We start from the raw sequence: 57,671 nt of genomic DNA, 5'->3' as shown, positions 1-57,671 counted from the left end.
GCTGCAATTTTTTGCAGCGGGCGCCGAAGCGCTGGATGTCTCTGATAATACCCAAGATTTGGTCGTCGCCGCGTTTTCGGTGCATCACTGGCAAAACCCCGATAAATCAATGGCATTGGTTTTTTCGGCGCTCAAGCCTGGTGGTAAGATCTGGCTGTGTGAGGATCTGAATGCCCCGACAGAGGGCAGCCTGGAAGTACACGCCAACCTGAAGGCCCTTGATGGCCTAAAATCACTCCTGCAAAACAGCGGTTTCGTACAATTATCACACACGCGGCACCACAGTCATGAAGGCGATTTCTTAATTGTTGAGGCGCTGAAGCCTTAATACAACAGGTAAGCTCACAGCCCGCGACTCCCCGCGGGCCATACTCATTACACTAACACTAAAGAGAATACGCTCAACCAGACGAGCTGAGTCCAGTAGGATAAGCGCTGGTACAAGCCCGCACCCCGTTTGATTTTAAATGCCGAGACTAACTTAACGGTGAAAAACATCGAGGCAAGTACCGTCAGGACAGAAAAAACACGAAACCAGGGGGCAACCAGCTCTGAATCCGGGCTGATGGCCACAAACACAGGTGCAAGCATTAAGGTTAACATGACAACAGAGCCTGCGGTTGAGTGGATCAAACACTGTTTGCTGGGTGTAGGCGTGTAAGGGTCTTTGTCCATCGGAAAATAACCCGCAAACCAGGTCCCAATACCATGAAACATGATCAAGATGCCCGTGATATAAAACGCAATACTGGCATCTGGCAACTGAGTAACGTGCCAGCCAAAGACAACAAACATCACACTCAGTGGATAATTGTTAATCCAGGGAGACAGCTTCTGAGTGGGGCTGCCCGCAGCCCCCAGTTCACTGCAAAATTGATTGATGTGATCGTAGTTAGGATAAAACCGACCTGCAATATAAACACCGAATGTGATCCATACGGTTGCTATCAGGCCTAATAACGCTGCATAAAACTCAAACATCCTCTTCCTCCTTGGTCCAGGTACAGCTTAGATGACGGTTAAGGCTTTTCTTATTGTTCTGCACTAGCTAAATAAAGTTTGTATATTTAGTGCTAATTAAACGTACCTAAAAATGAATCATATTGCAAACGATACGCCCTATTTTATTGCAGCAAGACAATGGGCCTGTCAGATACCCCATAAGAACAACCTCTTTTATATCATAAGGATGTAGCTACATAGTGATTTGACTGGTTTGTAATTTGAGCAAAACATAGACAGGCACAGGATGGATCACATAATATTAAACTTGTTCACATTCAATGACATTAAAACACAAAGAAGGTCATTGCCTGTGGAGGGATCAAAATAATATATGAAGGAAACTAACATGAAAAAGCTTATAACACTCTTTGCCATTGCAGCGGGTATGTTGACACTCAGTGCCACAGCTCCAGCCCGGGGCATCGACCCGGGAAACTTTCGCTACTATCACTTCCAATGCCTCGATAGCAACCAGGTTCAATTGTGGTTTAAAATTTCGCAGACTTATATCCCAAATTTGGGGGCTATGTGTGAAAACGATGGCGGAAGACTCAAAGTAACCAAAGTATATTGGTAGTAAAACACACCGTGAGTTAGCCGTTGAGGCTGAGCGAGAATGGCCGCTTGTGTGGCCATTTTCGGCGTTACGCTTCTTAGGTGGAATGTAGAATCCGTGTGGTAAAACAGCTATAAACAAAGCCTTGGAGAAACTTCTACGGTTTTGACCCCTTTTCGCAACATCAAAGGCTGCCTGATTTGTGAGTGGCTGTAGTAAATTTAGAGCAACGACAATCGATAATTTATTACCCCTGAGAAGTGCTTAAAATAGGTAGTAACTGACCGTTATCAGAATGTTCAGTCAGCTACACAAATTTAGATTCCCTCACCAGAGCCGCACACATGCTTGTCATTTTAGGTTATGATATGATTCAACTTCCTTTTTAATACAATAATCAGCTTGCCTGTAATCAATCGACAATAAGCCCTTACCTTTCCTCCATTTCTTCATACAGCTGTTGAAAATACTCTTTTCTACAGTGCCACCTTCATAATCGTTCAATCTAGCACCGATACGCATAGCAGCTTCAGTTTGTTTCTTTACACAATATTCTTGCTGCCTATACTCACCAGGCCATTGACTCTTGCACATATTTAAAATTGCTGAATCTAAATCATTTGAGCGGTTTATATATGTACCAGTGGAGCTCTTAATCTTATCGGGTGGAAACAGTACCGCATTATGAATAAAGCCATCATTTTTAAAATACTCCATTCGGTATTTATACCCTCTACTTGTTTCCCACTGAAGAGATATAATGTTTTCACTCGGGGAGTCAGGCAAAATACGCCCATTTGGAATGTGCTTTAAAATGGCCTCTTTTGTAACACCCGATGGCTGCCCACACACCATTTTATTAGGTACATGAGGCGCTACAAAAAGCCGCATGCCGTCTTTTAGCGTTTCTAAAGCACACTTCTTGTAGTAACTTTTTCCAAAAACACTATTGTTATTGAGGTTCGTCTCTAACTGCACCTCAGCTTTGGTGCATGGTCTATCTTGATATTTAACCCGTCCATTTTCGACGCACTTAAATATCTCAGCATGTGACAAACCACTGAAAAACAACATTACGAAAATCGATTCCTTCACTTTCTTCTCCTTTTTTTCTTAACATAAAGTGCAAGTATTGCTGCTCAGTTATCCATCTAGATTAGTTACCGTAAGAGAATAACCTAAACCTCACTAATTATTCCATTACAGTAATCTGATCCAATTACAACAGAAGAGCCAAAATACTGCTGTAACTCTCTACAAAACCTCTAAAGTCAAACCCTAAATCTCAGAGCTCGAGTCATTAGTCAGTACGCCCACATCAAGGCCACTATTTCGTATATCAGTTGCGGGTAAACACGACATTGACTTGTTCAAACCTGTTGTTGCTTTGACTATTTGCCTGAACATCATACTCTTGCTCTTATTCATTTATTCTTATGATTGACAATGTGCACACTTCAATTGTGCTTTTCATAGCTAGAAATAATTGTGGTGTGCGCAACCGACGCATCAAAATAGCGCACCTTTACCTGCAAGTAGTCTTCGTCTGAGAAAAAACGCTCAGACATTTCTTTACTTGGAAACTGGATAGTAAAGACCCGGTTGATTGGTTTATCCGTTTCAGATTGCAGTACTTCACTGACGATAAAGTCGAACCCAAACCCGCCCTGATAAACGTGCAAAATAGGCGTCATCGCAGCGCGATATTGGGCGTACACTTCATCATCTGAAACCGCTAACCCGACTAAATATTCATACATAGTTATTTCCCTTCTTGCTGCTGTTGGTACTGAAACAGCCCTTTTAACGCATTATATAAGCCAACGGCCAGTGTAAAATCGTGCGACTCATCATCAAACTCGTCTAGCTGCAGTTTTGCGTCTAAGTGACGATTTCTTAATATTGTGCCTGCCAGGGAATCATAAACCTCGCGCATTTCGCCGCCTTCGCTTCCTATATTCATATAGAGGTAGTTTTGCACCCGTCTTTGTGATGACACATATTTCTTGGTTGCTTCGGCGGTTTCACGCGCGCCCCACCAAACAGCGGGGCTGAATGCTAAAAAGCTTTGAAATAATGCAGGTCGAGACTGAAAGCTATGGAGCACTAATAAGCCCGCGATAGAGTGCCCGGCAAGCGAATTGAATTGACCCGTGCGGTAATCTTCAGCAATGGTTGGCATAAGCTCTTTTTCAATGAAATCTAAGAAAGCATCTCCCCCACCCCCTTCGCCAACAGGTCCTCTCGGATCCTGATTTACTGTTGGTGCAAAATCCTTTATTCGATTTTGACTGGTTATGCCAACAATTATATGTTCGTAAGACCCGTTTGATGCGTGCAGCCTTTGCAACATGCCATGAACTAATTCACCATTCAGTTCACCATCAAGCAGGTAAAGCACCGGGTACCTTTTGCTCGAATTTGAGGAATATGAAGCGGGTAATGCCACCGTGATCTTTGGTGTTTTTGCAAGGTACTTCGACTTGGGCATTTCCACGACAGTAAAACTAGCGGCATTGGCCACTGATGATATTAATAGAAACAGTGTGACAAGACTCACTCTCAACATTTAAAACTCCTTTTGCGACTTGTCTTTGTCAAATAAGCTGCGCCCAGTCCGCTAATAAAACCAAAGATATGGCTTGAGCTGCTGGTCTGCGCTGAGAAATCGAGCAAAGTCGCTAAAAAGCTGATGTTGGCATAATAAGTGAGTATCAATAAGGCAATAAAGCTCACGATGCCAAGCACATCACGGTTGAACAGCGCAGCGCCCAGTAACAGGCCAAAATATCCCATGACCAGGCCAGATGCGCCAATATGATTGCCAGAGCCGGCAAACAGCCACACGAGTAGCCCGGTCGCAACCAGGATTAGCAAAGTGGCTCTTTTAAACTTGGGTAACCTCGCGGCCAGATAACCACTGATAGTGAGGCCAATCAAGTTACTCATTAAGTGACCCCAGCTGCCATGCACAAAAGGCGCGGTGAGAATGCCACTCAGGTAATACTCATTATGCGGGATGATCCCGAGTCGACCCACCGGCAAGCCAATCACGCTCCCCAACAGCTGCACCACAACCATCGCCGCCATTGCATATAAAACCAGCTTAAAATTGGCTGGAAAAACCAGCGCACGCTTACTCATTTATGTCCTTGCTATTTTGCTGTTGGAAACAGTCTGGTTTTAAGCAAAAAAATAGCGCCATCAGGCGCTATTTTCTCTAACTTTCAATTAGAAAGGCATCTTAAAGCCTGGTGGCATCTGCATACCGCCGGTGACTTCTGACATGCGCTTTTGCGACTCTTCACCTACACGGCGTACAGCGTCATTGACCGCTGCTGCCAGCAAGTCTTCGATCATGTCTTTGTCGTCTTCCATCAGGCTTTCGTCGATCTCTACGCGGCGCACGTTGTGGCTGCCCAGCATAGTGACTTTAACCAGGCCTGCGCCTGCTTCGCCAACGACTTCGAGGTTTTTAATCTCTTCCTGGGCTTTTTCCATGCGCTCTTGCATTTGCTGCGCCTGCTTCATGATATTGCCCATTCCACCTTTAAACATAGTCTGCTCTCTTACACTTCAAAATTAAAATTCTATGGGATACAAGATAAGGGCTTACTTGCGCAATTACAATGCCCTTACCGATTTTTCGTCTACCGAGGCCTCAAACTCACGGGCAAAGGCCTGGATCACGGGATCGTTATTGACCGCATCAACCGCCTGCAGGTATCTCTGCTGATCAATATCCTGCTGGATAAGAAATGGCGTGTTGTTCACTACGTCAACAAATTCAATATTGAGCTCTACCGGCTCATTGAGTTGCTCAGCCAAGCTTTCGTGCAATTTTTCTCTGAGCATACTGGAATCCAGATGTTGCTGGCTCTGCTCTACCTGCAAAGTACAATGCTGACCTTGCTGGTTGAACATGGCATGCAACGCAAACTGCCTGACCCGACCACCCAGTTGCATTTGTTCAATCATCTGTGCCCAATCATCTTTTTGGTGGGCGAATTTAATGTCACTGATTGGGCTGACAAAGTTCTCTGGTGCAGGAATATCCAGAGTTGTTTCCTGAGTTTCCTGTTCACCCGGCGCTTGCGGTGCTAACTGTTCAAGCAGTTCAGGTGCCAGCTTGCTTTCATCTTTTTTAAAGCGCTCTGCCATTTCGGGCTTTTTGGCTTTGCGCTGCACTGCAGCAGGCTGGAAAACTTGCTGCGGTTGCTCAGGGATCTGCTCTTGTGGTTGAGCCAAATGCTGTGCGCTTTGTTGGCTATCATCTGCAAGCGGGGTGTGTGGCAATCTTCTGCCTGACGCAACAGCGCCGGGCACCGTGCCAGCTCCCTGTTGCGGCTCAGACTTTTTTGCTTCGCCCTCTCCTCCCAGCAACCTGCCTGCCCCGGAGATCTGCCGGTTTTGTAAAATGCGGGCAATGGCCGATTGAGCCTGTTGCTGCTTTTGCGCCAGCTGTTGCACTGGCGTGTGCTCTGGTGCTTGTGTCTCCTGCTGGGGCGCACTATTTTGCTGCACAGTGGGCACTGGCTGATGCGCAGATCCGCTCTGATGTTGCTCATACCCCTGTGATTCGGCCTGCGCCATGATGTCCTGATATTGTTGTTCAATCGAGACATCTTCCGGTGATTGCTGAGGCAGCGCCGTATGTGCCGGTTCCGCATTCATCTGCTCAGCTGATGGTATCGGCTGCTGTGGCGCAGTTTGCTGTACAGGTTGCTCAGGCGTGTAAGCTTGCTGAGGAGCAGCTTGTGCATTTGGCTGCTGTGCAGGTTGCTCAGGCGTATAAGCTTGCTGAGGAGCAGCTTGTGCATTTGGCTGCTGTCCAGGTTGCTCAGGCGTATAAGCTTGCTGAGGAGCAGCTTGTGCATTTGGCTGCTGTCCAGGTTGCTCAGGCGCGTAAGCTTGCTGTGGAGCTGCTTGTGCATTTGGCTGCTGTGCAGGCGCGGGGCTTTGCTGTGCTGCTACTTCTGCACTTTGCTGTGGCACGGGCTGTGGCTCAGAGGTCTTTGCCTGATGTTGTGCCACGGGATCCTGGCGCTCAGGTGCAGGCGTGCTGAGTTGAGCCTGAGGACCACGCTGTTTAGCACTTAACATATCCCGCAGCTTGCCGACTTTACCCTGATCCTTTGCAGGTCCCGCAGGCGTCGGACCAGCGGCCTGAGAAAAATCGGCACGCTCGAACGCCAGTAGTCTCAGCATGATCATTTCAAAACCAAGCCTGGGTTCAGGTGCCCAGCTTAAGTCTTTTTTACCCGCAAGCAGCAACTGGTACATAAACTGAGTGTCCTGCGGTGTTAGCTGCTGAGCCAGTGTTTTTACCTGCTCAGCCTCGAACTGGCCAAAATTGGCGGCCTGAGGCACTAACTGCGTAAGCTGTACCAGATGCAGCAGGCTGATCAGATCATCCAGCACGCTGGCGAAGTTGCCATTTTTCAACGCAATATCGGCCACTTCTGCCAACAGGGTTTCACCGTCTTGCGATAGCACGGCGGCCATCAGTAATACGGCATGGCTGCTGTCCATCAGGCCAAGCATTTGTTGCACAGCCGGTAAATTCAGCTCACCATTCGTTTGTGCAATAGCCTGATCGGTAAGGCTCAGTGCATCACGCATACTGCCGTCTGCTGCCTTGGCCAGGACTTCCAGTGCCGTCTGTTCGAAGTTGACAGACTCCTGGGGCAAAATCTGCGCCAGCTGGGTTACTATCTGGCTCTGCGCCATGGCATTAAGGTTAAACTGCAAACAGCGCGATAATATGGTGATCGGTAATTTTTGCGGATCTGTGGTCGCCAGCAGGAACTTAACATGTTCCGGCGGCTCTTCCAGGGTTTTCAGCAAAGCATTAAAACTGTGCTTGGACAACATGTGCACTTCGTCAATCAGGTACACTTTGTAGCGACCACGCGTTGGCGCATATTGCACATTGTCCAGAATTTCTCTGGTGTCTTCGACCTTAGTACGCGATGCAGCATCTATCTCGATAAGATCAATGAACTTACCGGCTTCAATCTCTTCACACGCACTACATTGGCCACACGGGGTGGAGGTGATCCCCACCTCGCAGTTCAGGCTCTTGGCGAAGATCCTCGCAATGGTTGTTTTGCCCACGCCCCGCGTGCCGGTAAACAGATAGGCATGATGCAGTCGCTGCTCATTCAATGCATTGATGAGTGCCTGCTTAACATGCTCCTGTCCCATCATTTCGTGGAACGACTGTGGACGCCATTTACGCGCCAGAACCTGATAACTCATAGTGCGTTACTCGCCGTCAAACTCGACCAGTTTCAGCACTTTAATGCCCATGTCTGCCACGCGCTTTTCGCCGCCCAGCTCTGGCAATGAGATCACAAACGCAGCATCGGTGGCTTTACCACCCAGGCGCTCAACCAGCTTAGCGGTGGCTTCAATAGTACCGCCCGTTGCCAGTAAGTCATCAACCAACAGGACTTTGTCGCCCTCTTCAATGGCGTCAACATGCAGCTCCAGTACATCTTCACCATATTCCAGCTGATAAGACTGACTGATCACTTCGCGCGGAAGCTTACCAGGCTTACGTACCGGAATAAAAGGCAAGCCGAGTTCGTAGGCCAATGGCGCACCAAAAATAAAGCCGCGTGATTCAGTACCAATAATTTTAGTAAAACCTTGATCTTTGTACGCGTCAACCAGGCAGTCCATGGTTGCTTTAAACGCTGCCGGGTTGGCCAACAAGGTCGTTACATCACGGAACATGATCCCTTCTTTCGGATAGTTTGGAACTGTCGCGATGCTGTCTTTAATCAGTGACAAATTTGCTTGTGTCATAATCGGATGCTTAATAAGTTTTGATATCAAAGAGCTCGATTATAACAAGAAAGCAATTACATGAAATGCCAGGAGGGTGGATTTTACGATAATTTCATGATGTTCGGATAGAAAAAAACCACCCAGTGTCTGGATGGCTTTTTAATTCTGTCTTAACAGAAGGAGTTATGCTGCGATTAAACGCTCAGCGCCGTTGCCCAGCCAAGAATTGCATTCAGACAACCAATGCCTGCAAACACAGCAACAAAAGCCAGGAAATACTTCGCGTTGAATGGATCTTTGAAATCACCTTTAGACATATTACTACCTTTATTTATTAAGCGCTGGGTGAGCAGGCAGCGCGCCCTGGACGAAACCGCCCAAATTCGGCTGCCTGTCCTGCACTCAGCTTAAGCACGACAAAACGGCGCCCATAATAATCGAACTTAGAGGGCTGATAAAGGGGTATTATGCTTTTTTATCGACCAATATGCCCAGACGAACAAACTGACTCAGCGTCTGAACAGCGCCATTAATCAAGGTTGGTTCGTCAAACTGGCTAAACTGCTCGGCCAGCTGGGCCGCTAATGCCCTGATGGTTATTCCGGGATTAACAACAATATTTTGCAGCAACAAGGCCGTCATTGGGTTAGTTTCGATAAACTGGACATCAAAGGCACGATCCCGATACACAATAAAACAATGTGGGCCCGAGGTCGTCTGGGGCTGATAATCTTCACTGATTTGATGTACCGGATATTGATAGCTGACACTGCGAGCTGCCTGTGCCAGATGTAAACCGGATTGCTCAGACAAAGGCAATGGAATAGGATGTTCTGCTTCACACTCTTTGGCGATTGCTACTTCCAGTTCTGTCCACTCATAGTGCGCAAGCTCAAGCATAAAAGGCGGATCTGCGGGTGTAGGCGGGTATGTTTCTTGTAAAAAGTCCAAAAATTCCCGGCTAATATCTAAAAAGTAAGGAGACTGACAATCATGCTGACTAAAGAAGCTGCGCACCAGCGTAAGCCAGGTTTGTTCATCGTAGAGGCTTTTGAGTACCGGAAAGGTGGATGCAACAAAGCCCTCGATATTATTGAAAAATAAATCACGATAAACCTGCATGCGCCGGTCCTCGACACCCGCTGGTACCGGGTGCGCTGCAGGGTCCTTAATATGGGCCATAAACTCGGCCTGAACTTGCTCAAAGGACATCAGGCTATCCCCCTTTGTGACTTGTCCAGACTTTGCACAACATGGATCTGATCGACCTCCTCCAGCAATTGCGCCATAGGTGGAATATTAAAATCACGCTCCAGCAGTGTCGGGAATACACCGTGTATTTGATAAGCTTGCTGTAGCAATTGCCAAACCGGATCACACACGGCGTCGCCATGGGTGTCCACTAGCAGGTCTGGTGCCTCAACATAGTGCCCGGCAATATGGCCATAAGCGATGCGCTCGCTGGGCATTGCTGCTAAAAACGCTCTGGCATCATAGCCATGGTTAATTGAGTTAACGTAAATATTGTTCACATCAAGCAACAGATCGCAGTCGGCCTCTTCAAGCACAGCCCGAGTAAAATCCAGCTCTGACAACTGCTGCCCGGGTGCCGCGTAATAGGACACGTTCTCCACGGCTATCCGACGTTCAAGTCTGTCCTGCACTTCTCGGATCCGCGCTGCGGTATGCTTGACCGCTTCTTCGGTGAACGGAATAGGCATTAGATCGTACATGTGACCATCGCCCGAGCAGTAACTCAAATGTTCGCTGTAACAGCGAATATTGTGCGTTGCAAAAAAAGTTTTCAGATCGCTGACGAATTGCGTATCCAGCGGTGCCGGCGATCCGAGTGATAACGACAAACCATGGCAAACAAAAGGATGCCGGGCAGTTAGCTCAGAAAACTGAGCGGCGTACTTGCCACCGAGCGTCATCCAATTTTCAGGTGCTACTTCATAATAGTCAACCTGCTGAGGCGGTGAGGCCAGGATATCATCCAACATCTCGCGCCTCAGACCCATACCGACCATACCAAACGGTTTATTCATTATCACTCCTTAGCCTGATCAGCTGTTAAGCGTGGCCACCACATTTACCTTCGCCACACTTGCCTTCTTTTTTACCTTTGGCATCGCCGCCGCATTTACCTTCGCCACACTTGCCCTCTTTTTTACCTTTGGCATCGCCGCCGCATTTACCTTCGCCGCACTTGCCTTCTTTTTTACCTTTGGCATCGCCGCCGCATTTACCTTCGCCGCACTTACCCTCTTTTTTGCCTTTGGCATCGCCGCCGCATTTACCTTCGCCGCACTTGCCTTCTTTCTTGCCTTTGGCATCGCCGCCGCATTTACCTTCGCCACATTTGCCTTCGCCCGCGTCTAGCTGATAACCAGCAGTCATTTGCTCAAAGCTAAATGGGTTTGCAGCAGCCTCTGGTGCACTGAAGGTTGCGGCAGTCACAACTGCTGCGCCTAATGTCATCGCTAGTGTGTTAGTTTTCTTAACTGATTTCATCTTGTTCTCTCTCAATCGGTAGCAATAAAAAATGGTTGATTCGCTTAGTAGACCACGGACTGAAGATATTTATTTCAGCACTTGAGAAATTTTTATCTCCATTTCCCTATTAATAAATCATCTTCTCTCGTATAGAATAGCGCGAATTTTTTCTGGTGCGGTAATAATGAAACTATTTTTAGCCCCTATGGAGGGCGTTGTCGACTTTAAAATGCGCGAACTACTGACCGATCTGGGTGGATTCGACATGTGTGTCACTGAGTTCATCCGCGTGGTCGACTTGACCTTGCCACGGCGTGTGTTTATCCGTTATTGCCCGGAGCTTCTGAATGGCGGCTTGACCAGAGCAGGTACGCCAGTGCGGATCCAGCTACTTGGACAAGTGCCTCATGTCTTGGCGGCCAATGCCAGAAAAGCCGTTAAATTGGGATCGCACGGCGTTGATCTGAACTTTGGCTGTCCAGCTAAAACCGTCAATAAGAGCAAAGGCGGCGCTGTACTGCTCAAAGAACCCGAACAAATTTATCAGATCATCCGGGCTGTGCGCGAGGCAGTACCGCAAGAGCATGAAGTCAGCGCCAAAATTCGCCTTGGTTTTGATGACGATTCAAACAGTACAGAAATCGTCGATGCCGTGCAAAGTGCCGGCGCATCCAGCCTGGTGATCCATGCCCGTACCAAACGCGATGGCTATAAACCACCAGCCTATTGGGAGAAAATTCCGCCGCTTCTTGAACGCCTGACCATTCCGGTCGTTGCCAATGGAGAAATTTGGCAGGTAGAAGATGCTATGCGTTGCAGGCAACGCAGTGGGTGTAACAACCTGATGCTGGGTCGCGGAGCCCTGGCAACACCTGATCTGGCCGCAAAAATTAAAGCACATGTGGCGGGTGAGGATTATCAACCTCTGGTGTGGCAAAAAGTGGTATACCACATTCTTCATTCATCCATGCACCAGGATGAAAGCATGAGTGAAAAGTACTTTTCCTCACGTACCAAGCAATGGTTGGGATACTTAAAACTTCAGTACCCTCAGGCACACGAACTTTTTGAAAAAGTGAAAAGGCTGAAGCGTACACATGAAGTTGTGGATGTGCTTCATCAAGAACTGTAATATTCCTTGAAAAGTTGTGCCTCATTAACCGGCACAACTTAATTGATTTTACTCAGGACAATAGTTTTTTTCAAAAATGCTGTTCATGTGAAAACCAGCAGAGAGAATAATAACAATTCCAGAGGCCATAAATACATACGAAATATTATTTCCAGACACAACCAACGCCATCACAGCGATGCCTATCATCCCTCCTACCTGGTTAAAACAGGATAGATAAGATAATAATGTGGTCCTTCTACTATTTTCAATATTCTCATGCAGTAAAGTGGAAAGCAAAGATTGCGAAGCAGAAAATGCAAAGTTGACAACTAGCAAGCAAATGATAAACATCAAAATCGATTCTGACAAAAAAATGGCAAAATATGCTGTTCCACATACTAATCGACAACCAACGAGCGCAGAATTAAAATTATTTGAAAAGAAACGACATATATGTACAGATAGGATATGCCCAGCAAGCGATGTTAAGCTTGAACATATAAATGCAACTGAAAATAGCCATGGTAAAGAACGCTCTTCAATCAATTCAGATAAACGTATTTGCCAGAACTTTTCGATCGCTATCACCCCCATGGCAAAAAGCAATGTAGATAGCATTAATGTTCTGGTTATTTTATCTTTTTTTACACTGACAATTGAATGTGACAATGTACTTAAAAACGTTGGGGATGTAGATTCTCTTCGATTGAATGGTTCATCTTTTACACTTAACGCTATGGGCATTTGAATGATATACATGGCTCCCATCGCAATAAATCCAAATTCCATATAGTCAAACGAAGTAAAGTAGCTAGGGTAATATAAGTACATTATACTCGCAATCAGGCTAACAACAGCTCCAATCACAATTCCAACCACTCTGGCACTTTTTAAATTTGCTACATTCTTTTGCACAATAATAGATTTATTTTCTTGCTCCTCTATTCCGTTGATGAGCATTGCTTCGATTGTTCCTGAAGCCAAACTCATAGCAAGCCCGGCAAAAATCATACACAGGAGTAGATAAATAAAATCATTAAAGTAAAAAACCCCAAAGGAGAATAAAACATTAAAAATTAGAGACAACGTGTACGTCAGAGACTTACCATAGCGATCGGCAAACAACCCTAGCGGCACTTCAAACAGAACCATTGTAAGAGATACGACTGTGATTAGGATACCCAGGTCGGAAATATCAATACCTTTATCAAGTATAAATATATAAATTATTGGTGCAGTTAAGCCACTAGCCACTCCACTTAGAACAGTAAGCAGATGTAACTTCTTATAGATATTCATGATATGTGAATTCACCTTTTCTAAAAGAAACCTTGCACCTACATTCATTCAAACCAGTAAGCGCAAGGTTACTATTTTTTAATCTTCTTTTGCGAATTCCATATATAGTATGGTGCGGTTACCTAACGATTCGTTTAATGCGAAATGATCATTGGCGCCGTTAAATATAATCGGCTCACCGACTTTGTGTTGACGAAACTCCCCATTAACATTGAGATAGTTGTAATTTTGCGTTTCAGGTGCATCCAAAGTGAGATGCAACTGCAGCAAGTTTTCACTGTCAATCTCTGGATGTTGATGCATGTGAAGTATAGTGCGACTCTTCATTTTTACTAAAGCACATACTTTAATGCCTTTTAGTCGCCCCAACATCTCCATCGTTTTATCTAGCTTGCCATTTAAAAACTCCATTTTCTGATCATGTATTACAAGAGCAAGTTGCAACCAGTTATTATTTTCTTTTTCATCATCCCAACCTTTAACCCAACCATACTCTTTCCCACTCATTACTTGAGAAAGAATATCTTGGTATACCTCAACATGTGATTTGCCTACTCTATTGACTTCCATAACGGGTGCATCCAAGTTAGCCAACTCTTGGGAGATCAAGCGCCAGTTATCAAAGATCTCTTTAAATTTTGGAAAGTCGATTGGGTCATAAAAGTTATTGTTCTGGTTCATTTATATTCCTTAATTATTTTTTTTAGCTCTTTTTCCATTGCTTTTAATATGTCTTTCGCAAGTTCTTGGGTTATATAAGCTTGATTGAAAGTAAGTTCTAATTTAGATAGCTGCTCACAGTTAGATAGTCCGACTGATAGATTTAGCGGATAGTGAAAACGATCTTCAGCAGCAATCGTTTGAGCGCCCTCATGATCTTTTGCATGATGAAATTGGACAAACTTAAACGATATTTGACTTTGGATAGTCTCAGCCTCATCAGCAAGTGCATGCTGATAAGGGAAAATAGCATGAGTGGTGATATCATTGAGCTCAATTTGAAGCTGCTCTAACTGCTGCTCACTATTGCGCTCTGAGTTATAGAAAAACGGGCAAAAGCTCCAAAATAAGCCCATACTGTTGAGCGGGTTGCTCAAATGTTCTGAGCGCCCAGAAGTTAACATATCAATAGACAACTGTTGTGTATGGAACTTCGCTACCAACGACTTAATAAAACACTGCAGAAATAGTGTCTTCGCCTGAGCTTTATGCGCTGCAGCCACATTCACCAACGTCTTAACATCGTGGCCTTTAAAGGCTACTTCAACTTTATCCAATCCCTCACGATCACCACGAGGCTTTAGATTCAGCTGTTTATGCGTATCAAAACTCGCTAGCTTATCAAGCCAGAAATGTCGCTTTTCCTTACTATTGATAGCTTCTTGCTCTAGGTATACATGCTCCTTAAAGGAGTTGTTCGCCAATACCGAGGGCTGAGGATGTACTTTTGCAACGAGCTCACCATAATTCTTCATCAATTCATTGAAGAAAATAACCATTCCCCAGCCATCTTCGATTGCGTGGTGCGAGGACACGATCACTTCATGGTGAGACTCATTATAGCGAATAACAACAAATCTAATTAATGAGTTTGAACTATCATTAATTTCAAATGGCTTACTAAGCTGCAAATTTCGCAACTCCTCTGCCCGAATTTTCTGTTCATGCGCAGCTAAGCCACTAATATCTTCGATATCAAAATTAACGTTAAAGCGCCTATGAACCAATTGGATGTATCCATATTCGCTGCATTTTACAAATGTACTTCTTAATGCTGGAATTTGTCCAATCAAAGTTTCTATCGCATCACGAAAGTCTGTTATTGAAAAATGACTTCGTCTTATTTCAAATACAGTTTGAGGTAGATAAACACCGACAACACTTTCATGTAAACCGTGATGTTTTAACATTATCTGCTGCATTACCGTGGTTGGGAATGCATCTTCTACACTACTTTTCTCAAGGCCTGAAAGATTAGCCAGGTAGTGTTGTGCTGGTTTTGTGTCAGGCACAGAGGCACTATCACACCTCGTATCTTTTCGGGTATCTGCTATGAAAGTTGCTAGCTTTTCAACCGTTTGATTGTTATATAAATCTTGGACCGAGAAAAAAACACCTCTATTTTTTGCGGCTGCAATTAACGACAAGACCTTAATAGAGTCCCCACCGAGCGTGAAGTAATTATCATAAATACATATTTGCTCTATTTTGAGTACCTTAGACCAAATACCTACTAACTCTTCTTCAATGTGGTTTCTGGGCTCCACAATAACCTTGTCTGAAAGCGCACTAGTGACATTCGGGAGTGCATTTTTGTCTATTTTACCATTCACGGTAGTCGGCAGCTTATCTAAAACAACAAACCTGTTAGGGATCATGTATTTTGGCAAATCCACTGCTAACTCAGCCTTCAAATTAGCAATGTATGTCGCCTCATTAATACGCTTATTTACCTCGCTTACTATGTACGCAACTAAACTTTTTTCCTCTTGCTGGTATATTACAATTGCTGAAGTAATACTTGGTAATTCCAGGATCTTTCTTTCTATTTCTGAAAGCTCTACACGAAAGCCTCGAACTTGAACTTGATTATCTAACCTGCCTAAATATTCAATTTCACCATCAGAAAGCACCCTTGCACCATCTCCGGTTTTGTAGAGTATATCTCCATCTAAATATGGATTGCTTATAAATCGTTCTGAGGTTAATTCGGCTTTATTATAGTATCCATAGCTAACACCAGCACCTCCAATGTACATCTCTCCCGCGACCCCGTTAGGCACCAGCTTTCCTGCTGTATCCAGGATATAAATCGTCAGATCAGATAAGCTTTCACCAATCAAGCTACCTCGATTTTGTTCAACGTCTTGCTTTTCAAGCTTTCGATATGTCGCATGGACTGTGGTCTCGGTCGTGCCATACATATTAACAATGGCGGGATAGTCATCCGGGTGACGTGTGTACCACCCTTTTAGACTGGATAGTTGCAAGGCTTCTCCGCCAAAAATAACGTACCTCAGCGACAGATTTTGAGCCTGCTCTCTATCTATGGTGTCAAACCCTATAAATGCGCTGGGAGTTTGACTTAAAACAGTTACTTTATGCAAAGCAACTAACTCATAGAATGTTTCAGGATCACGCGATTGCTGCTCATCGACCACAACGAGCTTGCCACCATAAAAAAACGCGCCCCACATTTCCCACACTGAGAAGTCAAAAGCGTAAGAGTGGAACATGGTCCAAACATCTCGTTCGGTAAAATCAAACTTGTCCTCGACTGAATAGAACAAACGTTCAACGTTGCCATGGCTCACGACAACACCTTTGGGCTTCCCTGTAGAGCCCGATGTATAAATGATATAGGCAGGATCTGACACTGCTCTCTTAGCTTCTATATTGGGTTTAGTGACTGGCAACTCCTCTAGCGCCAGTGAGCCGATGCAAATTAGCATATTGTGATCGAAAAGGTTCAAATTGGGTGTATCAGCAGAGGTGATCACACTGCTAACCTGACTATCAACAGCGATATAAGAAAGCCTTGATTCGGGGTTTGCTGGGTCCAGTGGTACGTAGATGGCACCCACCTTCAAAATGGCTAAGATAGCAACAAGTGTATTATGGCTTCTGGGTAAACAAATACCTACCTTATCATTATGGCTTATCCCCTGAGAAACAAGGTAGTGTGCTAGCTGGTTACTTTTCTCATCCAGTTCTTTATAGGTCAAATCAACTGCACCACAACTCAGCGCGATACGTTGTGGAAATTGAGCAGCCGTTCGAGAAAAAATATTATCCAAACAATCAACAGCAGGGTAATTTTGATAACGACTAACCACACTTTTAAGTAAAGCCTGTTCAGTCCCGCCTGGTAGTAAGTTTAATTGACTGAGCGGTGTGGTTGGCTCAATACATATTGAGTCGATTAATGTTACAAACTGACTGGAAAGAGATTCAATTGAAGCTGCAGAAAAAAGCTCAGTACTATACTGAAAGTTAAATTCAATAGCGTCTCTGTACTCTATCGCATTCAAGTTTAGGTCGAACTTTGCTCTTGAGCATTCAGGCTTAATCGGCTCTACAGTCAAAGGACCAGCCGATTGTTGCGCTAACTCAGCTTGACTTAACGTAAATACTATTTGCACTAAAGGACTATAACTTAAGCTCCTTGGAGGATTAATAATCTCAACAAGATGCTCAAATGGTACATCTTGATTTGCCAAGGCATCTAAAATAACCCTTTTTGTTTCACTCAAAAAGTCGTTGAAACACATGTCAGCTTCACACCGAAGTCTCAACACTAAAGTATTAACAAATAGTCCTATTAACCCTTCCAAAGAACGATTACGTCGATTGGCAACCGGTGTACCAATTACAATATCATCATGTGCAGACACTCTATACAAAAGCACACTAAAGACTGCATGTAACAACATAAAAGTTGTTACGTTGTATTTTTTGGCTAACGCTTGGAGCTGCTGATATTCCTTACTTTCAAGCCTAAAACTGTGGTTTGCTCCGGCGTGTGTAGGAGACTTAGGTCGAGGGTGATCTGTGGCCACTTTATGCAGCGTCGGCATTCCACTCAAATGCGCTCGCCAATACTCAATTTGCTTTGCCGCTTTACCATCATCAAATAACGCTTTTTGCCATAATGTGTAATCAATATAATCAATGTCCAGCGGTGGTAAATGTGATTTTTCACCCGCACAAATCTGCTGATAAACCTGCTGCCACTCTTGTAACAGAATTTTGTTTGACCATCCATCCGTTGCAATGTGGTGCTGTGAGAGTAGTAAAATATGTTCAGAGTTACTTCTTACTAAGACTTTTACTCTAATTGGCAAGTCCGCTTTGAGATCGAAGGCAATATTTAACAGCTCTTGTGCAGCTTGTTGTATCTCTGACCTTTCAGCAGCTAACTCATCTGACTTGATATTTGCTTTTTCTAACTTAAAAGAAACGCTATTTAAAACCCGTTGTTGTACTCCAAATTCATCCTCAAAGTACACTGTCCTTAACGGGAGGTGGCGTTCGATCAACCTGACAAAGGCCAGCTCGCAGTGCGCTAAATCAAAATCACCTTTGATTCTAAACAAATCTATTGAGTTATATTCATTTCCTGCACTCAACTGATTAATGAAGTATAAGCGCTTCTGAGCAAACGATGCAGGGAAAACATCGCCGTTATTCGCGGCTCTTTTGTTTATTTCACCCATAGGAAATGACGAGCTATCATTAGCATCACACTGCTTCAGGTATTCCAGGATTTGAGCTTTGTTACTTATAATCTTAGACTTTAGCTCATCAGGGAAATGCCCATTAACTAATTTAAAACCAAGCTTATTCCCGTCAGAGAATAGGTGAACACCTGCTTTTAAAGACTCTAGTACAATACTTGCCGCACTCATAGCCACCCCTCACTTTGTACATCTTCTGCATTTATTGACTCTGACTGGTAGGCCATTAGTACTTCAATATGGGCAGCTAAATCTTTCAATTTTGGGCAACTAAATATAATCTGAACATTTGTTTCAATTGAAAAGCACTCCTGTATTGCTGACAGCAAACGTACTGCCAATAAAGAATTGCCTCCTATAGCGAAAAAGTCAGATGTCCCTCCTAGAGATTCAACAGGCAAAGATAATAGACGGCTCCACAATGAGGCCAACTTATTTTCTGTTTCAGTAACTAGAGCCTCATTAACCTCCGTTGATTGATGAATATCTCGTAGTTTTTGCCTGTCAATTTTTCCATTATTGTTGAGTGGCCAGTGTTCCACCACACTAATCCGATTTGGGATCATATAAGATGGCAGAGTATTTTTAAGATGGTCAAAACAGGCATCAATACTGTCATTTTCGACTTTAGTTTCTCGTTCATCTGCATTTAGCTGAACAAATGCAATCAGTACTTTTTCACCTGAATCCAGCTCTTTATCCGTTACCACCGCCTTGCTCACGGTGCTCATACTCTGTAACTGGTATTCGATTTCGGAAGGCTCAATTCTTAGACCGCGAATTTTAAGTTGACTATCAGCACGGCCAAGAAAAAGCATATCGCCTTGCTTGTTGTAACGAACTCTGTCTCCCGTGTTATAAAGCGTATTAAACCCATCTTCTGTCTTAAAAGGGTTATCGATATACCTTTGACGTGTAATTTCCGGGTTCATGTGATATCCAGGCCCAACGGCTGGACCGCTAACAAAAAGGATACCAGGTTCACCAAAGGGCACTAAACGTCCATGCCTGTCTAAAATGTATCCATTCATATTTGGGATCATTTTTCCGATGGGTGGCATTTCTTCATTATCTTGATTTTTAACTCTGTACTCTGTCAGAACATGAGTCTCGGATGGCCCGTAATGATTCCATAACTCAAAATCAGGATGCTCAATCAGAAAGCGGCGCGTTGAGTTACCAATTTTCAGCACTTCACCAGCGACAACGGCAAACTTAAAAGCAGACAAGTCTACGCCCTTGTCATACGCGATATCAAAGACAAGATTAATTACTGAAGGAGGAATAAAAGCCCGGTTAATATCATTGCTGGCCATAAACTCTGGCAGTTCAATTAAATTGTCCTTCACCTGCTGGCCGGCAAGCACCAATGCCCCCCCATCAAGCCAAGTTGTCACCATTTCATGAACTGATGCATCAAAACTAAAAGGTGCGAACATCATGGTTCTTGGTATAGAACCAGCTTCACTTCCCTGAAATTGGCCTAGAACCAGATTAGTGATGGCAATATGAGATTCAGTTACCCCTTTTGGTCTACCTGTAGAGCCTGATGTATAAATCATGACCACCGGACTGTGGATGTCTAGAGGCTGAGTCGGTTCGATATTTTGGCATGAGCACAGACTAATCTCTCGCGCACAGTCCACATTGTCTAATATGACCAAATCAACATTGTTAAGATAGGCATGGGCAGTAAATTTAGACGCAGAGATAACCAAAGATGCGCTGCTATCTTCAATCATGTACGCAATACGCTCACTGGGTAAATTAACATCCAGCGGTGTATAGGCTGCACCAGTCTTTAACACTGCAAGGATGCTTACAACTGTATCAACTCGCCTGTCCAGCAACAAACCAACTATTTTATCCGGCGCAGCTCCTTTTGATTTTAAAAAATGGGCAAGCTTATTCGCTCTGTGATTGATCTCTTGATACGAATATTTGTTCTCTAAATATTGTAACGCAAGCCTGTGTGGTGCTTTTTCTGCAAAGTCTTCAAAGTATTGATGAATCAACTTTTGGCCATCATGATTTTTCTTTACATTATTCATGTCATCAATGAGAAAAGACTTATCCCCATCACACAGTAAATCGAAAGCATGTATTGGACTGTCCGTATTTTCTAATACTTTATTGCAAAGCAATTTAAATTGCTCTGCATAACAAGCAATGGTCGAAGCGTCAAAAAGCGTACTATTGTATTCAAAATTAAATGAAATTGAGCCTTGAGATTCTCTAAAGTCCAGGAGCAAATCAAACTTAGATGTTTTGTTATCTAAAGACTCAGGTGAAAATATTAAATCAGGAAGGTTAGCCTCATTTTCTTCGGTGCTATTTGAAGTCAGCATAATCTGAAATAGCGGCGAGTAGTTTGGACTTCTAACCGGGTTTAGCTCATCAACAAGTACATCAAAAGGTAAATCTTGATTCGATTGCGCATCAAGATTTATATGCTTAATTTCACTTAGCCATTGACTAAATGGTATATTTTTCTCGGTACTGACTCGCAACACCAATGTATTTGTAAAGAATCCAATGAGATCATTGACTCCTTGTTGATATCGGTTAGCTACTGGAGTACCTACAACAATATCATCGCTTTCTCCTTTAATAGAGATGAACAGAGAAAATAAAGCATGAGCCAGCATAAAGTGAGAAACATTATGCTCATGCGCCACACGGCAAAAAAGCTCGCTTTGCAACGCATCAAGTGAAAAGCTCACACTTCCCCCACAAAAGGTAGTTTGAGGAGGCCTTTCGCTATCAAACTTTAAACTATGTTCCAAAGGTAGAGCGTTTAATTGCTTTTGCCAATACTGCAGCTGAGAGTCAAACTGACCATTAGATACTTGCTTTTGTTGCCAGTAAATAAAGTCTAAATAGTTAATCTCAAGCTTAGGTGCTATGAGCATACCTGCTTCTTTTATTTCAGAATAAAACTGGATGAACTCCCTATTAAGAATTGGTACTGACCAGGCATCTGCAGCAATATGATGTATGTTAAAAACTAATAACCCTTCATCACTTGCCACTTGAAACCAGACAGCTCTTATCAATAAATCTTGTCCTAAATTGAATGGTTTCAGGGTTTCACTTTCTACCTGTGAGCTTAATTCATTAGCCTGTTCTAATGGAGATAGCTTAGATAGATCTACGGTCTGTATTTTAAAAGACACTTCTTTTTGGAAGGTTTGATGAACCCCTTCCTCTGTTTCTGAAAAAACAGCTCGTAAGGGTAAATGACGCTCTATAATTGCATTAATAGCCTGCTCAGCAACGACAAGATCAAATTGCCCTTTTATCCTTGTCACACTGGGGGAATTATACTGCTCACTGCTGCCAGATATGCGGTCTATCAACCACAACCTTTGTTGTGAATACGCCAGTGGATGCTCACCCTGTTCATTTAAATACGCAGATGCTATGGTGTTTTCTTCTTTTTCGTATGACGCTTTATCACTCAGAAATTCAATAATCGCACTTTTATTTTCAATTACTTTGTTCTTGAGCTCTTCAGGGAAGACCTCGCTCGTCATTTCAAAATTAAGCTCACCATTTTCTGTGTACAAAAAAATCCCCGAATCGGCGCAAAGCTCTAACAAGCCATTGATATTCATAATATTCCTTTTGATACAATTTTTGATTTTAGTTTTTTTTCTATGATAAGGTTTTCGGTTATTGCTTTATCTATACCTAATGCCAATATTTCTAAGCTTTCAGCTCCAAGTACCACATTCGCCTTGATCTTTATCTTGAATTGCTCATCAAGCATTTTGCTGAGCTTGACCATCAGTAAGGAGTTGCCACCTAGCTCGAAGAAGTTGGATTCGAGGTATATTTTATTCACCTCTATTGAAAGTATTTCAGCCCAAATATGTGCTATGGCAATTTGTGTATCGGTGCGGGGCTTGGTACCACACCTAATCTCACTGTTCAGCGCTTGATTAAGAAGACTAGCTGTATCGATTTTGCCATTTACAGTCAGCGGGAATCGTTCAAGTGAAATAAAGCTAGCCGGGACCATATATTGGGGTAATGCAGCTAACAGGTAATTTCTCAATGTAGCTGTTGCACTTTGCTCTGCCAGACTGCCGGCGCCTTTTTTCTGTATGAAAAACGCAACTAGGCGAGAAGATGGGCCATCCTCAATAAATATCACTTTTGAAGACTTAATTGAGCTATGCGTTTCTATTTGCTTTTCAACCTCAATGAGTTCAATTCGATGACCTCTTACCTTTACTTGATCATCGGTACGCCCTAAAAACTCTACATCCCCAGAGTCGTTCATTCTAACCAAGTCACCGGTACTATAAAGTCGTGTCTGAAGCGCGTCATGATAAAAAAACTTGCTATTATTTTTATCACTACTATTGATGTAACCTCTTGCTAATCCAACACCTGCTACATGAAGCTCCCCTTGTACCCCAAATCCTAAAACTCGTTTGTCGGTCCCGAGTACATAGACCTTAGTGTTTGGAATAGCACAACCAACGGTAATATCGGTATTTGGAGCCAGCCAACGACCTGTCACAGCCACGGTTGCCTCAGAGGGACCATAAGAGTTATATAGTGCAAACTTTTTTGCCCACCGATTTACGACTGAGGCGCAAGTTTTTTCGCCCGCGACTATGATGCCTTTAAATGAATATGGCAGCTCTTCATTCATGTGCGCCAATACAGAGGGAGGTATCGCTGCATGAGTTATTTGATTATCAACCAACATGGTTTCAAGTGCTTCTGGCGACTTTCTGTGTAAATCACTGCATATATGCAAACTGGCCCCATTTAATAGCGCCATCACAGTTTCCCACACGGCACCGTCAAAACTAAATGACGCAAATTGCAACACGTTACTCGACGATGAAACGGCAAAACAATCCTTATGATATGATGCTAAATTCACCACACCTTGGTGTTCAATCATGACACCTTTTGGTCTGCCAGTTGACCCCGATGTATAAATAACGTACGCCAGGTTACTTGACGTGCATTCTACTTTAGGGTTTTGCTCTATTTGCTCATTGTCCGTACATGTCATGTGCTCCAACAAAAAGCACTCACCATCAAAGTCATAGCCTACTTCAATATCATCAACTAATACTTTGGATACCTTGCTGTTGGAGAGCATATATTCAATACGCTCTTTTGGGTGCTCAATATCAATGGGGAGGTAGGCACCACCCGCTTTCAGTACAGCCAAAATAGCAACAAAGAACTCAGGGCTTCTTTGAATGCATACACCAACCACTTCTTCTTTCGAGATCCCTTTACTAATTAACTGCGCAGCAACGGCATTTGCGCGCGCGTTTAGCGTACGGTATGTCAGGGACTGCTCTTTAAACTTTAGTGCAATATGATCAGGCTTGGTGGCAACAACCTGTTCAAACACCTGGTGTATGCATTGGTTATCAGTGGCCGTATTTTCAACACGCTGTTGGTAAAGTTCGGCATAGTTTGCCACCGCTAATCGCGATTCTGCCTGGGTTAATTGCGAGCCAGTATAAGCGACGTTGTGAGTCACCTCACGCAGAGTATTTACAAAGCTACGTCCAAACTGAGCAATAAACTTTTTATCAAATAACTGTGTATTGTATTCAAACAGCACTGACAGTGAATCGAGCTCATCAGTTACACTGAGCAGTAATTCAAAATTAGCTCTTTTCAAATCCGTAGAGTAAGGCTCAGCTACAAACGCTTTATCACTCACAGCGGTTTCTTCAGAACTGCTGGCATTAAAATTAAACACTAACTGAATTAATGGTAATACACTCGCATTCCTTTTAAGACTGAGTGTATTCAAAATGGATTCGAAAGGTACTGATTGATGCGCATAGGCCTCATGTACAGCCGTTTTTGTTTGTTCTAATACATCTAAAAATGTCCAGTCCTGCTTAAGCTGAATACGTATCGCGGCATTGTTGACAAATAGTCCAATAAGAGATTCAAGTTCTTTCTTTGGGCGGTTAGCCATAGGCACACCAACTACAATGTCATTACTTTGCGAATGGACATGTATAACAGACGTGTAAACGGCAAAAAGAAAATTGAATAACGTAACATTTGACTCTGCAGCAGCTGCTTTAACTTTTCGCGTTAAGTCCTCATCAATACTGAGTTGATAAAGGGCACCTTCTCCATTCAACTTCGCGGGTCTACCATCCTTGAGTGGTAAAGAATGCACGTCAGGTGCCCCCGCTAATTTGGACTGCCAATACGTTAAGCTATTTTCAAATTGCTTGGTGTTCTTTCGAACATGCTGCCAGTTAACATAATCAATATATTGAACTGGTAGTTCAGGTAAATTCACAGCTCGTTCTTGGATGATAGAGTCGTAAATCTCAAAAAGTTCACGATCAAAAATATCAGCGGACCAAGCATCCATTGCTATGTGATGAGATGTTATACATAGTACTGCGCTTTGCTCGCTGTGCTTAATGAAGATTGCTCTGAGTAGATTACCGGCACTAAAATCAAACGGTTTTTGACCTTCAGCAATGAGGATCTCATCTACCGCCGCTGCAAACTCTGTTTTCGATTTACCTTGCAAGTCGATTAAATTGCAATGAATCCGCGGCTTATCAACAATATACTGTTTTAGTGCACCTGCTTTTTCTACAAACCCCGTAGTAAACACTTTCTGTCTGTGAGCCAGTTTTGTTAAAGCGACTTCGAATACAGTCGGATCGAACTCTCCAGATATTCGCTTCGCCATGACTAAGTTATATTTAGAATGCTCGTTGGAAACTGTTTCCGACAGCCACATGCCGCGTTGCTCAGCATTAGCGTCATGTTCAGCCCCATAGTCCACTCGCACAATACTACCTGGATCACTATCGTGTTGCGTTAGCCAGTTAATTACTTCTGCCTTGTGGGTTTTGAGCGATGAAACCAATGCAGGAGTCAAGTTTTCTTTATTTCCGACGACAGCAAGTTGGCCCTCAGAACTGACCTTTAACTTTATTTGACGGTCTTTTATACATTCAAGTAATTCTAAAAATCTCATAGCAGTATTTCCATTTCATCTTCTTCTAACTGATAGTCATGTGAAACCTTAACCACTCGACTCGTTTTTCGAGCGTCAATTAGAGTGGAAACTTCTGCTAAGTTTTGTTTTGAGATCACGTCAACGATTTCCAACCGAACATCAAAGTGCTGCTCAATAGATATCAGCATTTTTGTTATCAATAGTGAATTTCCACCAACGTGATAAAAATTCGAATTTCTGCCTATCTGCTCAGCGGCTGTACCGGTTATTTCGCTCCAGATGTCACGTAAAGTCAGTTCCGTTTGTGTTTCGCAATTACTACTAAATGACAAACGATGCATTTGCGCATATTCGATAAGCTTATTGGTATCCACCTTTCCATTTCTTGTCAGTGGAAAATCTTCAACCTCGATAACCATGCTAGGTAACATCGTATTTGGCAGTACTCTAGACAAATGATTTTCTAATTCATACTGTTCCAGGGAGCTAGATGTTTTAGAAGTGCTTTGGTTTTCGAGTGTTACAAAAGCCAGTATTTCAGCATTATCCGAACTGGTGTTATGCACAATTGCTTTTGCCAAACGCACAGAATCGTTTTGCATTAATTGCTGTTCAATTTCTCCAAGCTCAATTCTTACACCTCTAATTTTAACTTGCTCATCAACACGATTGATAAATTCAAGCTGACCGTCAGGGCAAACCCTAACTAAGTCACCACTGCGATAGAGCCTACGTTCGATGCCGTTAAACTCTTTAATCACAAATCGTTCGCGGGTAAGAACCGGGTTGTTTATATACCCAATAGCAACGCCCACACCCGCTATATAAAGCTCACCGACTGCACCATCAGGAACAGGATTTTGATGCCTGTCTAAAATCATGACTTCAAAGCCATCTATAGCTTTACCGATATGGATATTTCCTAACTTTGAGATCCGGCCAACTGTTGCGCATACCGTCGTTTCTGTCGGGCCATAAGCGTTAAAAAAGGGATATCGATCACACCATTGATGAGCGAGTTTTTCAGAGCATTTTTCGCCTGCGACGATCAGTGCTTTAAAATGAAAATCTACTGAAGAATTCATGCTACTCAGTACCGAAGGAGGTATGGTTGCATGCGTTATTTGATTATCTTGCAAATATGCTGTCAGTCGATCTGGCGAAGTTCTGGTACGTTCTGAACAAACGTATAAACAAGCACCATTGAGTAACGCCATACACCACTCCCAAACGGAAGCATCAAAACTAAATGACGCAAACTGAAGTACCTTGCTATCTGGCGATACCGCGAAGTATGACTGTTGATATTTCGCTAAATTAACAATACCGCTATGGCCAATCATGACCCCTTTTGGTTGACCCGTGGAACCGGATGTATATAAAACATAAGCCATGCTCGCCGAATTAATATTAGGCAAATCTCTAGCCGGCATTGCCTGAAACTCTGTCACTACACGTACTTGTGCATAGTGATCTGCACTTTCATTTTCAACAGATGTAATAGCAACTGAGACCTGACTTTGTTCTATCATGCTAACTTTACGCAACTCTGGAAGCGATGGGTCTATCGGCAAGTAAGCAGCGCCAGCTTTAAGTACACCTAAAACGGAGATAAATAACTCGACCGATTTGGGCAATTCAATTGACACCACAGAGCCAAGTTTGACCCCTAACGTCCGTAATTTATAAGCAACCTGATTTGAACGTTCATGAATGTCCTGATATGTTAATTCAGACGATTCATCACACAGAGCTAAGCGTTTAGGGTTACTATTTACCACGTGTAAAAATACATCAATGACACTTTGCGAATCTTGCCCCTGTTGATTGGCCTCTACGCAATTAATATTATTGCTACCCACAAGTGGTATGGCTTCTACAGGGTGGTCCATATGCGCCATAACCGCATCAATAAATTGAGTAAAATAATGACTCATTCGAATAATTGATGCTTCTTCAAATAACGCTGTCGCGTATTCCCAAATAAATCTGAGGCCTTCTTCCCCCTCGCCTACTCTCAAGGCTAAGTCATACTTAGCGGCATGACCTTCCAGTTCTCTGTCACGAGACGTGGCTCCTGCAAAGCTTATCTCTCCTATGTCGCTATTACCCATCACTATAGCTAATTGAAACAACGGGTTATGAGCTTTACCACCGGGAATACCTAAACTTTCAACAATCATGTTAAAAGGTACATGTTGATACTCGAAGTCACTGAGCAGGTTATCTTGATATTGCTTCAAGTAAGAAGCGAAGGTGATCCCATCTTCTAAAGTTGACCTTACGGGCAACATGTTTACAAAAAAGCCGACGAGGGGAGAGACACTAAGCTTATCTCTGTTTGCAACTGGTACACCAATAACCAGATCATCCTGACCCGTGTAACGGTGTAAAAACGCATTAAACAAAGCTGAAACCATTGAAAACAATGTCACTCCATTGCTTCTCGCTAACGACTTAAGGGCATTAAGGGCACTGATGTCTAAACAATTTATGACATTGCTTCCCTCATGATTTTGCAACGTACCTCTCGGTTTATCGAGTGGGATCGAATGTAACATTGGCGCGCTGTCCAAACGTCTTTGCCAATACTCAAGTTGCGTGCTCATACTCGGTTTTTGAAACATATTGTCTTGCCAGACTGCATAATCTAAATACTGAACAGGTAAGTCTGGTAATGAAACAGGTGTGTCATTAGTGAGCTGATTGTAAATTTGTGACAGCTCGTTCTTAAATATACCGATTGACCAGTCATCTGCTGCGATATGATGCAAGGTAATAAATACCGAATGCTTTTTAGGTGCGCATTTCACAACGATTCCCCGCACCATATAGTCACAGGTTAAATCGAAAGGCGTTACAGATTCTTGCTTTTCAATATCAGATAATGTTTCAATTTTCTGAGAGTCAGTTTGATCAGATATATCTAAAAACCTGAGTTTAATATCACTACCAGGCTTAACTACTTGTTTCGCCACACCTGAATCGTCAATAACATAGTGAGTTTTTAATATTTTGTGCCGCTCAATTAACGCATTTAAAGCATCATTAAAAACAGAGACAGAGAATTCGCCTTCTAAGTCCATGCCCATAGGCATGTTTAAGTGGTAGCTTGCCTTATCTTTTTGCATTGCAAAGAAGGCACTTTTTTGACTGCTTGATAATGCAAAGTGAGTAGAGCTTAATTCATGAGTCTTACTCGCGACACAAACATCCGCTCTCAACTGCTCCACAAATGATAGATAATCAATTACCTGCTTTTTATTTAACTTCAACACTTCTTTTAAGTCATTTGATAAAGCCGCTTTTTTTGCTCTATAGGCTAACTGACCATCTTTAAGGTATAGTTCAACTCCGGCTTGATTTGCAGTTGATAATATATCCAATACGCTCATAGTACTCCCTCCTCAATTTCAGCGTCTTTATCTTCACTTAAAGCAACACTTTCATTAATTAAATCAAGCATCTTTGCAAACTGAGTGCTTTCAAAAGCATCTTTGACAGGAATATTGGTATTCCAGGTGTGATTAATATGAACAACTAACTTACTCAATGAGAGAGAGTCCCCTCCCATATCGAAGAAATCATCTTCTGCAGATGACACTTCTACACCGATGACATCGAACCAAAGTTGCGCCAATTTAGCATTGTGCTCATTGTCTTCACTTTGTCCTTGTTCTCCTTCAACTAATCGCAGCATGGAATGAAAATCTGTTTTTTCAAATGCTTGCTTTAAGGATAAGTTGAGTTGCCATTGATGATTGATGTGCGCTAACAGTTTACTTAACGAGAGAGAGTCTCCCCCCAGCTCAAAAAAGTCGTCGCTACGTGACATCACTTCTACACCCAGGATGTCCTTCCACAGGTTCTTCATAGACTGTTCTGTAGCTGTGATTGTTCTATCGTGGTTGCTGTCATCGCTGCTCTTTACCAGCCCAGCGTCTTTGATAAGCTCCAAATCAAACGGTATGTCAAAATGTGGCGGCGTCGATGACTTTGACACAACTAAATGCCGCTTGTTACAAGACAGCGCAAAACTTAGAGCTTTAAGTCCTTCATTATTTTCCAGTCCGCTCTTCAGTTGCTGCTCAAGCAGTGTCTGATAGCCTTTGGGGGCAACACTCTTAACAGCCATCCCCACTTCTTTCCATGTATCCCAGTTAATCGTTTTTACTTTTTGCTGACACAGCGCATTTATATTTGATAATCCATCTTGAAACGCATTTGCTGTCGCATAATCAAATTGGCCAATGCTGCCATTTAACGCACTAATCGAAGAGAAGTTGATAACAAAATCAACGTACTCTAAATCAATCGTTTTCAGGATATTTAAGCTGCCTGCCACTTTTGGAGCAAACACCTTTTGCGCATCTTGCTTTGATAATAGAGATAAAAGCCTACCACCGGGAACACCTGCGGTATGGAAAATCCCATTTGGTTTTCCAACCTCCTTGACTATCGCCTGATATGTCTGTGTAAACTGCTCACAGTCACTAATATCTGCGGTGTATGTATGTACCCGACTCCCTTTGGACTCAACAGCCTTAATTTTTTCAACAACCGGTTTCCATGTGTCATCTTCACCATCGATAATGCTATTCCAGCTAGCCCGTTCAGGGATCGGAGTTCTGGATACAAGCACAATTTCAACAGAGCTGTGTTCACTGAGGAAATTCGCGACCTCGAGTCCAATACCGCCACTTCCTCCGGTTATTAAGTATACGTTGTTGGCTTTAACAGGCAGCTTAGATGGATCCGCTAATGGATGCGTTACAGATACTTTCTGGTATTGACGATACCAAGGCACGCCATTCTTTATCGCAACAACTTGATGTTCAACTTCTCCAAGTATTGTTTGCATACAGCTATTAGGTAGTTGCGTAACTGAGCCCTGTTGAATCACTTCAGAAACATCAATTAATTGACTAGAAATAAAGGGTAACTCATTCTCAATCACCCGTACGCTTGCTGTCAGTGCTTGTTTAAAGGGGTTTACGCTCTGCCCTACATTTAAAGTATTGGTACCCAATACTTTTAAAACGCAATTTTCCTGATCAGAAAAATGCTCATGAAGCCCCTGTGCTAAGTACAATAAGCTATAAGCACCCAATTCGAAATAATCATCCTGATTGTGAATATCGAAATCTGAATCAGCTTGAACATTAAATGCATGAATAATCAGGTCTAAGCCAGGCTCTTTTTTCTTAATATCACCTAATACTTTGCTGTAGGATGCAAACTCGTTCTTTTCGATGAAGTAGTCAACACAGTCATCTTCACCGCCTCCCTCGAGCAGAGAAACGGTATAAACACGGCAAGAGTTTGATTTTAACTTTTCAACAACACCTTTATACAAACCATGTTTATCAACAAATATTACTGCTGATTTCGGATTTAGCCTTGACTCAGAACACTCCTCATCAATGAACTTAGCCATCCAGACGGGTTCATATAAATAGTCACTCACATCGTTACTTGTCAATCCAGTGACTTTTCTATCAGAGACATGATCATGTGTAATCTTGTCAACCCAATGAGTGCTGCGTTGGAACGGATAGCATGGCAATGCCTTTGTGCGCATCTTTCTAGGTCGCTGCATATTATGCCAATCAATTCGTGCCCCCAGCTCCCAACTTTTAGCTGTCACTGTTTGTATCAAAGAATATGCAGATTGGCTTTTGGTCATCGTTTGCAATGTGTCTGGACTGTGCAGGCTTGAGTTGTCCCGCACAAAACTTGCCAAGCCAGAAGAAGGCCCTATCTCAATGAACAGCTTTTTATCATTAAGCCAAGATGTATTTGCTATTCTCTCGATTCCATCAGCAAACCAAACGGTCTCCTTAATATGCTCAACCCAATACGTTGCAGTTAAGACCTCATCATTCAAATATTGCCCTGTTACATTTGAAACAATTGGGATAGTTGGTTGATTGATTTGTACTGATTCAATTACTGCCCTGAATTCTTCCAAAATCGGTTCCATTAAAGCGCTATGATAAGCTCCCTTGGTATTAAGCAACTTTGTCCGAATGCCAGACTCTTTTAACAGGGCTCTCCACTGTTCGACCGATTCAACAGTGCCAGACAGAACACAATGTCTTTCACTGTTAACCGCAGCAACATTACATTGACCAATAATGCTTTTAACTTTTTCGTGATCAGCAAGTACAGATAACATTGCACCTACCTGCGTTTGATGCATTAACCGACCTCTGGATACAACCACTTTCAATGCATCAGCTAATGAGAACACGCCTGCAATACATGCTGCTACATACTCACCAAGGCTGTGTCCGATCATGGCGTCAAACTGAATTCCTTTGTTTTCTAGTAGCTTGTAGATGCCATATTCAATTGCAAATAGTAGAGGTTGCAAGATCCAGGTTTCACCTTGCAAAATAACTTCACGATATTGCTCTTGATCCTCAAATAAACGGACTATATCAATACCAAGTAATGGGTTTAATATGTCTCGACACTGGATAATCGATGCTTTAAATACTGGCTCTGAATTAAACAGTTCAACACCCATTTCCTCAAAATGTGTCCCCTGTCCTGAAAACATCGCGATAGTTGAAGGCGCTTTATCACTTTGAGTCACGCGTTTAAAGCCAAAGTTATCTAGCTTAATTAAAAGGTCAGAGATATTTTTGTATACAATTGCCCTGCGGTATTCATGATGACGGACACCAACTTGAGAGGTGTATGCGACATAAGGCGAGTCACACTCTTCTAGTTCATGGAAAAACGCACGATGGCGACTATAAACATCTTTTAATGCCTGCTCTGACTTTGCTGATAACAACAAAGTATGCGCTGGCTCAGCGTCTAACTCTGCTTGGGCAAGCGGTGCCTGTTCGAGAATGATATGTGCATTGGTCCCACCGACACCAAAGGCGCTTATACCCGCTCTTTTGGGATAGTCATTATCAGGCCATTGAGTTAATTTGTTATTGATATAAAGGTGTTTGCCTAAATCAATATTTTCATTTAGTGAATCAAAATTAATCGTTGGGGGCAGTAAATTGCTTTTCAAAGCCATGATAACTTTCATAAGCCCCGCAATTCCAGCTCCAGTATCTAGATGACCAATGTTTGGCTTTAATGCACCAAGTGCAACTTGGGTTTGCTGCTGAGATTTGCCATCAAACACCTGTTTTAAGGCTTCTATTTCTAACGGATCGCCAATCTTAGTGCCAGTTCCATGGGTTTCTATATATCCGATTGTATGAGATGGGATTTTTGCATTCTTAATTGCGTCTTTAATAACTTGAGCTTGGCCTGAGACACTGGGGGCAACATAGCCAGCTTTTTCATTTCCATCATTATTTATCGCAGACCCTTTGATTACAGCATGTATATCATCACCATCGGCCAGTGCTTTTTGGAGCAGTTTTAAAACAACGAAGCCACCGCCATCCCCTTCTCTTGTCCCGCTAGCATTCTGATCAAATGTTCGACAATGTCCGTCTGAAGAAAGAATGTTTCCATCTTCAAATTGATATCCCTCTTTAGCAAACTTTCTAACAGAGGCTCCACCAGCTAAGGCTGTATGACATTCAGCACTTTTTAAACTCATACATGCTTGATGAACCGCAACAAGTGAAGTTGAGCACGCTGTCAAAACGTTAATAGCTGGGCCTGTCAGGTTCAGTTGATATGCAAGCCGCGTTGCAGTAAATGCTGGGCTATTCGCATGTAGCGCCTTGAGTCCTTGACTATTGATAATGTCTTTATTTGGTAAAATATGATTAAAGAAATACTGGCTCTCTCCCGTTCCACAGAAAACGCCTATTTTTTGTGATGACTGCGTATCTCCATAACCTGCATGTTCCAGTGCTTCGGTGGCACACTCGAAAAGTAGCCTTTGCTGAGGATCTAATACCTTAGCCTCATTTGGTGTCATTCCAAAATATTCGGCATCAAACCCCTTGATATTATCGAGTGTTATTCCTGATTTAATATAGTTAGCGCTTTTCAGCACTTCCGGGGATACTCCCGCTTCCAGTAACTCTTCATCAGAGTAATGATTAAGAGACTCTTTCGCCTCCTTTATATTTGTCCAGAGCTCATCTGCGTTATTTGCATCAGGAAAGCGCCCTGAATAACCGATAATCGCGATATCCGGCTGCTCTAAGCTTTCCTCGCTCAAATCCGTCTCTGAATCATCAGGTGTTTTATGCGTGTCACTGAGCAAGTCTTGTAACGAAGAAATTGTGGGATACTGAAATATATCTCGGACGGAGAGTTCTATGGAGAACGCTTCACCAATGGCATTTGCCAAATGGACGCCCAATAATGAGTTTCCGCCAACATCGAAAAAGTTATCAGCTAAGCCAATATCCTGTCGCTGCAATATTTTCTGCCACAGCTCTAAAAGCTTATCTTCCAATGTGCTGGAAGCGTTCGTTAGCTTGTCTCTTTCTAAGTGAGCGCCGGGAAGCACATTCGGCAACTGAGATTTATCTACTTTGCCATGGGTCGTCAGAGGTATTTGATCCAGGATTAGGAAGCTGCTCGGTAACATATAGCTTGGTAGTTGCTCGCCAAGGTGTTGCACCGACTTATCCAGCACGGCTTGATGCGAGCTGTTACCGCAGACTTTGAGATAAGCCACAATATATTTATGTTCACCGTCTCCGGCAACGGTTGAGACTGCTTGCTCTATCTCATCAAGCTGCATTAATTGATGTTCAATTTCGCTGAGTTCTAACCTATAACCTCGAATTTTGATTTGGTCATCAACTCTACCTAAGAATTCAATATTACCAAATTCATTAAGTCGGCAAAGGTCACCTGTTTTGTATGCGCGCTTGTGGTTATTCTCAGCAAGCGTTACGAACCGCTCTTGTGTCAATTCAAAGTTATTAATATAGCTTTTCGCCAGCCCTCTGCCACCAATATAAAGCTCTCCTGGAAGCCCTTGGGGAAGAGGTTTCCCATTCTCACTTAAAATACACAGCTCCACCCCATTTAATGGTTTTCCTATATGAGGGGTGTCGCCGGTGATCTCAGCAAATGTGCTATTTACAGCACATTCTGTCAGCCCGTATACATTAATAGCGCGTATGTTTGTCTCCTTGGTCAGCTGAGCAATCTTTAACCAAAGCGCTTTGGAGATAGGTTCTCCACCGATTACGAATACAATGCGCTTATCAGAATCTGATTGTTCAAGATATGGCAGCATCAGCTCTACTTGACTAGGTGTACAGTCAAATACATTGATGTCATGTTCGAACAAAAAGCGAACCAGTTTCTTTGGATCATTCTCATTTAAACATGAAACAATTGTCACATTATTAGGCAGTTGAGATACCACTTGTAATGAAGCGTCAAAAGATGGCGTGGCATGTGTCGTCCACCGTAATGAAGTGTCATTATCAAAAAACCGGTTCATAATAACGCGCATATTCTCTGATAAATTCAAAATACCGTCGTGTGTTATCTCGGCTCCCTTAGGGTAACCAGAAGTGCCGGACGTGTAACATACATACGCCGTGCTGTCTTTAGTTAAACGCACTTCTACAGGTTCAAACTCTGAAGTAGTCGTAATCAACGCTTGATATGGTACGGTTATTACTTGCTTGAATTCACCATGCTGCGAGTCTGTAATGAGTATTGATGCCTTGCAATCATCTAATATATAGCTCTTGCGAGCATGGGGGAATTTATCACTTAAAAGCACAAAAGGTGAGCCCAGCTTTTGAACCGCGATCATTGCGGCCAAGTTCTCAATTCTCTTTTGTAATGAAATAGCAACTAAGTCGCCTTGTTTAACCTGTCTGGCTTGTAAAGCTGTCGCTATCTTCTGCGCCTCGGTATTAAGCTCCAAATAGCGTAACTTGCGCTCCCCCTCAACGATGGCAAGTGAGCTGGGGTTATTCAATACATTTTGTTCAAAAGCTTCTATAAAAGAGTTTGCAGACGTCTCGCCGTGATTGATTTCCGAGGGGATCAAACTATTACTTTTTGGTACCAACCTTAATTCGCCAATCCTTTGTTGCTCATCTTTGCAAACATGTTCGATTAATGAAATTAGTCCTGATGATAGTGCAGCGACATCCTCTCGAGAAAAGGCCTCTTTTCGGTATTCAAACATCAACTGTAACTGCGCATTAGAGAAAGTAGCTGCAAGAATGAGATCATATTTCACGTATCTCAGTTCAACTGGCTCTAAAATAAGTTCACAGTTCGAAAAGTTGAAAGATTCTAACTGATGATCATCAATCCTGAGTGCAACCTGGCTTTCGCCAGCCATTACACTGCCATGCTCGCTGGATGTCATCTGCATCAGTAATTCTGATGGGACATCTTGATGATCCTGTGCATTTAAGTTGGTTGTTTTTATCTCTTTGAGTAAGTCAGAAAATCGAGCGTTGGGATCCACTTTAGTACGCAAAAGTAGCTCATTCGTAAACATACCTACGACATCTTTAAGTTGACTATTTGCTCTATTTGCAAACGGTGTTCTTATTAAGATGTCACGTCGACTCGATACGCAGTGCAATAACACAGCGTATATGGCATGTAACCACATATGCCAGGTCACACCATAGGCTTCTAACTGCTTACCGATAGCGCTTTGTAGTGAGCTGTCTATCTCAAAGTGATATACCCCACCTTCCAAAGATGCAGCATTCTTCTTTAACACGGATGAAGGTATTGGAATTGTGCGCAAGGCGCCGTCCAAATGTGCTTGCCAATAACCTAGGTTGTTCTCGTCTGTTGCTCCGTTACCAAACCGCTCACGCTGCCATACCGCAAAGTCTCCATAGCTAATTTGGCGCTTCGATAATTCAAGTTCATGACCTGAAATTAACGACTCATAATGCCTGCAGAAACATGAGAAAATGAGTTTCAAAGAATAACCATCACATGCTATGTGATGAATATTACATATCAGCGTCGCTTTATTATTTGCGCGCTTTATATAGCTAACTCGAAGCATCAATTCATTTTCGAAATCAAATTGGTGCTCGGTTTGCTTCTTAACTAAATCATTGAGTTCATCGTCTGATGCATCACTTAAGTCAAATGATTGAATGCAAAATTCTGCACTCTCATTCACCTTTTGTACCAGCTGGCCATCTACCAAATGATAACTTGTTCGCAAAATCTCATGCTCTGCTATCACTTTTTTAAAAGCCAGCTCCGCAGTTTCAATACTAAATCCCCCTTTAATATCAAATACTGCAGGTGCATTATAGTGGTGACTCGCTCCCTCAACTTGATTGACTAGCCAAACTCCCTGTTGATTATAAGAAAGTGGAAACTCCTTTCTAAGTTCATTGGGTTTAACAATACCGCCTTGGTTATTTTGTTTTTCTTGTAATAACTTTAATAATTTTTTCTTTTTTTCTTCTAATAAGCTATTTTTGTCTTGGCTTGACATGATTCATTCCTTTATGACAAAGATTCCAACATCGCATCTATTTCTTCTTCTGATAAACTTTCTACCTGAGCCTCTAGCTGAGATAATGTTTGTGCTTGTTTATCAACTAACCGTTCAATTTTGTGACTTAACTGATTGAGCTCTAAGTTATCGAAGATATCGCCGAATGACAGGGTAATGTTAAACTCATCGTTGCACTGACTAATCAGCTTCATCATCATCAGAGAATCTCCGCCGAGTATGAAGAAGTCGTCGAACCGGCCTATTTCATTCGCTTCTTTGCCTAACAAATCGGCCCATAACTGCGAAATTCTAATTTCCAGCTCGGTGTTTGGTGGGACATACGAAGCGTTTGCAGGTTGCCAGTTTGGGTATGATTCTGGTGGCAAGAGTGCCAACTTATCTACCTTGCCATTTGTCGTCAGAGGAAAATGATCAAGACAAATGAAAGCAGTCGGTACCATGTAGCTTGGCAAAGTACGTTGTAAGCTTGATTTTATATTCGCCAGATACTCTTTTTGCGTTTCCTCATTTCTGCTATTGCATACCAGATAAGCAACGATTCTTTTTTGTTCTGGCACATCTTCCCTGAGTTGCACAACACAGTTTGAAATACCGTTTAGCTGGCTTATTTGTGCTTCAATTTCACCAAGTTCAATTCGATAGCCGCGTAGCTTGATTTGCTCATCAATACGGCCGATATACTCAAACTCTCCATTTGGAAGTAGCTTGGCTAAATCGCCTGTGCGGTAATACCGGGTCTTATTTTCAGACTCATAGAACTTTGCTTGATTTAACTCAGGCTTGTGGTAGTAACCCAAACTTACACCCGCACCACCTATCACCATTTCCCCGATACTGCCAACAGGAAGAATATTTCCGCCTATGTCTTGGATCTGAATATCTAAGTCACCTAAAGGTTTACCAATAATACTTTCTGAACTTGATGTGGCATGATATTTACTTATCTCTTTGTAAGTAGCATGCACCGTTGTCTCTGTCGTTCCATACATATTGATCATTTTTGGATGCTGATCAGAGTGTCTGGCAAACCAAGATTTTAGATTGGACGGTGTCAGTGCTTCACCTCCAAACACGACCCTTCTCAGAGAAAGTGAAGAACTCTGTTTAGCATCAGTATTATCAAAGGATAAAAATGCGCTTGGAGTCTGGCTCAAAATTGTTACGTTTTTATCAGCAATAATTTTGTAAAAATCAAATGGTGAACGCAGTTGTTGCTCGTTTATAAGCACCATTTTTCCACCAAATAATAAAGCCCCCCATATTTCCCACACCGAAAAATCAAATGCTAATGAGTGAGACACAGCCCAAATATCACTTTGCGTAAATTCAAATTCGGAATAACAGCTATCAAATAAGCGAAGAACATTATGGTGCGATACTTCAACCCCTTTAGGCTTTCCTGTAGAACCAGACGTATAGATAATATAAGCAGGGCTTGAAGCATTTAATGAATTAAGTACAAGCTCCTGTGATGATAGCTCTGACTGTGTCGTCAACTGAGATATAGTCAATGTCGGAATTGTCTGTAGACACTCTTTTCCTTCATATGCATCTTCAGTAATGATTAATTTCATTCCACTATCGGCGATTAAATACTCAATTCGTGAGTCTGGGGTTGCCGGGTCGATTGGAATATAAGTTGCACCTAGCTTTACGATAGCCAATATTGCCACTATTGATAAACATGAGCGGGATAAACAAAACCCAACTCGATCACCCTGTTCAATTCCGCGTTCACGCAAAGTATTAGTCAGAAAAGTGCTCCGCCTGTTGAGCTCTTCATATGTCATGACAAACCGATCACATTCCACTGCGACCGAGTCACCATATAGTTCCACTACCGAATGGAATTGTTCCGTTAGTGTATTATGACAAAACTGACTTGGGATCGGGGCTGGTCCTTTCGCTAACGCCTCTAACTCACGCTCAGATTGAAGAGGCAACTCAGATAATTTTGTGTCAAAACTTGTCTTCAGCCTATTCACCATAGCTGCGATAGCTCTATCCACAACGCCTATTTCTGAGTTACAGAAATAATTACTGTTATAGTTAGTCATCAGTTGCAAATCATCTTTCTCATGATAATCGAGAATCGCAATGGCTAACGGCATTTGCTCGTAGGGCTCTGGTACTCTTGAAGCTTTGTACTCTCCTCTCGCACATTTATGCTCTGAAGGGAAAGGCTCATATGATATTGTGACGTCAAATATGTGCTTACGGTTGTAAGAAATCGTTTTTAGCAACGAGTTGATTTCTGAAATTGGTAACTTTTGATAGCGGTAAACCTTAGCTAGCTTTCTAGCTACTCGCGTTACGAGGTCAGAAAAACGATCATTTTCAGGTACTTCTATTTTTAATGGGATAAGGCCTGAAAACATCCCAACGATTTTCTTGTGTTCTGCCGTCGTTCTATTGTGAACAGGTATACCTATTGTGACTTCGTTAAGCGCTTTTGATTTAGCAATAAACGCTACAACTAGCGCGAATAACGAATGTGCTAACCCGACACCCTGAGACTCTGCATGATTTCGTAGCTGCTCAACGTCATTTCGGCTGATAGAGCTAAAATTAGTGATGCTTGGAAAGGACTTTGACAAGCTTTTGTCTTTTGGTTTATACACTCTCGCTGGAATAGTCCTAAAATCTTCCTTCCAGAACTCTCTATCACGAGACGCTCGCTTTGAGTTAAGATATTTGGCGTCGCTTTCAATGAAACTCCTGTAATCCAGAGAAGAGCGAGGTTTTACTTCATTGCCGCCTATTAACGCGATAATGTCTTCCAACACTATTGCAGTTGATACGCCATCAACAAAGAGGTGATGGTACCCCAAACAAAGGATAAACCTATTTTCTGCATATTTTACTGCTATGGCACGCCAGCAATTCTGCTCTAGGTTATATGGCTCATCAAACTCCTTCTGGGCAGCTTTGAGAGCATGCTCCCGAGAAGTCTGCCCTTCCACTGACAGATCAATAAATCTGAACTCAGCTTCATGAGCATCGTTGACAACCTGGCTATATTCACCATCATTGTTAACTAAGCATGTTCTTAGCGCTGGGTGCAAAGCATTAACTTTCTTTACCGCATATAGAACATCTTTTTCATTGAACTCAAAGTGACAATCTACGTTACAACCAATATGATACTTTGGTACTTTCTCCCCGATTATATAATCATTAAGAACAGCCCTTTGAACAGAGGAAAGAGGGTACCCTACGTTACCTGACATAATTAATCCTTTTATGCTTTTAATTATATTTATTTTTAATTTTTATTTATTCTTATAACTAGCTTTATTTATACTTTTGTTTTTTACTTATTTTTTATTTCTCGAACCACCTCATTAAATTAACCCAGACAAATAAAACCTATCAAAAAACCATCACCCATCAGTAAAGTTACAATCAATCATAAGAAAAACAGTCATCAAAGTAATCAATATCAAACTCTTCATTAAGCCTAATTAACAGCATCACTCGGTATTTCTCACTGTTATTTATTACGTTATGTGGATGTTTAACATTAATAACCATTGCATCCTTACATAAGGCTGTGTCAGCTAAGTTCATAGCAGCTTCGTCTTCAAACCCCAAATAAGTCACTCCGTTAGGCAGTGAAAAAGAACGAGGTCTTTGACTTGTGGTGTAAAAATTCACTTGCGAATTTTCACAGTTAAGAATAGGAATATTTAAAGACCAATTAAGTTCTCCAGTATCCACATGAATGGGCATAGAGGACTCAGGTGACGTGATGTTAAGGGCAACACCTAAAACAGCATCATCGAGGCCAGATTCAGATAAAAAAGCGTTCAGCAATGGCAGTTCAGGAAGCTCAGGGTAATACAAATTACTTCCGTCAAAACTCAACAAACCACTCTCTTGCAAAATAAAACGGCTTTGATTAATAATTTCATCGAGATTATCAATGTGTAATTTTTTATAATACAAAACAACTCCAAAATAGAAATTTAGTGACTTAAAACACAACTAAGAGGGGGAGCTTTTAAATTAATTCATTCATAAATTAATGAAAAACTAACTCAATCGCATTCTTCAAGTTTCAATTCTTTTATATCTTTGGTGCACAAGAAATCGGGTCTAGGGCTTCGACTTTCAGGTCGGTTGGATATGGCGTTATAAGTTATTAAAAGTAACTGCCTATCGTTTAAAGAAGTATTTGGTTGTGAACTATGAACAACTTGAGGATCGAAAACGATAATATCCCCGGCATTTCCGGTAATATATCTTTTCCCATAGATATTAATTAAATTTGAAGAGACTTTTTCACTAATTGTGTAACTGAGTTGTTCTGAAACGTCTTGATCCCAACCTCCATCTGGAACTTCGACATCGGTTAACTCACCGAGCAAATGGCTCTTAGGAATAAAGCATAGCGGGCCTGACTCAAGCTCAACATCATCCAACAACACGCCTATATTAAGTAACTTTTGCTCCTTGAAACCGTCACCACGCTGCCAAAAAATAAAATCTTGATGCCAAGGCCAAGCTTTTCCTACTTTACTTTTTTTTGAATTTACCTTGAACTGGTGAACATAGCAGGGCTCATTGAGGTGCCCCATCGCTGTTTTGAGTAATGCCGGATGCCGGCATAAATCGGCAAAGAATTCATCAAACAAATGTAGTCCATGAATACCTCTGATTGTTTTTTGGTCGCTTTCATAAACCATTCCATCATGCTTTGCATCTACATAGCTGGAAAGGTTTTGCTTAATCTGATTTATCTCCTTTTGTGAAAAAACATTTGGTACCCAACTAAAACCATTAGCACCGACTTCTGCAACAATGTTATCAACTTTCATACAACTTCCTAGTCGCTATAACTTTAAAATTAAAGAAGAAACCCAACGATACAAAGGGCTCTACTTATTTTTACATTATAACAATAAAGGTACAACAAGACTATGTTAATCCCCCTCCAAAAAACATAAATTTTTGTCGTCTCGAGCAAGCTGCATGTTTAGCTATAAGCCGAGCACAACTTCTTTAAAGATTGTTTTTCGACCAAAATTATCAGGTCGCGTCCAGGATGGCTTTCTTAACTACTCTCTTTTTAACTCCATTTCTTAGCCGCTGTGAACCAGGCGATCCAGTATGGCTTCAGCTATCATCAAGCTCTTGATTAGAGAGTCACTTACAACCAAGTGACAATGATGGTGTTTGTAGTAGTTCAGACTTGGCCTGACAGTTACCCGTTTTCATTCGGTGACTGTCAGCCTAGATTTTCAGCTAACAGGACCTGAACAAATTAATCAGATCATCCGGGCTGTGCGCGAGGCAAAACCGCAAGACTAGGAAGTCAGTGCCAAAACTCGTCTTGGTTGTGATGGCGATTCAATCAGTACGGAAGTTGTCGATGCCCTGCAAAGTGCTGGCGCATCCAGCCTGGTGAACCATGCTCTTATCAAACGCGATGGCTATAAGCCAATGCCTATTGGGAGAAAATCACGCCGCTTCTTGAACGCCTGACTATTCCTGTCGTTGCCAATGGAGAAATTTGGCAGGTAGAAGGCGCTATGCGTTGCGCGCAGCGCCCGCGAAACCTAAAACTGGTCCGCGGTGCCCTGACTCTCCCCTAACCTGAGCAGCCCCCTAGTCGCAGGCCATAAATACCGTCCGCATGACTGGCAAGAAGTGGTCTATCATATATTGCACTCATAAATTCATCATGATCCTGAGATGGGAGGCAAGTACTTTTCATCGCGCCCTAAACAATGGCTTGGTTACTTAAAGTTACAGCACTCTCAAGCCCACACCCGATTTAATGAAATTGAACGCGTGAAAAGCAAAGACGACGTGATCTCTGTGCTGGATAAATACGCAAAGTCCCCCCTGCTTGATTCAAATCATAACAATGAGCCTGCTGCCTAATAGATAATGGATACTCAGAAAAGGAGAAGAGCGCCATGAATGAGAATTTAATGCATCACTATCAGGTAAAATTACAGGCTGAGCTCGACCAGATCCGGCATGAGTTTCTTGCGGATCTAAAACAAGCCAGTAACCACGCGACCGAGGCGTTGATCGATACCTTACAATCATCACCGCCACATGAATGGGTTGATATCGCAAGCGATCGGATCTGTCCGGGTCAGTTTCCTAACTTCGAACGCCTGGTGAAGGTTGAAGCGGCGATTTGTCAGATGGACATTGGCCAGTTTGGCTACTGCTGCGACTGTGAGAAGAAAATTGAAGACACCCTGCTGGCCGTTGACCCGGCTGCGCAAAGGTGCCTTGACTGTGTGGCTAAGAAGAAGTAATCCGGCTTAACAACGCAAAACTGGTCGCAGGGAAGAAAAGGATATCTTTAAGCACAACGAAGGCCTGGTCTTCATTCAGCGCTAACCTTGATTGCAGTGCCAACATAGCTTGTTTCTGCGACCAGGCAAAATAATGTACACCCAGATCCACTTCCATCATGGCTACGGCGAAAAGACGTTCACCGTTAGTGAGTATCTGCTCGCACTGGCTGGCCGTTTGCTGCAAAGACACAAACCCATCGCGCCAGTTAAGCCCAGCTCGCTTATCACACGCAGCTAATAGCTGGTGCACCAACGGCGGGTTCAGGCTGAAATTAACACGGGTTGCTCCCTCACGGGCTTCGCTTGCCAGGTTTTGTAACTTGCCGAGCAAAGCTTCTGGCGAGTTCACTGTACCGCTGTAAAAATTGAGCTTGCTTTGGTACCACTCTTTACCATTAGGCAGCTGGTACATGCCCAAAGATGATCTAACCCGGTAACTTGCCAAGTACTCAGCCAGGCTTTGCGCAGCTTTGGACTGTGTAGTTATATCAGACGTCAAGTAATCAAGTAACTGCTGTCTCTCAACCCGGTTCAGCACAATTTTACTTTCCCGGGCTTCATTAAGCCGTGCCTCAACATAGCCGTACCAGGCATCCATCTGAGACGATGCCACCTGATGCGCCTGTGCAATCACAGGTAGATTTAAATGTACCGGCCAGGGTAGGAAGCGCTCCGGATATCGCTGCTGTATAGACAGATACTGGGCTTCCTGCGCCGCTGTTTCAGCAAAATTATCAAGATCTGCGCGCAGCAATAAGTCGTGGCGCTTTTTTAAATAAGTTTCTGTAAATGGGAGCTCTAAAGAGCCTTCACCTTGGAGCGGCTTTCGGGTCTGAGACGCTGCCGGATATGAGAACCAATTAAGCTGGTTAAGTTGCTCAGATAGGTCTGTGTGCGAGAGCTTTACATGCGGCTCAGTACAGCCGCTGATCATCGTCAGCAACAGAAGTGCTGAGGAAACATAACGCAGAGAGGTTTTCATGTCAGTTTATCCACCTTGTTCACTTTGCAAAGATGCGCCAGGCATAGCTGCGCCTAATCTGCTCCGATTATAACAAAGAAAGTGAGGGGTTTTATCACTTAAATCAGTGTTCTATAGGTAAAGATTGAATTGATATATTCGAGGTAATGGGCCCTTTGTGAGCGCCCAAAAAGCAAAAAGCCCCTTGCGGGGCTTTTTCTGTATTAAAGGCTGATGCCTTTACGCTGTGCTTTCTCTTTGATGAAAGAGGCCCAGCTGCGAGCAAATTTGCGTGTTCTAGGATCTTCCTGAGCCTTAACAATCGCGGTGTATGCTTGCTTATACTTTTCCTGATACAGATAAGCTTCTGCCAGGTCAGAGTAGATTGTACCTTTCTTCTCAGAGCCCAGTTCTAACGCTTTGTTCAGACGAACAACCGCTGCACTGTACTGCTGGTCCTGAAGTAACAAACTACCCGCTTTGCGGAATAGCTCAGCATCGTCGTCAAACTTTGCTGCTTCTTCATAGTACTTAGCTGCATCGTTGATGTGCTTAGCCTGATGATAGTAGCTGGCAATGGCTGTAACGTTTTGCTTAGTGCGCTTAACCTTCTCCTCTTTGACCGACTTTTCCATCACCTTAGCGGCTTTGTATGGAATTTCGTTCAATGAGTAGTAGCTGCTCAGAATTTTGTAATGGTTTTCTTTTTCAAAATAACCATTCTGATAAGCCACTTCCATCACGGTCTGACCTTTTCTGTAGTCTTCCGTTTGCATGTAGAAGGAGCCCAACTGAGTCCACATTTTCGGGTCTTCCGGGAATAGCTTAACCAGTTCTTCAGCAACCTTAACGGCGTTTTTGAACTGTTTCAGCTCAAAGTAAGAACCAATTTTAAGCATGTAAAATGACTTGTTAGGCTCTTCTTTGTTAAGCGCAATCGCTTGGTCCGCAGGCTCAATAACATCTCTGTACTTTTTCAGCTCATAGTTGGCTTGAGCGATACGACCATAGACTTTAGCGTCTTGTTCACCGGTGAAATCCATCCAGTCATAGTAAGATTTCTTAGCACCTTCGTACTGCTCTGTACCAATCAGAAGGTCACCTAACAGCTTGATCAAGTCGCCCTGATCTTTGAAGTTCAATACGTCTGGCGCAATTGCCTGACGGATGTACTTAATTGCTGTTTGATACTCTTCTTTTTGAGCATACAGGTTACCCAGGTAACGATTTACCGTGGCGCGGTCAAACTCGTCAGACGCGTCAATTTCAAGCAATAATGCAATTGCTTCATCAACTTTGTCTTCATTGTACAAGTCAAACGCTTTAATAACCTTTTTACCAACTCGCTCACCCATAACCTTGGTTTTGGCATTTTTGCGCGCTTCGATCTTTGCAGGATCGGGAGCGGCGAATGCGGCAGTGCTTAAAGCACCACCTGCCAAAGACATCATCAGAGCAAGAGCTGTTGCTTTAGACATTTGCTTCATACCTTACTCCTTTAGTCTTGGTTAAGTTTAAAGTCAAGTTGTACAGTAATACCAGGTTGCTTTTGCGGCTTACCATCAACAATTTTAGGTCTGTATTTCCACTTGCGTAGCGCACGTTTTGCTTCGCGGTTGAAAATACGCTTTGGTTCAGCATCGATGATCTCAATGTCATCTACACCGCCCAGCTCATTGATAGTGAAGCGCAGCTGTACCCAGCCTTCTTTACCATCACGCGCTGCTTGAGGCGGATACTTAGGTTCGATACGAACGATAGGTGTTGCTTCACCGTCACGACCGAAATCACCAGGACCACTTAAACCACCAGCTGTGCCACCAATGTCGATGCTAGGCATGTTAAAGCCAATCGCACCTGCATTCGGGTTAGCATTCTCAGGCTGAGGCGGCTGCGGTTTAGGCGGCTGCTTTGGCGGTGGAGGAGGCGGAGGCGGTACACGCTTCCTCTCCTGCACATCTGATTCAGGCGGATTCGACATAATCTCGACTATGATCTCTTCCTTCTTATTGTCAGCCCTATCCGCTCCTCCTGAGATAAGATAGGACATAAAGAAGAATAAGCCGAAGGTTACTGCCCCACCTGCAAGAAGTGAAAACAGAAATCGAATCATCACTTAGCTCCAGCTATTGAAATCTTCAAGGCGTCGTCAGTTGCCTTAATCTGGTCCATTACCTTAACAACCACACCGTGTTTCGCGCCTTTATCCGCCTGGATAATAACGGTCTCGGTTTGTTGCTCAGCTAACAGATTTTCAAGGTTCGCACTTACACGCTCAACATCAACCTGACGCTTGTCCATCCAGATCTCACCGTTTTCACGGATAGCGATAAAGATGTTCGCATTCTTAGTTTGTTGTGCCTGCGCAGCTTTTGGCTTTTTAACTTCAATACCGGCCTCTTTAACAAAAGAGGTAGTAACGATGAAGAAGATCAACATGATGAATACGATGTCAAGCATCGGGGTCATGTCTACTGCTGCTTCTTCTTCCTCACGAAAACGTTGTTTACGTGCCATAATAAAATCTCTCTCTAGTGATGTGGCAAGCTATCAATTAGTTTCTCTTTAGCCATCTTTGCTCTCGCTTCAAGACGGGTGCTAAAGAATACACCTGATAGTGCCGCAACCATTCCAGCCATTGTTGGTATCGTTGCCATTGAGATGCCTGAGGCCATCAATCGAGGGTTACCCGTACCTTGTGTAGCCATGGTTTCGAATACCGAAATCATACCTGTCACTGTACCTAGTAGACCGATTAACGGACACATTGCAACCAATGTTTTGATAATCAACATGCGCTCATCTAATTTTTCAGACGCTTCAGAAATCCATGCATCGCGGATTCTGTGTGCGTACCAAGATGTAGTATCTTGGCGGGCATCCCATCTGCTTACTATTCCCTTTTTAATTTTAGGAAATTCAGCTAATAGGAACCAATAGCGCTCAATCATTAATACCCACATTAGAAAGAGTGCTATTGCGACCACGTATAATACATCGCCGCCTGTAGCAACAAAATCCCTGATAGATTCCCACGTCTCCACCAGGACTAGCATTATGCTCTCTCCTTCTCCGCGTGCGCAGCAACGATACCCGCGCTTTGCTCGTCAAGAATGTGTAGGATAAATTTACTACGACCCGCAACGATAGCGTGAAGTAGGATTAGCGGTAGCGCAGCAATTAGACCAAGCGCAGTAGTAACAAGAGCTAGAGAGATGTTACCTGCCATGATCTTCGGATCACCAGTACCAAATAGTGTGATTGATTCGAAGGTTTTGATCATACCAACAACCGTACCTAGTAGACCTAGTAGCGGTGCGATAGCAGCAAGGATCTTGATGATGTTGATACCAGCATCGATGCGAGGTGTTTCACGCAAGATTGCTTCGTCAAGCTTAAGCTCAAGGTTTTCAACGTCTTGGTTCTTGTTGTCATGGTATACTTTCAAGATACGGCCCAGTGGGTTGTTATCACTTGGGTTGCTTGCATTCTTGATTTGCGCTTTGATCTTCGCACCAACCAGCATTAGGTCGATGAAACGAACAACAGCGATTAATGCACCCAGTGCCAACAATGCCGTGATGATGTAACCTACTTCTTCACCCTGGTGCCAACGTTCTTCAACAGTTGCACGCTGAGTGTTCAGACGTAGGATAGCACCACGCGTTGGGTCAACAACGAAAGGCGTGTACTGGCTAGCAGACGTGTTCAGAAGATCAGCAACAGTGCCAAGAACGTCTGAAGAAGGTTGCTTACCTAGTGGTACGATTTGCTTGTTTTCTGCATCGTAAATAACGTAACCGTCTTTAGTTACCAGGTTGAAGTTACCAACACGTGTTACTTGTTTAACATTGATATCGCCGCTCAGCTCAGCTACTTCTGATTCAAAAGTAGAAACCTTCGCAGACTCAGTCATTTCAGTTTGGAACGCAATCCAAAGCTCTTCCAACTCGCGAGTAGTTGGTAGTTCTTTAGCTGCAGCCAGTGAACGAAGTACTTCTGAACGTCCAGGCTTTTCAGCACTGATGATAGACGCTTCGATTGCACCGATTGCTTCAGCAGCATTACGACGTACCACACCGAACATCTCACCCAGAGTACCCTGTGCGTTTACAAGCTCAGTTTCTTTCTCAGCTAGTGTAACTTCGTTTTGCTTGAATTGCTTGTTAAGACGCTCGCCACGTGCTTTTTCAGCAGCCAGGTCGCGCTTAGCTTTGTTCAGCAAAGCTTGCTTGTCAGCACGATCTGACAGGAACTCTTGTTCACGAGCTTTGTTGATTTTACCTTCAGAGATACGGTTCTGCTTTACTTGCTCAAGGATTTTATCCAGAGACTCAGTGCTAGCGTGTGCGTTCAGCGCGCCACCAGCAGAAACTGTTAATGCTGCAGCAACGGCAAAACCTTTAAATAGTTTCTTCATGTTTTATTACTCCGCGCCGAAAATAGGTAGTTTAACTAGTTCTGGGGCAGCCTGACCACGTGCAATACGGATCATGTCTTTGACAGGCTTCAGGTATTCCTCACCTAGCTGATCCCACTGCTTGCTGCTGGTATTCCAAACCCATGCATGCTTCTGGTCAAAAGACTGAGCAACATAAGCGATACGACCCAGACGGGCGAAGTCAACATTAATGTTCTTACCGCCTACTTCAAGTGAACCTTGAGAAGCAACCATTGCTGAACCGTAGTTAGTTTCAATGCTGTATGCTTCAAGTACCTGACGGTATTTTTCAGACGTCGTTACTTTCGCGTTAGTTAGCGTTTCACGAAGTCTTTCGATGCGTTCTAGACGCTTTTCAGTATCAAACGGCACGTCCGCTTTGATGAATTGCTCGAGTGTATCAATCATGCGATACATCAAAGGCACAACGTCTTGCTTAGTTTTATCAACCGTCGCGATCTGACGTTCTAGAGATTCGATATTTGCATTTTGGTCTGCAACCAAACGTGCTACGTGATCGTTGTAAACTTTCAGAAGTTCTGTTTCGTCAACAATTCCACGGTATTCAGCTACCATTTCGATAGTTTGACCGTAGATACCATCAATCTTGTCTTGAGACTTTTTAGCAGCCGTTTGAGTTTGCTGACCTACTTTTTGTATGTCATTCAAAGGATCTGCCATCACATTGCTGCTTGCAATTGCCGCTGCGCCAAAAAGCGCTGAAGCTACAAGGCTCTTTCTGATTTTAACAGACATAGTTCCCAACCAATTAAGTAATGTTACTTTTATAATTTTTGCACTCTCTATGAGAGTACCCCGGATACTTTTAGCAGTATCAACCGTGCAATAATGCTAAATGCTATTGCCCATGTCAACTTCATGTTTAAAACAATTTTTGCTTGTCGCGATGAAATAAATTGAAATAAAACATTGTATTAACAAGGAAACCAAGAATAAAAACCTTAAGCACTTATATTTCATACACAAAGCAACTTTATTTACATTTTATTACAGCCATTTTGGCCTGAACATCGACCTTTATTTTGCACAATCACGGGCTCAATTTCATTTTTAATATCAAGCTACTAGGCACAATCTGAACACTTAATGTTCACTTTTACGCAACAGCTAATTCAGTTACGTATGAGCGTTTAGGCTAATAACTGTTCAGACAGTATTTTGCACTGTGTTTCTATTTCCTGGATAAATTCTGCTACATGCAATCCGTCCATCAACCCGTGATGTACCTCAACTGAAAATGGCAATTCACCGGTTTGTGGGTCAAGTTTGCCGAACACACATTTTGGAATGCCCAGGTTATCTTTTGCATTTCGGGCATGACTAAAGCTAGTAAAATCGAACCACGGCAAAATGGATAGATAAAGTTGCTGCGGATTATCGCTAGTTGCCAAAAAATGTTCACTTACCAAGGGCTGCTCAAGAAACGCCTTTTTCTGTGCATCATTATTTTTAATGTAGTCGTGGATATCCTCACAAGCAACCAAAGGCACAAATCGGAAGCTTCTGTCTTCGCGCAAAAACACGCAACTCATGTCGACTTTGTCAACAACGTAAGGACGCCTATTGACTATACGGTAACGAATGGGTGCGTAGTTTTGGCAAGCTTTGCTCAGACAATATAAATAGCTATAGGTAAACGACAGCTGCCGTTGCTTACACAGAGTGTATAGTGAGCCTGTTTTAAGGCGGGTGGTAATACTAAAATAGGGCTGCTCAAAACCGAGGTAAAAATCAAAGTGTTCGGCCCTGGACCAATCTGATGAGGTGAGTTGTTTCATAATTCAATATAGAGGGAGATATACCCCTCTATATTGATAGGTTCATGCAAAGATTACAAACCGTTTGCGATGATCTCCTGTGCAAGCTCGTCGGCAATCAGGTGCGTTGATTTTTGTTCAGCATCAGAGCGAACAAAGATCTCTGTCAAAGTGTCGTAGATACCTTCAACATGTTTGGTCGCCGCAGCCTCACTATAGCCTTCCGGTTTAGTTTCGTAGTATACGTTGATAATGCCGCCGGCGTTGATAACGTAATCTGGTGCATAAAGCACGCCCTTCTCACGCAAGATCTCACCATGTCTTGATTCAGCAAGCTGATTGTTCGCACAACCCGCGATAATGCTGGCTTTAATACGAGGAATAGTTTCATCGTTTACTGTAGCACCCAGTGCACAAGGGGCATAAACATCAACATCCAGGTCGTAGATTTCGTCAATGCTCACAGCCGTTGCACCAAAGTCACTTACAACTCGATCAATCGATGCCTGGTTAATATCAGTCACATACAGCTCTGCGCCCGCTTCATGCAGATGCTTACATAAAGTATAAGCAACCGCGCCTAAGCCCTGCACCGATACTTTTACACCAGATAAGTCCTGATGGCCATGTTTGTGCTGATAAGCCGCCTTAATGCCCAGGAATGTACCCAGTGCAGTAAAAGGTGACGGGTTACCACTTTTACCTTCAAGACCCATTACATAATTAGTTTCTTTATGCATGGTCATCACATCGCCTGTGGTGATGTTCACATCTTCAGCTGAGTAGTAGCTACCGCCAAGACGCTCAAGGTGTTTGCCAAAGGCTCTGAATAAAGCTTCAGATTTGATTTTCTTAGCATCACCGATGATCACAGATTTACCACCACCAAAAGGCAGACGGGCAACGGCATTCTTGTAAGTCATCCCCTTTGACAGACGCAATACATCGTATACAGCATCAACATCATCTGCATAGTCCCACAGACGACAACCACCAACCGCCGGACCCAGCTTAGTGTTATGAACAGCAATGATTGCCTTCAGGCCCGATGCCTCATCAGAACAAAAAACCACTTGTTCGTGGTTATCAAATTCAACTTGGTTAAATACAGCCACTTTGTTTGTTCTCCGTTATAGACTGACTTTGAGTCAGATAGCGCTGAAATTCATCGAACTGTATCACTAACTCTCTAACCAATCCACAATATGAGTTGATATTGACTCTAAAAGCGTTAAAGCTGCCTGCATGATACATTAAATAGCCATATATTGACTTGATTATGCGCACGATTGGATTATATCAGTTTAATTCTTCAGTATTTTTACGGATCATGCAGGTTATTCTTTACGTAAACGTAAACACCCTCGTTTATGTATGAATATTTTTACGGTTATAAGAGGTCTGATGAGAAACCAGAGTCAACTCATCATTTCATAGCTCCTATCAGGAGCGAGCGGTCTTCTATCCGTATCCAAGTCACAGCAAAATAGCAGAAAACGCTTGATTAAATATTATATTGTATACAAAGTGATATTCTTGGTAATGACCAAGTTCACTAATAATAACTTTGTAAGGATATAAAAATGAAACTTCAATTGACTAAAAAACCGCTAAAGTTGCTTAAACCTAATCAAGTTGTATTTGATGGTGACAAAACAAGGCTTGTTGCGGGAGGTGGATTACCAGGTATAACTGAGGGGTCTAACTGCGCAAGAATTACCTATAATTCGCAGTGTTGTAACTAGCAGCAGTATAAAGAAAAATGGCGCTTGAAACTGGCTAGCTGATACACTATTGAGTGGTACTCTGAGAAAATTAATGAATCACTTGCTTGGGAATAGCGTGGTTAAAGGGCGGTATTTTACCGCCCTATTTGATCAGCTTTGCTTTAACTAAGCTTGCTATCCAGCTCTTCAATTTTGGCTTTCCAGATAGCCGGGCCCTGAGTATGGGCGTTCACTCCGTCGCTGTCTACAGCGACAGTTACTGGCATGTCCTCTACTTCAAATTCGTAGATTGCTTCCATGCCCAGATCTTCAAACGCCACCACTCTGGCTTTCTTAATCGCTTTGGCTACAAGGTAAGCAGCACCACCCACAGCCATCAGGTAAACCGCTTTGTTTTCCTTGATAGATTCAACCGTTGCCGGGCCACGCTCTGCTTTACCAATCATACCGATCAGGCCGGTTTTTTCTAACATCAGATCGGTGAATTTATCCATACGAGTCGACGTTGTTGGACCAGCAGGGCCTACAACTTCATCGCCAACGGCATCAACAGGGCCTACGTAATAAATGAACTTGTTAGTCAAGTCGACGCCTTCAGGCAAACCTTCGCCTGAATTAATCATATCCTGTAAACGTTTATGTGCGGCGTCACGGCCAGTCAGGATCTTACCAGACAAGAGAACGGTCTCGCCCATTTTCCAGTCTTGAATATCGTCTTTGGTGATCTCATCGAGGTTAACACGGCGCGTATCTTCACCCACTTCCCAGGTCACTTCTGGCCAGTCTTCCAGCTTAGGCGCTTTCAGATCAGCAGGACCCGAGCCGTCTAGCGTAAAGTGCACGTGACGGGTTGCGGCACAGTTAGGGATCATCACAACGGGCTTAGAAGCGGCATGTGTTGGGGCTGACTTGATTTTAACATCAACAACCGTAGTCAAACCGCCCAGGCCCTGTGCACCAATACCGAGTTTGTTCGCACGCTCAAAAATTTCCAGGCGTAGTTTTTCTTCTGCCGTTTGCGCACCACGCTCCATTAGCTCGTGGATATCCACCGGATCCATCAGCGACTCTTTTGCCAGTACCGCAGCTTTTTCAGCCGTACCACCAATACCTATTCCCAGCATGCCAGGCGGACACCAGCCAGCCCCCATAGTTGGTAAGGTTTTCTCTACCCAGGCAGCAACATCGTCTGACGGGTTCAACATCACCATTTTAGTCTTGTTCTCAGAACCGCCACCCTTAGCAGCGATCATCACTTCTACTTCAGCGCCTGGTACCATATCGATATGCACAACAGAAGGCGTATTGTCTTTGGTGTTTTTACGTGCACCAGCGGGATCTGCAACAATAGACGCACGCAACGGGTTATCCGGATTAGTGTAAGCACGACGTGTACCTTCATCCACCATTTGCTGTACAGTCAGGTCCGTCTTGTCCCATTTAACATCCATACCGACCTTTACAAAACAGGTCACAATTCCGGTGTCCTGACACAATGGACGTTTGCCCTCTGCCGACATACGGGAGTTAATTAAGATCTGCGCAATGGCATCTTTGGCAGCTTTACTTTGCTCTTTGTCGTACGCTTTTTCTAAAGCCTGAACAAAATCCAGCGGGTGATAATAAGAAATGTATTGCAATGCATCTTCGATGCTGTCAATGAAGTCTTGCTGACGAATAGTACTCATGACGGTTCCTTTATTCTCCGGCCTGTGACGAGGCAAACCGGTGTTTATTGAGAGGCGCGATTATATACCATCTTGCCAGGCGTGAGTATCGCTATCACAGATTAGCGACTAAAGTCCTGTACTTATATAGAGAGACCAAGATGGGATACAATCAAACACGCTATGGATTCAATGACAATTATGATACCCTCCTCGCCCGTTTCGGGCTAGCATTCGGGTTCAGTTAATGATAAATCCAGGTAGTAACACCATTGAACTAGACATTTCTTTGTCAACCATTGAGGTATTCAATACCCTCGCCTCTCAGCCGCTGGCAATCTTGCTCGACTCCAGCGATGCCAGACACGAGAATAGCCGGTTTGATATCATGAGTATCAAGCCCTTGTGTGTACTCGAAGCCAGGTCGGGCCAATTCTATCTTGATGGTCAACATGTTGAGCAAGACGGTTTCTCCTTAATGCAAGAGAAACTGGCGCAGCTGGACACCACCTCACATACTGACGTGCCCTTTAGTGGTGGCTGGCTTGGCTATTTTGGCTATGATCTCGGCAGATATATCGAGACTATGCCCCAAAATGCAGTGCAAGACATTGCATTGCCAGACATGATAGCCGGCCTTTATCCGGATGCACTGATCCACGATAACCTGCTTAACCGCTGGTACTTTGTTACCCAGCCAGGCTATAACCGGCTCAGTACTTACCGCTCACTCATAGAAAAGCATCCTGCTGCAAACGAATCATTTACACTGACCAGCGACTGGCAGGCGAATATGACGCAGGCTGAATATGCCGACAAATTTGCCAAAATCCATGCGTATCTGAAAAGTGGCGACTGTTACCAGATAAACCTGGCGCAAAGATTTAGCGCACGCTATCAGGGTTCACCCTGGCAGGCCTATAAAACTTTACGCGCCAACAACAAAGCACCTTTTTCCGCATTTATAAACCTGGGGGATGATGCCATTATATCTGTGTCACCAGAGCGCTTTATCTCAGTGCGTCAGGGCCAAATTGAAACCAAACCCATCAAAGGCACCTTACCCAGATTGGCAGACCCGCAAGCCGATGCACAGCAGGCTGCCACCTTACAACGCAGCAGCAAAGATCGCGCTGAAAACGTGATGATTGTAGACCTTTTACGCAACGATCTTGGTAAAGTTGCCAAACCTGGCAGTGTGCAGGTGCCTAAACTCTTTGAAATCGAAAGTTTCCCCGCAGTACACCACCTGGTTAGTACGGTTACGGCTCAGCTGGCCGAGGGAAAAACCGCAGTCGATCAACTCAAAGCTGCATTCCCCGGTGGCTCCATCACCGGCGCACCTAAGATCCGCGCAATGGAAATCATTGAAGAACTGGAGCCACACAGACGCAGCGCCTATTGCGGCTCGATTGGTTATCTCAGTGCCTGTGGGGCGATGGACACCTCAATCACGATCCGCACACTGGTGTGCCACCAGCAAAAAATTTACTGCTGGGCCGGTGGAGGGATTGTCGCAGACTCGGACTGTGAGTTAGAGTATCAGGAGACATACCACAAGGTGAATAAGATACTGCCCATTCTATGAATCTACAACACGTGATCAGCCGCTTCAGTCTGGGTGGCTCAACCCTGACGCCGGTTTCGGGGCAAGGTCAGGAAAGTGCCGTTTTAGTGCCACTGCTTGAAGTGGATGGCGAGGCATCAATGCTGCTATGCAAGCGCAGTGCTCAACTGCGCAGCCACCCTAGTCAATTGTGTTTTCCGGGTGGTAAAGTCGAATTGCAGGATACCTCAGTGATCACCACTGCACTGCGCGAAAGCCAGGAAGAAATCGCCCTGGATCCGCAGCAGGTTAACCCCGTTGGCGTATTGCCTTTGCACACCACTCTCACCGGCTTTCGCATCACGCCTGTATTGGCTGTTTTAGACCGTAATGCCAGCTGGGAAACACAAAGTGACGAAGTCGAACACGTGTTTACCCTGCCGCTTTCGTTACTTGCACAACAACATGCCTGGCAACCTGTTCAAACCCAGTTACGCGGCAAAACAGTGACTTTCGACGGCCTGATGACTCAGCATGGTCTGCTCTGGGGCGCGACCGCCAAAATAGTTCAACAACTCCTCATCCGAGTGGCCTGACCAGTGTACAAGTACCGCCAAATAACAGGCTAAATAAATGAGTTTGCGCACATAAAAGCACTTTTCACCGCAAACTGCTAATTGTGACCTTTAGCCCAACCAAAACTGTATACAATTTTGCTGTGAAATGGGTTACTTATGCAATAATTAACGTTATGATGTGCGCCCGTTCAGAGGCAATGTTGAGTAGAGTTTATGATTAGTGCATTTGATATGTTCAGTATTGGTATTGGGCCTTCCTCTTCCCATACTGTCGGACCTATGCGTGCTTCGCGCCTGTTTGTAAAAGACCTGCAGGACAACAACATAATTGATCAAATCACATCAGTGAAAGTAGAGCTATTTGGCTCACTGGGCCAGACTGGCATCGGCCATGGCTCCGGTAAAGCAGTGATCCTGGGCCTGGCAGGATACGATCCCGAATCAGTAGATGCGGATCAAGTGCCCCAGATCCTGGATACCATTGAGCGTGAGCAAGTAATTTACCTGGACAAAACCCACAAAGTCGCTTTTCCCAAGCAAGGCGCCATTGTTTTCCATCGTCGTAAAACCCTGCCAAAACACTCCAATGCAATGGAGCTGCAAGCATACGCAGGTTCTGAGCTGGTGCATAGCCAGATCTATTACTCGATAGGCGGTGGCTTTATTGTTACAGATGAGCAGTTTGATGCAGAAAAACAAGCTGCACTGGATATTCGCGAGCAAAATCCGGCCCCTTACCCTTTTGAAAATGCGCAGCAATTGCTGGAGATGTGTAAAGAGACAGGCCTGAGCGTGTCTTCACTGATGATGCACAATGAGAAAACACTGCGCAGCGAGCAGGAAATCAAATCCGAGCTATTCCATATCTGGGAAGTGATGAAAGCCTGCACAGAACGCGGCATGCGCACCGAAGGTATTCTTCCCGGTGGCTTAAAAGTAAAACGTCGTGCACCCAGTTTGTATTTAAAGCTTAATGTTGAGAACAGCAATGATCCGCTTCGAGCCATGGACTGGGTTGACCTGTTCGCACTGGCCGTGAATGAAGAAAATGCGGCGGGCGGCCGTGTCGTCACAGCTCCGACTAATGGTGCAGCCGGGATCCTGCCTGCGGTGCTTATGTATTACCATACATTCATCAAAGAAGTGGACGCTGAAATTGCCACACGATACCTGCTGACAGCGGCCGCAATTGGTATTTTGTATAAGAAGAATGCCTCTATCTCTGGTGCCGAAGTAGGCTGCCAAGGCGAAGTGGGTGTGGCCTGCTCTATGGCAGCAGGGGCACTTACCGAGATCATGGGTGGTAACGTGGTCCACGTAGAAAATGCCGCTGAAATTGGCATGGAGCACAATCTGGGGCTGACGTGTGATCCGGTTGGCGGGCTGGTACAGGTGCCCTGCATTGAACGCAACGCCATGGGTGCAGTAAAAGCCATCAACGCTTCACGCCTCGCAATGCGCGGTAGTGGTGAACAGAAAGTCTCTTTAGATAAAGTGATCAAAACCATGCTCGATACGGGTAATGACATGAAAACCAAATATAAAGAAACGGCACGTGGTGGACTGGCAGTTAATATTATCGAGTGTTAACCAGCAAAATCTGCAGTTAAAAAAGCCGCAATTGCGGCTTTTTTATTGTCTATTCGTACCAATTTGCTTAATTAAGTGTTCTATTCTGAGGCGAGAAAATATCGTCGATAACAAGGCAAAAATTTTGCTATTTAGTTGCTCTAAATGAGAAATTTTTAAC

The 57,671-nt window shown here is 43.5% G+C and carries 40 protein-coding genes (1 of these 40 running past the window's edge); 8 read left to right on the top strand and 32 right to left on the bottom strand.

Going from position 1 to position 57,671, the window contains the following annotated elements; translation table 11 throughout:
* On the top strand, nt 1-328 hold the 3' portion of the coding sequence (locus TW77_RS18175; protein ID WP_046006400.1) for a class I SAM-dependent methyltransferase. Its footprint begins 257 nt before the window's first position; only the last 328 of its 585 coding nucleotides appear in the window; its start codon lies off the left edge, out of view; the stop codon is at nt 326-328.
* Nucleotides 329-375: 47 nt separating this feature from the next.
* Here TW77_RS18175 and TW77_RS18170 read toward each other — a convergent pair whose 3' ends face one another.
* Complete coding sequence (locus tag TW77_RS18170; RefSeq protein WP_046006399.1) at nt 376-981, bottom strand: DUF998 domain-containing protein; 606 nt, start codon at nt 979-981, stop codon at nt 376-378.
* A 370-nt stretch (nt 982-1,351) separates the two neighbouring features.
* Here TW77_RS18170 and TW77_RS18165 point away from each other — a divergent pair, with 370 nt between their 5' ends.
* Nucleotides 1,352-1,582, top strand: coding sequence for a hypothetical protein (locus tag TW77_RS18165; protein WP_046006398.1), 231 nt, complete (start codon nt 1,352-1,354; stop codon nt 1,580-1,582).
* Between the two features lie 330 nt (nt 1,583-1,912).
* Here TW77_RS18165 and TW77_RS18160 read toward each other — a convergent pair whose 3' ends face one another.
* The 11 genes from TW77_RS18160 to TW77_RS18115 form a co-directional block, all read right to left on the bottom strand.
* Nucleotides 1,913-2,656 (bottom strand): DUF4124 domain-containing protein, encoded by a 744-nt coding sequence (locus TW77_RS18160; protein WP_046006397.1) that lies wholly within the window; start codon nt 2,654-2,656, stop codon nt 1,913-1,915.
* A gap of 362 nt (nt 2,657-3,018) precedes the next feature.
* Nucleotides 3,019-3,321 carry a DUF1330 domain-containing protein gene (locus TW77_RS18155; protein WP_046006396.1) on the bottom strand — a complete coding sequence of 101 codons (303 nt, stop codon included), beginning with the start codon at nt 3,319-3,321 and terminating at the stop codon, nt 3,019-3,021.
* Between the two features lie 2 nt (nt 3,322-3,323).
* Nucleotides 3,324-4,130 (bottom strand): alpha/beta hydrolase, encoded by an 807-nt coding sequence (locus tag TW77_RS18150; protein ID WP_082078969.1) that lies wholly within the window; start codon nt 4,128-4,130, stop codon nt 3,324-3,326.
* Nucleotides 4,124-4,705 (bottom strand): rhomboid family intramembrane serine protease, encoded by a 582-nt coding sequence (locus tag TW77_RS18145; RefSeq protein ID WP_046006395.1) that lies wholly within the window; start codon nt 4,703-4,705, stop codon nt 4,124-4,126. The genes TW77_RS18150 and TW77_RS18145 overlap by 7 nt, the downstream gene beginning before the upstream one ends.
* 87 nt (nt 4,706-4,792) lie before the next feature.
* Nucleotides 4,793-5,119 (bottom strand): YbaB/EbfC family nucleoid-associated protein, encoded by a 327-nt coding sequence (locus tag TW77_RS18140; protein ID WP_010381780.1) that lies wholly within the window; start codon nt 5,117-5,119, stop codon nt 4,793-4,795.
* Between the two features lie 66 nt (nt 5,120-5,185).
* The gene (gene dnaX / locus TW77_RS18135; RefSeq protein WP_046006394.1) at nt 5,186-7,822 is read right to left on the bottom strand and encodes a DNA polymerase III subunit gamma/tau; all 2,637 of its coding nucleotides are present in this window, start codon (nt 7,820-7,822) and stop codon (nt 5,186-5,188) included.
* Nucleotides 7,823-7,828: 6 nt separating this feature from the next.
* The gene (apt, locus tag TW77_RS18130) at nt 7,829-8,374 is read right to left on the bottom strand and encodes an adenine phosphoribosyltransferase (RefSeq protein ID WP_046006393.1); all 546 of its coding nucleotides are present in this window, start codon (nt 8,372-8,374) and stop codon (nt 7,829-7,831) included.
* 176 nt (nt 8,375-8,550) lie between these two features.
* Nucleotides 8,551-8,673 (bottom strand): hypothetical protein, encoded by a 123-nt coding sequence (locus tag TW77_RS25985; RefSeq protein WP_268835989.1) that lies wholly within the window; start codon nt 8,671-8,673, stop codon nt 8,551-8,553.
* A gap of 148 nt (nt 8,674-8,821) precedes the next feature.
* Nucleotides 8,822-9,568, bottom strand: a complete 747-nt coding sequence (locus TW77_RS18125) for an HvfC family RiPP maturation protein (protein ID WP_046006392.1) — start codon at nt 9,566-9,568, stop codon at nt 8,822-8,824.
* A complete protein-coding gene (locus TW77_RS18120; RefSeq protein ID WP_046006391.1) occupies nt 9,568-10,404 on the bottom strand; it encodes an HvfB family MNIO-type RiPP peptide maturase in 837 nt (278 codons plus the stop codon). The genes TW77_RS18125 and TW77_RS18120 overlap by 1 nt, the downstream gene beginning before the upstream one ends.
* A 25-nt stretch (nt 10,405-10,429) precedes the next feature.
* Complete coding sequence (locus TW77_RS18115) at nt 10,430-10,870, bottom strand: HvfA family oxazolone/thioamide-modified RiPP metallophore (RefSeq protein ID WP_046006390.1); 441 nt, start codon at nt 10,868-10,870, stop codon at nt 10,430-10,432.
* A 166-nt stretch (nt 10,871-11,036) separates the two neighbouring features.
* Between TW77_RS18115 and TW77_RS18110 the strand changes: the two genes are divergently transcribed.
* Nucleotides 11,037-11,984, top strand: coding sequence for a tRNA-dihydrouridine synthase (locus TW77_RS18110; RefSeq protein WP_046006389.1), 948 nt, complete (start codon nt 11,037-11,039; stop codon nt 11,982-11,984).
* 48 nt (nt 11,985-12,032) lie between these two features.
* Here the strand turns inward: TW77_RS18110 and TW77_RS18105 are convergent, their stop codons facing one another.
* From TW77_RS18105 to TW77_RS18060, 10 genes are all read right to left on the bottom strand, one after another.
* Entirely contained in the window at nt 12,033-13,313 is a 1,281-nt protein-coding gene (locus TW77_RS18105) for an MFS transporter (RefSeq protein ID WP_082078968.1), read from the bottom strand.
* A gap of 30 nt (nt 13,314-13,343) precedes the next feature.
* Nucleotides 13,344-13,946: an aspartyl/asparaginyl beta-hydroxylase domain-containing protein gene (locus TW77_RS18100; RefSeq protein ID WP_046006387.1), complete on the bottom strand. Its 603-nt coding sequence runs from the start codon at nt 13,944-13,946 to the stop codon at nt 13,344-13,346.
* A complete protein-coding gene (locus tag TW77_RS18095) occupies nt 13,943-18,673 on the bottom strand; it encodes a non-ribosomal peptide synthetase (protein WP_046006386.1) in 4,731 nt (1,576 codons plus the stop codon). The genes TW77_RS18100 and TW77_RS18095 overlap by 4 nt, the downstream gene beginning before the upstream one ends.
* Complete coding sequence (locus tag TW77_RS18090; protein ID WP_046006385.1) at nt 18,670-22,119, bottom strand: non-ribosomal peptide synthetase; 3,450 nt, start codon at nt 22,117-22,119, stop codon at nt 18,670-18,672. Before TW77_RS18090 ends, TW77_RS18095 begins: the two co-directional genes overlap by 4 nt.
* Nucleotides 22,116-25,505, bottom strand: a complete 3,390-nt coding sequence (locus tag TW77_RS18085; protein WP_046006384.1) for a non-ribosomal peptide synthetase — start codon at nt 25,503-25,505, stop codon at nt 22,116-22,118. Before TW77_RS18085 ends, TW77_RS18090 begins: the two co-directional genes overlap by 4 nt.
* Nucleotides 25,502-28,882 carry a non-ribosomal peptide synthetase gene (locus TW77_RS18080; RefSeq protein WP_046006383.1) on the bottom strand — a complete coding sequence of 1,127 codons (3,381 nt, stop codon included), beginning with the start codon at nt 28,880-28,882 and terminating at the stop codon, nt 25,502-25,504. Before TW77_RS18080 ends, TW77_RS18085 begins: the two co-directional genes overlap by 4 nt.
* Complete coding sequence (locus TW77_RS18075) at nt 28,879-36,879, bottom strand: type I polyketide synthase (protein ID WP_046006382.1); 8,001 nt, start codon at nt 36,877-36,879, stop codon at nt 28,879-28,881. Before TW77_RS18075 ends, TW77_RS18080 begins: the two co-directional genes overlap by 4 nt.
* A gap of 11 nt (nt 36,880-36,890) precedes the next feature.
* Nucleotides 36,891-40,133, bottom strand: coding sequence for a non-ribosomal peptide synthetase (locus TW77_RS18070; RefSeq protein WP_046006381.1), 3,243 nt, complete (start codon nt 40,131-40,133; stop codon nt 36,891-36,893).
* A gap of 175 nt (nt 40,134-40,308) precedes the next feature.
* Nucleotides 40,309-40,851 (bottom strand): hypothetical protein, encoded by a 543-nt coding sequence (locus TW77_RS18065; protein WP_046006380.1) that lies wholly within the window; start codon nt 40,849-40,851, stop codon nt 40,309-40,311.
* 92 nt (nt 40,852-40,943) lie between these two features.
* Nucleotides 40,944-41,723, bottom strand: coding sequence for a phytanoyl-CoA dioxygenase family protein (locus tag TW77_RS18060; protein ID WP_046006379.1), 780 nt, complete (start codon nt 41,721-41,723; stop codon nt 40,944-40,946).
* Nucleotides 41,724-42,365: 642 nt separating this feature from the next.
* Here TW77_RS18060 and TW77_RS25810 point away from each other — a divergent pair.
* Both TW77_RS25810 and TW77_RS18050 read left to right on the top strand, forming a co-directional pair.
* Nucleotides 42,366-42,500 (top strand): hypothetical protein, encoded by a 135-nt coding sequence (locus tag TW77_RS25810; protein ID WP_342626738.1) that lies wholly within the window; start codon nt 42,366-42,368, stop codon nt 42,498-42,500.
* A gap of 327 nt (nt 42,501-42,827) precedes the next feature.
* Nucleotides 42,828-43,181 (top strand): TraR/DksA C4-type zinc finger protein, encoded by a 354-nt coding sequence (locus TW77_RS18050; protein ID WP_046006378.1) that lies wholly within the window; start codon nt 42,828-42,830, stop codon nt 43,179-43,181.
* Here the strand turns inward: TW77_RS18050 and TW77_RS18045 are convergent.
* The 10 genes from TW77_RS18045 to TW77_RS18000 all read right to left on the bottom strand — a co-directional run bounded on the left by TW77_RS18045 (nt 43,168) and on the right by TW77_RS18000 (nt 53,818).
* Nucleotides 43,168-44,205: a hypothetical protein gene (locus TW77_RS18045; protein ID WP_052713258.1), complete on the bottom strand. Its 1,038-nt coding sequence runs from the start codon at nt 44,203-44,205 to the stop codon at nt 43,168-43,170. The genes TW77_RS18050 and TW77_RS18045 overlap by 14 nt on opposite strands.
* Nucleotides 44,206-44,408: 203 nt before the next feature.
* On the bottom strand, nt 44,409-45,671 hold the full coding sequence (locus TW77_RS18040) for a hypothetical protein (protein ID WP_046006377.1): 1,263 nt from the start codon (nt 45,669-45,671) through the stop codon (nt 44,409-44,411).
* An 11-nt stretch (nt 45,672-45,682) separates the two neighbouring features.
* Nucleotides 45,683-46,297, bottom strand: a complete 615-nt coding sequence (locus TW77_RS18035; protein ID WP_021032687.1) for an energy transducer TonB — start codon at nt 46,295-46,297, stop codon at nt 45,683-45,685.
* A complete protein-coding gene (locus TW77_RS18030; protein WP_010381814.1) occupies nt 46,297-46,701 on the bottom strand; it encodes an ExbD/TolR family protein in 405 nt (134 codons plus the stop codon). Before TW77_RS18030 ends, TW77_RS18035 begins: the two co-directional genes overlap by 1 nt.
* Before the next feature lie 14 nt (nt 46,702-46,715).
* Nucleotides 46,716-47,240: a MotA/TolQ/ExbB proton channel family protein gene (locus TW77_RS18025; RefSeq protein WP_010381817.1), complete on the bottom strand. Its 525-nt coding sequence runs from the start codon at nt 47,238-47,240 to the stop codon at nt 46,716-46,718.
* The gene (locus TW77_RS18020) at nt 47,240-48,604 is read right to left on the bottom strand and encodes a MotA/TolQ/ExbB proton channel family protein (RefSeq protein WP_046006376.1); all 1,365 of its coding nucleotides are present in this window, start codon (nt 48,602-48,604) and stop codon (nt 47,240-47,242) included. Before TW77_RS18020 ends, TW77_RS18025 begins: the two co-directional genes overlap by 1 nt.
* 6 nt (nt 48,605-48,610) lie before the next feature.
* On the bottom strand, nt 48,611-49,381 hold the full coding sequence (locus TW77_RS18015; RefSeq protein ID WP_046006375.1) for a DUF3450 domain-containing protein: 771 nt from the start codon (nt 49,379-49,381) through the stop codon (nt 48,611-48,613).
* A 395-nt stretch (nt 49,382-49,776) separates the two neighbouring features.
* Nucleotides 49,777-50,424, bottom strand: a complete 648-nt coding sequence (locus TW77_RS18010; RefSeq protein WP_046006374.1) for a CatA-like O-acetyltransferase — start codon at nt 50,422-50,424, stop codon at nt 49,777-49,779.
* A gap of 53 nt (nt 50,425-50,477) precedes the next feature.
* Nucleotides 50,478-51,518, bottom strand: coding sequence for a Leu/Phe/Val dehydrogenase (locus tag TW77_RS18005; protein ID WP_046006373.1), 1,041 nt, complete (start codon nt 51,516-51,518; stop codon nt 50,478-50,480).
* Nucleotides 51,519-52,291: 773 nt separating this feature from the next.
* Entirely contained in the window at nt 52,292-53,818 is a 1,527-nt protein-coding gene (locus tag TW77_RS18000; protein ID WP_046006372.1) for a fumarate hydratase, read from the bottom strand.
* A gap of 226 nt (nt 53,819-54,044) precedes the next feature.
* Between TW77_RS18000 and pabB the strand changes: the two genes are divergently transcribed.
* From pabB to TW77_RS17985, 3 genes are all read left to right on the top strand, one after another.
* On the top strand, nt 54,045-55,385 hold the full coding sequence (pabB, locus tag TW77_RS17995) for an aminodeoxychorismate synthase component I (RefSeq protein WP_046006371.1): 1,341 nt from the start codon (nt 54,045-54,047) through the stop codon (nt 55,383-55,385).
* Complete coding sequence (locus tag TW77_RS17990) at nt 55,382-55,939, top strand: CoA pyrophosphatase (protein WP_046006370.1); 558 nt, start codon at nt 55,382-55,384, stop codon at nt 55,937-55,939. Before pabB ends, TW77_RS17990 begins: the two co-directional genes overlap by 4 nt.
* 195 nt (nt 55,940-56,134) lie before the next feature.
* Nucleotides 56,135-57,511, top strand: a complete 1,377-nt coding sequence (locus tag TW77_RS17985) for an L-serine ammonia-lyase (RefSeq protein WP_046006369.1) — start codon at nt 56,135-56,137, stop codon at nt 57,509-57,511.
* Nucleotides 57,512-57,671 lie beyond the last annotated feature (160 nt).

It is taken from the genome of Pseudoalteromonas rubra, from assembly GCF_000967655.1.
GTDB classification, from domain to species: domain Bacteria; phylum Pseudomonadota; class Gammaproteobacteria; order Enterobacterales; family Alteromonadaceae; genus Pseudoalteromonas; species Pseudoalteromonas rubra_A.
The sequence above is the reverse complement of the archived record's forward strand: the minus strand, read 5'-3'. Positions and strand labels throughout refer to the sequence as shown.

Excerpts from the sequence above, each read along its gene's own strand:
- TW77_RS18080 (WP_046006383.1), bottom strand. The coding sequence starts at position 28,882 with ATGAGCGTATTGGATATATTATCAACTGCAAATCAAGCCGGAGTTGAA.
- TW77_RS18030 (WP_010381814.1), bottom strand. The coding sequence starts at position 46,701 with ATGGCACGTAAACAACGTTTTCGTGAGGAAGAAGAAGCAGCAGTAGAC.
- TW77_RS18010 (WP_046006374.1), bottom strand. The coding sequence starts at position 50,424 with ATGAAACAACTCACCTCATCAGATTGGTCCAGGGCCGAACACTTTGAT.
- TW77_RS18020 (WP_046006376.1), bottom strand. The coding sequence starts at position 48,604 with ATGAAGAAACTATTTAAAGGTTTTGCCGTTGCTGCAGCATTAACAGTT.
- TW77_RS18070 (WP_046006381.1), bottom strand. The coding sequence starts at position 40,133 with ATGTCAGGTAACGTAGGGTACCCTCTTTCCTCTGTTCAAAGGGCTGTT.
- TW77_RS18100 (WP_046006387.1), bottom strand. The coding sequence starts at position 13,946 with ATGAACCAGAACAATAACTTTTATGACCCAATCGACTTTCCAAAATTT.
- TW77_RS18145 (WP_046006395.1), bottom strand. The coding sequence starts at position 4,705 with ATGAGTAAGCGTGCGCTGGTTTTTCCAGCCAATTTTAAGCTGGTTTTA.
- apt (WP_046006393.1), bottom strand. The coding sequence starts at position 8,374 with ATGACACAAGCAAATTTGTCACTGATTAAAGACAGCATCGCGACAGTT.
- TW77_RS17990 (WP_046006370.1), top strand. The coding sequence starts at position 55,382 with ATGAATCTACAACACGTGATCAGCCGCTTCAGTCTGGGTGGCTCAACC.
- TW77_RS18095 (WP_046006386.1), bottom strand. The coding sequence starts at position 18,673 with ATGAGTGCGGCAAGTATTGTACTAGAGTCTTTAAAAGCAGGTGTTCAC.
- TW77_RS18125 (WP_046006392.1), bottom strand. The coding sequence starts at position 9,568 with ATGTCCTTTGAGCAAGTTCAGGCCGAGTTTATGGCCCATATTAAGGAC.
- TW77_RS18150 (WP_082078969.1), bottom strand. The coding sequence starts at position 4,130 with ATGTTGAGAGTGAGTCTTGTCACACTGTTTCTATTAATATCATCAGTG.
- TW77_RS18115 (WP_046006390.1), bottom strand. The coding sequence starts at position 10,870 with ATGAAATCAGTTAAGAAAACTAACACACTAGCGATGACATTAGGCGCA.
- TW77_RS18140 (WP_010381780.1), bottom strand. The coding sequence starts at position 5,119 with ATGTTTAAAGGTGGAATGGGCAATATCATGAAGCAGGCGCAGCAAATG.
- TW77_RS18015 (WP_046006375.1), bottom strand. The coding sequence starts at position 49,381 with ATGTCTGTTAAAATCAGAAAGAGCCTTGTAGCTTCAGCGCTTTTTGGC.
- TW77_RS18060 (WP_046006379.1), bottom strand. The coding sequence starts at position 41,723 with ATGAAAGTTGATAACATTGTTGCAGAAGTCGGTGCTAATGGTTTTAGT.
- TW77_RS18120 (WP_046006391.1), bottom strand. The coding sequence starts at position 10,404 with ATGAATAAACCGTTTGGTATGGTCGGTATGGGTCTGAGGCGCGAGATG.
- TW77_RS18025 (WP_010381817.1), bottom strand. The coding sequence starts at position 47,240 with ATGCTAGTCCTGGTGGAGACGTGGGAATCTATCAGGGATTTTGTTGCT.
- TW77_RS18000 (WP_046006372.1), bottom strand. The coding sequence starts at position 53,818 with ATGAGTACTATTCGTCAGCAAGACTTCATTGACAGCATCGAAGATGCA.
- TW77_RS18165 (WP_046006398.1), top strand. The coding sequence starts at position 1,352 with ATGAAAAAGCTTATAACACTCTTTGCCATTGCAGCGGGTATGTTGACA.
- pabB (WP_046006371.1), top strand. The coding sequence starts at position 54,045 with ATGATAAATCCAGGTAGTAACACCATTGAACTAGACATTTCTTTGTCA.
- TW77_RS18170 (WP_046006399.1), bottom strand. The coding sequence starts at position 981 with ATGTTTGAGTTTTATGCAGCGTTATTAGGCCTGATAGCAACCGTATGG.
- TW77_RS18090 (WP_046006385.1), bottom strand. The coding sequence starts at position 22,119 with ATGAATATCAATGGCTTGTTAGAGCTTTGCGCCGATTCGGGGATTTTT.
- TW77_RS18035 (WP_021032687.1), bottom strand. The coding sequence starts at position 46,297 with ATGATTCGATTTCTGTTTTCACTTCTTGCAGGTGGGGCAGTAACCTTC.
- TW77_RS18050 (WP_046006378.1), top strand. The coding sequence starts at position 42,828 with ATGAATGAGAATTTAATGCATCACTATCAGGTAAAATTACAGGCTGAG.
- TW77_RS18105 (WP_082078968.1), bottom strand. The coding sequence starts at position 13,313 with ATGAATGTAGGTGCAAGGTTTCTTTTAGAAAAGGTGAATTCACATATC.
- TW77_RS18040 (WP_046006377.1), bottom strand. The coding sequence starts at position 45,671 with ATGAAGCAAATGTCTAAAGCAACAGCTCTTGCTCTGATGATGTCTTTG.
- TW77_RS18110 (WP_046006389.1), top strand. The coding sequence starts at position 11,037 with ATGAAACTATTTTTAGCCCCTATGGAGGGCGTTGTCGACTTTAAAATG.
- TW77_RS18085 (WP_046006384.1), bottom strand. The coding sequence starts at position 25,505 with ATGAGATTTTTAGAATTACTTGAATGTATAAAAGACCGTCAAATAAAG.
- TW77_RS18155 (WP_046006396.1), bottom strand. The coding sequence starts at position 3,321 with ATGTATGAATATTTAGTCGGGTTAGCGGTTTCAGATGATGAAGTGTAC.
- dnaX (WP_046006394.1), bottom strand. The coding sequence starts at position 7,822 with ATGAGTTATCAGGTTCTGGCGCGTAAATGGCGTCCACAGTCGTTCCAC.
- TW77_RS18075 (WP_046006382.1), bottom strand. The coding sequence starts at position 36,879 with ATGTCAAGCCAAGACAAAAATAGCTTATTAGAAGAAAAAAAGAAAAAA.
- TW77_RS17985 (WP_046006369.1), top strand. The coding sequence starts at position 56,135 with ATGATTAGTGCATTTGATATGTTCAGTATTGGTATTGGGCCTTCCTCT.
- TW77_RS18045 (WP_052713258.1), bottom strand. The coding sequence starts at position 44,205 with ATGAAAACCTCTCTGCGTTATGTTTCCTCAGCACTTCTGTTGCTGACG.
- TW77_RS25985 (WP_268835989.1), bottom strand. The coding sequence starts at position 8,673 with ATGTCTAAAGGTGATTTCAAAGATCCATTCAACGCGAAGTATTTCCTG.